We start from the raw sequence: 55756 nt of genomic DNA on the forward strand, positions 1-55756 counted from the left end.
CCAGACCCAGAATAGGGGATAAGATCAGGGACAGGATGATTTTACTCAGGCCTGTCCACTTGATGAGCGCAAAACCGTGCTGGGCAGCGGCAGCTCCTACCAGGCCGCCGATGAGGGCATGGGAAGAACTGCTGGGAATGCCATAGTACCAGGTAAACAGGTTCCAGAAAATAGCAGCTGAGAGGGCGCCGATTAAAACCGTCTGGGTTATGGCTGCTGGGTCCACAATTCCTTTTCCGATGGTAGCTGCCACAGCGGTATGGGTTACCGCTCCTAGAAAATCAAAAGCGGCAGCCAGGAGAATTGCCTGCCGGGGGCTGAGGGCCCGGGTGGCAATGGAAGTGGCAACAGCATTGGCGGTATCATGGAAGCCATTTAAGTAGTCAAACAACAAAGCAAGGATAACAACGATAATGACCAAAGCGGTGAGACTAAGCATATTTTAGCACTACTCCCTCTAATAAATCTGCCATATCATCACAGAAGTCCAGCATTTCTTCCATATATTCATACAGGTCTTTCCACTTGATGATTTCCAACGGACTGCAATCCAGGGCAAAAAGCTGGGCCAGGCCGGTGCGGTAGATATTATCTCCCTGGCTTTCCAGCTCATTGATAGTCTGACAGAGCTTCTGGATTGCTTCCGGCCGGGAAGTCAGTTCCGGCAAGAGCTTTATGGCTTTGGCTAGAGCCAGACTGGCTTCAAAGGCAACCCCGGCCAGCTCCTGACCGGTCCGGGTAGTCTGTTCCACTTTATAGAGTCCCAGTTTTACGCAGGTGCCATGCAGGTAATCGACCACGTGCTCTAACCCCTGGGTGAGCCGGAAAAGCTCATCCCGGTCGATGGGAGTAATAAAAGTACGATTGATTTCTTTCTTTAATTCTTTGGCAATCTGATCGCTTTTTTCTTCAACTTGATCCAGCTGCCGCATTAGCTGCTCAGAGTGTTGCTGTTCTTGCATGATGGCGCGAAAATGACGGGCAGCTTCTTCCAGGCACTGGGCCAGCTCACCTAACAAGCGGTAGAAAATATCATTTTTTGGTTTTATACTAAACATCTCGGGGCCTCCTTTAACTGTACTAATAAAGATTGTAACTGTCCCCATCTGCTGCGTCAACAAGACTCGACAAAATAACAGTTGCTTACCCGGGGGCAGTATGCTATACTAATTGGTAGCGAATGCAAGAGAAAGTAGGTGCAAAAACATGCGGGAGAAACTGGCCAGTCTTGGAGCAGTTATCACCGGCTTTCTGGCCTGTATCGCCTGACTGGGTCCGGCAGTTTTTGCCGCCCTCGGTCTGGGGGGATTGGGCTTTGCCGCTGTTGGTTCGGTATCGAAATATAGCAATATATTTTACGGTATTACCATAGTTCTGCTGGGCTTTGCCCACTGGATGGGAACCAAAAATCACAAAAAAAGCAATCAGGTTATACTCTGGACATCTACTGTTCTGGTGCTGGCGATGTTTATCTACACCAAACGGGGCTGGTTCCTGGGATGGTTTAACTAAAGGGGGAGAAGGAAGTGAAAAAATGGTTGTTAATCACTCTGCTGAGTGGTCTTCTGATCGTTACCGGCTGTGCTAAACAGGAAACTACCCAATCCGGGGGAGAAACAGCAACCCAGCAGCAGGCCCAGGCTACTTATCAGGACATCAGTGGTGAAGAATTGCAGGCCATGCTGGCTAAAGGCGAAAAGGTAACGGTTATCGATGTGCGGGAACCCTTTGAGTATGAAGCCGGGCATATTAAAGAGGCTCGCCTCATTCCCATGGGGGAAATCCCTGGTAAACTGGGGGAACTGGATAAAAACCAGACTATCGTAGTGATTTGCGCTTCTGGCAGCCGCAGTGCCCAGGTGGCCCAGTATCTAGTGGAACAGGGCTTCACCCGGGTCAAAAACCTGGCAGGAGGCATGATGGCCTGGCCGGGAGAAGTGGTGAAATAACAGGATTAGGTAATTTCTTAAAACCTCTGCTTGTGTTACAATGATACACAGGTGGAGGTTTTTGCATTTGGAGGTTTATTTATGTGGGAGGACTTGCTGGAACTCAATCAGGAGCTGCTCAGGCGTATGCAAAAGACACCTGACCGGGCCGCAGGCCGCCAGCTGCTGGCTGATAGCTTTGGTGAATTCAAACCCATTCCAGTTTTCCAGGACAAACCCTGGCAGGGCTGGCAGGTAGTAGGGATAGATGGCTCCCAGCAAACTATTGGGGCCAACTATCCTTACCAGCTGGCTTTATTACAGGCTCTGGCTCTGGCCAGCCAGGGCGGGGAACAACTGAAACAGCGGGTAATAACCCCCCTCCTGGCTGAGGGGGAAGAAGAAGTCAGGCAGCTGGTAAGGGAAAAAGGTTTGAGCCAGGAACTGGCATTTAGTCGCCTGCGGGACCGGCATCTGGCCCAACTGGAGCTGGAAACCTTGCTGGAACTCATCTTTCGACAAAAACCCCAAGCCATCATGCTGGATGGCGGTTTTTTACGGCTGGAGCAAGCCTGGGCAGAAGGCTGGCAGCAGCTCTATTCCTTTTGTCTGGAGGAGAATATTTTACTGATAGGTGTAATCGAGGAAGTAGGGACCAATGCCATTGCCCAGGAACTGGGGGAAAAGGCCCCCCCTCTCTGGCAAAGGGCTTATGACCGGGAGATTCTCTATGACTTGCTGCAGGAAGGAGAACTGCTGTTGCCCTATCGTCCCTTGGCTGTAAAAGACCGCTATTATACGGTTTTTTTGCGCCCGGGTACCTATCCGCAGGCCATTGCCCTGGATTTGCTGGCTGAACAGAAAAATAAGGCCCAGCTGGCAGCGGCTCTCGTAATTTCCCTTTGTCCTGCTGGTGGCCGGGGCATTCCCTGGTTGCTGGATCTAATCGATCAAAAGGTGAAATTAACCCGACAACAAACTGATGCTTTGCTGGACTATGTCCTGGATTTACAGGTTCGGGAAAAATTTTTGCGCTCCATGCGGGAGAGGAGGTAAAAGGGTGCAGGTAATCGGAACAACTACCCCTCAGGAGGTCTGGGTACTGGATCAGACCCGACCTTTTCGCACCAATGAGCTGTTGATTATTGAGGACCCACAGCTGGGTCTGTTAACCGGTGAGGTGGTGGAGTGCCAGTCCCACCATCCCCTCTTATCGGGAAGCAAAGGAGAAGGGGCGGTGCTGGATCGGCAGCTGTTGTCCAATCTATTGACCATTGGGCTGGACCCACGCCGGGAAGTAGTGCATCTGGCCCGGGTACGGCTGCTTACCGAGGCTCGCTGGCCGGTGGCTTTTGCTGCACCAGTACGCTTGCCCCGATTTGAGGAAGTTGCACCCCTGTTGTTAAAAACCGGCCCGGATACGGGGCTGACCCTGGGGGTAATCGCTGGAACGGAGGAACTGGGACAGGAGCTGCCAGCGGGTTTGCGAGAGATAGCGCCCCTGTGGAATGGCGAGGGTTTACAGGCTCAGGAAGGGGTGCCCTTTATTTTCAATTACCAGGCCATGAACCAGTATCCCCATTTAGGGATTTTCGGGGGCTCTGGTTCGGGTAAGTCCTTTGGTACCCGGGTGGTGCTGGAAGAGCTGATGCAGCAGGGGATTCCCACCATCGTGCTAGACCCGCACTGGGAAATGAGTTTTGAACAACAGGTAGCAGGCTGGCCACCAGGATTACAGCGGGAATGGACTCGTCGTGCTGTACTCTTTGCCATCGGCCAGGAAGTAGGGGTTAATTTCAGTGAATTGAATGGGGCTGAAGTAGCCAATCTGCTGGCAGCCGCCGGAGGCAGTTTAAGTGAGGCTATGGAAAATGCCGTCATCACTTTGCACCAGAGGCGGGATAGCCTTCAGACCTTTAAAACCCGCCTGGAAGAACTGCGCTGGGCCCTGGAGAATGAGAGCAAACTCAGGAAAAGCCCTGATCTCTTTACCCCGGAGAAAGTGCGCCAGGCTCAGGAGCTGCTGGAGGAATACAAGGACCGAATCAGCGGGCCGGGCACTCTGGCCGGTATTCAATGGCGGCTCAACCGTCTGGAACAGACCGGTATCTTTCACCGGGATATCCGTCCGGTAGAGGAGGAGCTTATCAAACGCAAACTGGTAATAATCCGCGGCACCGTTACTACCCTGAACATTTTTGCAGCTTATGTGCTGAAAAAATTCTATGATAAACGGCGGCAATACAGGGATTCCCTGCAACGGGGAGAGCGGTCGGGAGAGCCTTTCCCGCCTTTTGTTATCGTGGCTGATGAGGCTCATAATTTTGCCCCGGTTTCACCGGTGATTCCTGCCCCGGCTCGCTCCATTCTCAAGGAAATCGCCCAGGAGGGACGGAAATACGGAGTGTTTCTGATTCTGGCTACCCAGCGGCCGGCGTTGCTGGATGAAACCATTAATGCCCAGCTCAATACCAAATTCATATTCCGGACTACCCGCTCCCAGGATATTGACCTGATTCAGCGGGAATCAGACCTATCCCGGGAAGAAACCCGCCGGTTACCCTATTTACCGTCCGGGACCTGTTTTGTCTCATCGGCAATTTACGGGCGCTCCCTGCTGGTGCGCATTCGGGCAGCCAAAACTTGCAGTCCCCATAGCCATAACCCATTTACTGAGCTCAGCCGGGACTTTGCCAGTGAGGAAGATAAAATGAGTGAGATTTTACTGGGACTTTTACCACTAAATGAAGCCAGCCTGTTGTCCTATTTGCCGGAAATCGGGCAAAGGCTGGGCAGAGCAGTCACAATCGAGGAAGTGAAGGCGGCTCTGGCCGATCTGGCCTGTCAGGGACGTTGTCGGGAAATCTCAACACCTTTTGGCAAAAAATATGAGGTGATGCCATGAAACTGCTGTTTTTAACCGATACCCATATCCGGGGTACCAGTCCCGTTAACCGCCTGGATAATTTTCCTCAGACCCTTTTGGCCAAGTTAAAGGAAGTGGTGGAACTGGCCCATGACCTGGGAGTCAGTGCGGTCCTCCATGGTGGGGACCTCTTTGACCTGCCCAGTCCGGCCTTAGGGGTAGCCGGTGAATTCCTGGCGGTATTCCAGCAATTAAGGGTCCCGTTCTATGGCATTGCCGGCAATCACGATCTTTTCGGTCACAACCTGGCCACCCTGGATCGAACCATGCTGGGCCTGGCGGCCCGGCTGGGGCTGGTGCGACTGCTGGCCCCTGGTGAACGGGTCTATTTGCAGGATAAGGGGATCCGTTTACAGCTGACCGGTACCGGCTATCACGTGGACCTGGACCGGCGGGATCCCCGGCTGGACTATTGTGTCACTAAAGAAGAATGCGATGTGGCTGTGCACCTGGTCCATGGTATGTTGCTGGAGAAGCGCTGGATTGAAGGGATGGCCCATACCCTGGTGGACCAGATCACCAGCACAGAAGCGGATTTCACCCTCTGTGGCCATAATCATCTGGGAATAAAGGATATGCAAGCGGAGGGCAAATGGTTCCTCAATCCCGGCTCTCTGGTCCGTCTCAGCAATCACCCCCGGGAAATGGAGCGGCAGCCTCAGGTGCTTTTGCTGGATTTCAGTGGTGGTGCTCCCACTTACCGCAAAATTCCCCTGCAGACTGCCCGACCCGGTAGCGAGGTGCTGGACCGCAGCAAAGCAGAGGCCCAAGCGGTACGGGAAGCCAAACTGGCCGCTTTTGTCAGCGAAGTGCGGCAGGCAGGCCAGGTCAAGGCCTATGGCTTGCAGGAAATTGTTGAGGAAATCGCCCGCCGGGATGGCATACCGGAAAGAGTACGCCATTTGGCCCTGGCTAAACTGGCGGAGGCACAAGAGCGATTGGGGGCGGTGGAATGAGATATTTACGGGAAGTGATGATCGAAAATTTTCAGTCCCACCAGTATACCCGTCTGGAGCTCAGCCCGGAACTGAATGTTATCGTTGGGCCTTCTGACCAGGGAAAATCTGCTATTATGCGGGCTATCCGCTGGGTATTGTTTAATGAGCCCAGGGGCACTGATTTTATCCGGGTCGGGACCCAGGAGGCCAGAGTAACCTTAATCTGGTCAGATGGCAGCCGGGTCACCCGGGAACGTAGCCTGAGACGCAACCGCTATATTATCGAAAAAACAGGAGAAGAGCCGGTGATTCTGGAAGGCTTCGGGCAGGAGGTTCCGGTTGAAGTGCGGCAATTGTCCGGGGTTGAGCCCCTGCAAATAGATGAAAATACCTGCCTGTATTTGCATCTGGGCCAGCAATTGGAAGGCCCCTTCCTGCTGGAAGGCAGTGGCATAGGGCAGTTGCGGGCCAAAGCCATTGGCCGGCTCTCCGGAGTACATTTGCTGGATGCGGCTCAGCGCAGTCTGGTTTCAGATGTCAACCGCCTGCAGCAAACGGAACGGCGTCTGGGGGAGGAAAAAGAGCGGCTGGAAGAGCAATTACAGAGTTACTCCCATTTACCGGACCTGCTGGCCCGGTTGCAGGAGACTCAGACTCAGGCTTCCCGTTTGGATGAAATGGAAAAAGACAGAACCTATCTGGAACAATTAATAACAGAATGGCAGGATGTAGAACAGCGCCTGGCTACCGGGCGTACCTATATTGAGCAGATTAGCGCCGGGATAGATGCTAAGCCTCTGCTGGTAGAAGCAGAAAAGAAGGCGGAGGAATACCAGCGAGTAAGTCTCTTGCAACGGGAATGGGAAAGATTGCGGCAGGAACTGGCCGGACAGGAAAAGATCCTGCAGTCAACAGCTAAAACCGGTCAGCTCTTATCCCTCTGGGATCAGGGAATTAACTTGCAAAGTCAGTACCAGGAATTGCATCGGGTCTGGGAGGAATGGCAACGCCTGCAGGGAGCTCTGGGCCGCCTGGAAGGGGAATTGCGTCCCCTCAGCCAGGTAGAGGAGGCCCGGGCTCTATGGTCAGAGTTGCAACAAAAACAGGAGCGGGCCCGATTGCTGGAGGAATTACTCACCCACTGGCAGGAGCTGGTTCGACAGGAACAAACCCTGCTGACTGAGCTGAAACAGCAACAGGAAAAAATACAGAGTCTGGTGGGAGAATATGTTGCGAATCTAAAGAAACTGGGCAGCTGCCCCACCTGTTTACAGCCCTTGCCAGAGGCAGTTATGGAAAGCATTGCCGCTGAACTGAGTCGGGAGAAGGAGGTTATTTAAATGGAGGATTTAAAGAAACTAAAGGAAGCCATTGATAAATGTCAGAGTTTACGACAAATGGCTCTGGGGCGCAAAGCCGAGCTGGAAAAAAGACAGGAAGAGCTAAAAACCCGCTTTGCGGAACTGGGTTTAACTCCCGAAGCAGCTCCGGCACGCTTAGCGGAACTGCAGGAGGAAATTGCGGCTTTGACCCGGGAAATTGAAAGCAAAATCCCCTGGGAGCTGTTGAAAGGGCGGGGTTAAAATGTCCGACTGGCGGCAAGGATTAAAGGAGTGGGAGAGCTATTGCCAGAGCCGGCAGGCGGAATACAGGATGCTGGAGCGCCAGCTTCAGGAAGTTAAAGAAGAACTGGCTCAAACGGTGGTGGCTCTGGATGATGCCACGCAAGCCCGCCTTTTGCTGCAGGAGGTGGCGGAATTTGCCCGGGAACAGGCCCGCCAGCAGATTGAATCCCTGGTGACCAATGCCCTGCAATTTATTTTCGGGGGGGATACCCAGTTCCGGGTGGAGATCGAGGAAAAACACAAGCAGCCCAGCGCTGAATTTTACCTGACCTCTACCTATGAAGGGGGTTATCGGGTGGAAACCCGGCCCCAGGAGGCGCGGGGTGGAGGAGTGGTGGATGTAGTTTCTCTGGCCTTGCGCGTCGCTTTACTGGAAGCCTGTGGGCTGGAGGGTCCATTGCTTTTAGATGAACCGGGCAAACATGTTTCGGAAGAATATAGCCTGCAGGTAGCTACTTTTTTAAAACAATTGAGCCAGAGCTTTGGGCGTCAGGTAATCCTGGTCACCCATAATCAGCATCTGGCTCAAAGTGGAGACAAAGCTTTTCTGGTGGAACTGCAACAGGGGGTTTCCCGGGTAAGAGAATTATAGTCCGTTTCAGATTTCCGGACGATGGGCCTGGGCTTCAGCTTTTTCTATCCGCTGCTGTGCATTGCTGGCAGCGGTCTTTTCTTTAGCAGTTTTTTTCTTGTCCTTTTTCGCCATATTTTTCACCCTTTCCCGTTAGTTTGCTTTATCTTTCCCTGAATATGTCTTCTTATACAACAATTTGACGAAAGTTTTTGGTTGACTTGAGAACCTATGTTCTGCTATGCTGTTTTTGCGAACATATTTTCTGTTAGGGGGAAGGGCTATGGTGATGATGGAAGAGCTCAAAAAGGAAATGATGGTGTTGGGGGAAAAGCTGGTTGAAGTGGGAAAAAACCTGGAACAGCGTCTGGAACGGCTGGAATCCCGGTTCGACCTGGTGGAAGAGGGACTGGATGATGTTGAAGACTTTTTGCATTGTCTGGAAGAGCGCATAATGGAAATGGATGATCATACCATAGATTTACAGGAACAACTGGAACGCATTGAGAATAACTTCTGTAGCAAAATAGCTGAAATTCAGGACAGTATGGTGCAATTCGAGGAGAACTTTAGAGCGATGTTGTGTATTTGTGCTGATCAGGGACTAAAATTAGAAAAACTGGAGTACAAAGTCAAACTCAAGGATCTTACCCACCCAAAAAGCAGTTAACAGCTCTATTAGCTTAATGTTATAATATATGCAGGAGTGTGAGATAATTATGGAGGCGGCATTAAACCTTATTTTAGGTGAATTAAAACAGACTAATCTGTGGCTTGAAAAGATCCAGGAGCGCATGGATGTTATGGAAAAACGCATGGATAATCTGGAACAGCAAATTGAACAAAGACTGGACCGAATTGAACAAAGAGTGGATGCAATTGAGCAACGTCTGGACAAGCTGGAGACGAAAACTGATGCTATTATGATTCAGACTGCCGGTTTACTTGAGTTCAGAACTGAAACCGAACAGAAATGGAAGAAGCTAAGCCAGGCTTTAACATCCTGAATGACAAAAGGCGATGAAGTATGGTCTGCTTTCTATTTCATCGCCCTTTTTCTTATCCTTGTTTGTCTGGTTGGCAGCTATTAATAGCGGATCCCAGACTGGCCATTGTAAAGACTGTAATATACAGTTACACAGTCTCCGGCAGCATAAATAAAGGGTAGATTGGTGCGTTGCTGTTCATTGTGAGGATGGCTTGTTTTGGCCATAGATTAATGCCAGCAGTTTCTGCTATTTCGGAGTTGGGAGTAACACCGATAGCCAGTAAAACCAGATCAGCAGGTAAAGGGCCCTGGCGGTAATCACCGCGGTTACTCTCTCATTTCCTTCAAAACCAAGAACCTTTTGGCCAGTTCGGACCTCGACACCATGCTGGGTTAGTTCTTGTTCGATGATTTGTGCCAGCTCAGGATCCAGATTGGTGGTAATTTGTGGAGCCAGTTCGATGATAGTGGTTTTTAGTCCGAGCTGAATAAAGGCTTCTGCTACCTCTAAACCGACATAACCGATGCGGTGATCTTTAGCCGCTGCGCTCATGCCGGCGGCTACACCGCCTAAAATTACGCTACGTTTTTGCATTTTTACAGGTAAAGCTAATACAAACAGCTATCCTTTATCAGCAGGTAGCACGGGCCGCAGACATCACCGGGGTAGAAAAAGTTATTGACGCCTATTGTGGTGTGGGAACTATTTCTTTGCTAATGGTAAGACAGGCTGCTGAGGTGCGAGAAGTGGAAATGGTGGCGGAAGCCATTAATGCGGCCCGGGTTAATGCCAGAATCAATGGTTTACTAACACTAGGTTCAGGGCATGGCTAGCAGCGAAGGTTTTGCCTGAGTGGGAGAGGGAGGGGGCCAGGTGGATTTTTTGTTCCCTACCTTTACCTTACTATTTCTGGAAAACTAAGCGATAAACTCTGGGGGGTCTTTGTCACTTTCCGTAATTGCCTATGATAACGTTGGTTGTATATATAATTCTCTGGATCTCATAGGGATACTTGAAGCAAGCAGAATGGCTTAAATCCCTTCCACTATCTTAGCTATCTCTTCGAAAAACTTCCTAACCTGGATACAAAAGACGAGAACGTCTTGGATAAGCTGCTTCCTGGACCGATTCGATACATTTTGTCTGCCGAGTCACAAAATAAACATACCAGTCTTTCTTAATCTTCTTCCATTCCTGGGGAATTTACGTCGGAACGTTTCGCCGAAACCGAAGGCGTCGGAGCCCAATTCCTGTGCTTTGTTAATGGCAGCCATTACTTCATTACCGATAGCCGCGGCGTGCAAAGGTTCCAGTTCTTTAATTACTTCTGGTTTAGAGACATCAATGGGTCCTTTTACTTCAACAAGGTTACCTTCTTCCCGGATTTTTACCCAGACAAGCCTTGATGTAAAAAACAGGCGATGAAGTTATTGTTTACTTCATCGCCTCTCTCGCTTAATCAGCTTGATTAGCGGCGATTAAAAGGGGGTCCCAGACCGGGGCAAAAGGCGGGGCATAGGCTAAATCCAGCTGCCGGAATTCATCAACGGACATACCGGCACTGATAGCTGTAGCAATAACATCGATTCTTTTACCTGAGCCAGGGCCTCCGACAATTTGTCCCCCTATAAGACGCCTGTTTTCCTCTTGCCAGAGCAATTTAATGGTAATCGGGGTTGATTCCGGGTAGTAGGCAGCCCTTGTTCGCGATTTAATTACAGTTGTGTTAAAATTTAAGTTGAGCTGAGTAGCTTCGCGGGTGGAAAGACCGGTACGGGCTACTTCCAGGTTGAGGATTTTGGCAATGCCTGTCCCCAGTACACCGTCGAATTGCAGTTGTCCGCCAGCCGCGTTGGTGCCAGCTACCCGGCCCTGTTTATTAGCGGTAGTACCTAATGGTATGTAAGCTGGTCCTTGATAGAGGCGATGATAAACAGTGGCACAGTCTCCGGCCGCAAAAATATAAGGTAAATTAGTACGCTGCTGGTTATCAGTGAGGATAGCCTGCTTAGGGCCAAGCTTAATTCCGGCCGTTTCGGCAATTTCTGAGTTAGGGGTCACGCCAATGGCTAGGAGGACCAAATCAGCGGGTAGAGGGCCCTGGTCGGTAATTACTCTGGTTACTCTTTCCTCTCCTTCGAAAGCTAGAACCTTATGGCCGGTTTTGACTTCAACACCATGTTGTAAAAGCTCTTGTTCGATTAGTTGAGCCAGGTCGGCATCCAGATTGGGAGCAACTTGGGGAGCCAGTTCAATGATGGTGGTTTTCAACCCCAGCTGAATAAAGGCTTCTGCTACCTCTAACCCGATATAGCCTCCCCCGACGATCACTGCATTCCTGGGCTGAAAGCGCCGAATATAATCTTTGATGCGCAGAGCATCAGGGATAGTTTTCAATGTAAAAATATTGGCTGCTTTAATGCCAGGGAGCGGGGGGATAATAGGACGGGCACCGGTAGCGATGACGAGAGCATCGAAGGATACTTTTTTTTCCAGGTTAGATTCATGATCGAGAACCTGTAAGGTTAGTTCCTGTGAGTTTATCGCCAGGCCCTTATGGTTCAAAAAAACCTGGATATTTTGCTGGGCAAAGAAGGGCGGGGTACGGGCGATCAGTTTTTCGTAAGAAGGGATAACCCCTGAGAGAAAGTAAGGGAGTCCACAGGCACCGTATGAAATAAATTCTTCGCTGGTGTACACTTCAATAATAGCATCAGAATCGGTACGCCGTGCTTTTGCCGCTGCGCTCATACCAGCGGCTACACCACCTAAAATGACGATCCGTTTTTTCATCATATCCCCTCCTTGGGAGATTTTACTTTTATTATAACAATTTTTTTATAAAAGCAGGTGAAAAAATTGACTGTTCTCGGATTAATTCCAGCGCGAGGAGGCTCTAAACGTTTACCCGGGAAAAATATAAAAAAGTTTGGCGATAAACCATTGATAGCCCATACTATTTGTGCCGGCCTGGCTTGTAAGGAAATTAGCCGGTTAATTGTTTCTACCGAAGATGAAAAAATAGCTGCTGTTGCGAGGGCCTGGGGGGCAGAGGTGCCATTTATCAGGCCGCCTCAGCTGGCAACAGATGAAGCCAGTTCTTTGGAAGTAGTTAAACATGCGCTTGAGTTCGTTGAGCAGGAACGTTTTTTTCCCGAGTACATAGTTTTATTGCAGCCAACCTCCCCTTTAAGGGAATCAGAGGATATCAGCCTGGCATTACAGGAAATGCGAAAAGGACAATGGGACCTGGTAATAAGCCTCTGTGCCTCAAATATCCATCCCTACTGGTACAAAACCATTGCTGTTACCGGGGAAGTAAAGCCTTTTTTTGATTACCAGGGCTCATTGCGCAGTCAGGATTTAGCCCCGGCTTTTCGTCCCAATGGAGCAATCTATATTTATCGCAGTGAATTTATCCGTCGAGGAAAAAGTCCGGTTCGGATAGGGGCATACATAATGGAGGATTGGAAGTCTATCGACATTGATACAGCCCTGGACTTTTTCCTGGCAGAAAAAATTTGGGAGCATAGAGGTATTTTTAAAGGCATGTCTAAGTCAGGAGGATAAAATGAAACTGATTATTACTGATATTAACCATCAAGGCGAAGGAGTAGGACGCCTGGCAGGCAAGGTTTATTTTGTACCAGGAGCCCTGCCAGGAGAGGAAGTAGAAATTGAAGTAACAGAAGAAAAAAAGAGCTGGGCCCGGGCTCGCATAATAAATCTTCATGTACCATCGGCTGAACGCTGCCAGCCCCATTGCCCTTACTTTGAACAGTGCGGGGGTTGTCAGTTGCAGCAACTGGCTTATTCAGCTCAGCTGGCAGTAAAAAGAGAACTGGTACAGAATACCCTGAAACGGATTGGTAAATTAGATCTGGGAAAAGTTGAGGTCAGGTCAGTACTGGGCATGGTAGAGCCCTGGCAGTATCGCAATAAGGTTGTCTGGCATGTAACTAAAGTAAATCGCAGGTTAAGGCTGGGTTTTTTCCAGCGCGGGGGCCAGCAAATAATTCCCATTGATTACTGTCTGCTATTACCACTCCGACTAAATCAGCTTAAGAATAAAATAGAGCATCTCCTGAATGAGATTAATATCCTGCCTTATGATTGGCGTAACCATACCGGGCAGCTGAGACATATTATTTTACGGCAAACAGTTACAGGGCAGGTTATGGTGGGCCTGGTAACTGTTCCTGAGGTTAGCTTGAAGCGAAGATTAATGGAACTGGCCTCCAAATTACTAGGGGAGGAGGGTGTCACTACTGTTGTTTGGAACATTAATCAGCAAAAAACGCGCGAGATATTAGGCAGAGAAAACCAAACACTGGCAGGACCTGGCTTTATTGAGGAAGAGATACTGGGTTTAAAATTTCAGGTTTCCCTGGCAGCTTTCCTGCAGGTAAACCCACGGCAGACAGAGGTCCTTTATCAGCAGGCAGCCGGGGCAGCAGCTCTCAGCGGAGGAGAAAAAGTTATTGATGCTTATTGCGGTGTGGGATCTATTGCTCTGCTAATGGCCCGGCAGGCTGCCGAGGTTCGCGGAGTAGAGGTAGTGGCTGAAGCCATTGCTGCCGCCCGGGTGAATGCGACCATTAACAGGATAACCAATGCCAGTTTTAGAGTGGGATTGGCAGAGAAGATTTTACCGGAATGGGAGCGGGAAGGTTACCGGGCCCAGGTGATTGTGGTGGACCCCCCACGAGCCGGGGTGGAGCTTCCTGCTCTACAAGCCATGGCGGGTATGAAACCGGAAAGAATTGTTTATGTAGCCTGTGATGTAGCTACCCTGGCCCGGGATTTGGCCCGATTACAGGAACTGGGTTATGAACCGAAGTGGGTCCAACCAGTGGATATGTTTCCTCATACGCAGCACATCGAGTGCGTAGTATCGCTCAAAAGGAAACACAGCCCATAAAGCCTTGCACAGCAAGGCTTTATGGGCTTTTAGGAGGATTGAGTATGTTCCCGCGGACGATGGGAGAAAACACCAATTGAAAATCTTTTGCGATTTGGGCGGGCATTATCAAAATCCGCCTGAGAGATGGGGAGGCTGAAGAGTATGGAGCGGCCTATTTTTCAAAAGCAGCCAAAGAAGTGACCAGTGTTGAATTCGCTTTGGTGAAGTAAGTGATCCGTAAAACTTCGTTGATTTGCTCATCTGTCACACCCATTTGTCTCAATACATTGGCAATAGCCTTAACCCCGTCATTAGCTCCGACAGCGGCGTCGACGGCCAGGGAAATCATCATCTTGGTTTTTGCGTCCAGGCTGCTTTCCCCGTACACCAGTTCCTGCAGGTCCTTCATCAGTTTATAAAATTTTTCGTCTCTCGCCCTGATGGCTTCAATAAACGGCAGTGCACTCATAATCTCCCCCCTTTCTATAGGCTGCCGCGGTTGGCCTGGATAATATTGTGGGCCATCTGTTGCATCAGCCTTTTAATTAACACCTTTTCTTCCGGGGACATGCCCTCCAGGAGAATTTCCTGCACCTCTTTCACAATAGCCTCCAGCTCTGGTCTTACAGCTTTCCCCTTCTTCGTAAGAAAAATCCTGAATGAACGTTTGTCCTGCTCATCCGGCCTTCTTTCCACATAACCGGCAGCTTCCAGCTTTTTAATAGCCCGGACAGTTGCTGCCTTATCCACCAGCAACCGGTCGCTTAAAGCCTGCTGGGACTGGCCGTCCTTAAAGTATAAAGAAAAAAGGTAGGCATACTGGCCGGCGCCGATGTGCAGGGGCTCCATTTTCCTGGCCATAAAGGAAATCATGTTGCGCCAGGTAAATGATACATACTTGCCTACGTTATCATTCAAATCAATCATGTACTTCACCCCGGTCCACTTTTGCATTATAGTCTTTTAATGCATAGAGGGAAAAATACGCCAGGGGCACGAAAAGAATGAGTGCGCTAAAAAAATACATGGTTCCGATGGAAGTCCGGTTAGCCAGCCAACCCAAAAAGATGGAACCTAAGCCGATACCCAGGTCCAACGCCGAGAAATAAGTCGAATTAGCCACGCCCCGGCGCTGGGGTTTGACCATGTTGATAACCATAGTCTGAATGCTGGGCCAGACCATCCCGTTGCCTGCCCCTATAATTACAGCGGCTGCCAGAAAACCGGTTAATTCCCTACTTAAGGAAAGAAGGATAAACCCGGCAGCCGTGCATAAGAAGCCGACAGTTATTACAGGAGCTGGTCCCCGGCGGTCCAATAGCTTCCCGGATGTAGGCCGGACCAGACTTAAAGCGGCGGCGTAGGCGAGAAAGAAGGTACCGCCGTTTTTGATGCCGATTTCCTTGCTGAAAAGAGTGATAAAGGATACTATCCCGCCGTATACCAGGGCCGAAAAAAACATCACCGTCGAAACCGGCAAAACCTTCTTTTCTATAAAGGCATCCCAGGATATAGAGCGTCTTGTCAAAGGCAGTTGGGGATACCTGATAAAATTAGCTATAATAAAAGCCAAAACCACTAGGCCCATAGCTGTAAAAAACAGCCTGCCGTATTGGTTTGTTTCCCCCATCAACTGCAGCCCGATAACCGGGCCTAAGGACATGGCCAGGGTCATGGTCAGCCCGAAGTAGCCGATCCCTTCGCCCCTACGCTGCGGTGGCAGGATATCAGCCGCGATGGTGCTCCCGCCGACGGTAGTCACCCCCCAGCAAAAACCGTGCAGCAGGCGTAGCAGGAGGAGAAAAACCAGATTGGTGGCAAAATAATAGCTTCCCATAAAGAGGGCGAATAATGCCAATGCCCAAAGGAAGACCTTCCTCCGGCCCACGGAGTCCAGGGCATATCCACCAAAAGGCCTTATCGCCACAGCAGACAAAGTATATACTCCAATGACAAAACCCACCTGACTTTCATTGGCTCCCATAACTTTCATCGCATATACAGGCATGGTGGGAAGTAGAAAATAAAAACCCGCAGCCATCAGGAAGTTTGCTATCCATAGCAGCGTAAAATCCTTTGACCAGACATTTTCATGGTGTTCTGCCATGTTCTCAGTCCCCTTTTGATTTTGGTTGACTCATCAACTAATTATACAATTGTATAATAATACATTTCAGATTAAATATCAACTCAATTTTCGCAGCTTATTGTGCTGTTGCGCTTATAATGGCTCTCGATAGAGCAGTTAGGCATCAGAAAAGAGGGTCTGTGTATGACAACAGAGGGATTCTTGTGCTATAGAATTTTTATTTGTTAATTTCCTCTATTTTTCGAACAACTCTCATAGTAGCATTTCCAACATATTTGTAAACAGTGGCTGATGTTACAAATTCAGCAGAGCAGGATTTTGGCATGTCTTTTTGCGTTTTGAGGGCTTCAGGTATAAATATTCTAAGTCCCTTCAACGTTGCTGTTATATTTTACGAAGAATATTGCTATAATAATAACAGCAAAAGGGAAAGGAGATTTATTATGCCTAACATTAAGCCGATTTCCGATTTAAGGAATTACAATGAAGTGTTGTGCAGCATAGAGGAGGGTTCACCGGTCTTTTTAACAAAAAATGGCCGTGGCCGCTATGTGGTTATGGATATGCAGGAATATGAAAAAATGCAGGCAAAATTAAAATTGCTTACTGAACTTGCTAAAGGTGAAAAGGCAGGGCAGGAAAATGGATGGCTAACCATTGATGAACTAGAAGCATCCCTGGGGGTAACGAATGGTTAATCTTAAAATCTCGCCCAAAGCGCAAAAGGATATGCTGGAGATAAAAGAATATATCTCCGAGGAATTAGGTAATCCTACAGCAGCAACGAATGTGCTGGCCAAAATCACCAAACGATTCAGAGATCTTATGGAATTCCCGTTGATTGGAGCGCCCTTGTCCTCTGTTATTAATTGAAACAAGCTATCGTTACCTTGTGTGTGGGCTATACAGCTTTTTACCGTTATGAAAATGATACTGTATATGTGGACAGAGTGCTATATGGCAGACGAGATTTTATGCGAATCCTTTTTGGGGATGTTGAAGAGGAAGAAGACAACTGATTATCAAATATAAGATTTTGATTGGTAAGAGCATCGCTTAGACGGTGCTTTTTTTATGTCTTTTTTCAGGAGGAAGATCATCCGGGATGAGAAAACCAAGCAGCTGGTTTACAGGCATACAGAAGGTATGAAAACCACTGAGTACAAGCCTGAACAAATATTCCATATTCCGGGTTTAGGCTTTGACGGGGTGAAAGGTTTATCTCCAATTGCTATGGCGAGAGAAGCCATCGGGCTTGCGCTGGCGACTGAAGAATTCGGCGCGAGGTTTTTTGGCAACGGGGCGCCCGGGAGGAATCCTTGAGCATCCAGGGGTGGTAAAGGACCCGGAGAAGCTGAGAAAATCCTGGGAGGAGGTATATAAAGGGCTTCAGAACTCCCACAAGACTGGTGGAGGAGATACGGGTAAAGTAGCTGGTGGAGGTGGTTTTTGTTTTGAAGGCGGGGGTTGAGGTTAGGGAGATACTATAATAACTCAAATTGCATGAAAAATAAAAATATGGTATAATTTAGGTAGTGATACTAACCAATATTATACCGAAGTTATAGCTGAAGAATTGATAAAAAAAGGATTTTGTCAATAACTTGTGAAAATGTCACCCCCCTGCTAAGAACCTAACCGGGCTTTGGCAATTGTAGTTATTACGTTCGGTTAAGTCAAGGGTAAAGTGAACGGGCTTCGCCCGCCCTTGACTTAACCTCACTTCATAACTTTTGGCAAATCAAGCCCGGTTAAGGTCTCCTTAAAATTAGATCCAGGCAAAGCTAAGCATACTTTCGGAGAAATATCTCTTCAAGCATTTTTAAAATATCCCTGTCACTGTCTTCGTAGGTAAGTCTTTTAACCAGATTGTGTCCATACTTAAAGTAATGCGTATCTGGAGGCATATAGGGCTTTCTCTCAGTAGCTTCAGTTTTTGGTTTTTGAGTCTTTTGCGGCTTAACATAGGGGAGAATTTCAAATACAGTGTTTTTGTATTGCACTTTTACGCCAAAAACCGGACTTATTAATACATCTATCTTCGTGCGTGGCGGAATAGGATTGGTTTCTTATAGATAACCTTAAAATGCCTGTTATAGAAAGAAAATACGCCCCCATTATCGATGGTTCTTTTTTGTTTAACACATAGTATATGGCCAATATCAATGTTTTGGTCAAGCACTCTATAAGCAGTTTCGGGCTCTAAAGCTTTCACCGCAAACTGACTGGGAGTTAAAGGAGATATTGAAATTATTATCCAGGAGATAATATTGACTCCGGCGCTTTTTGGTATTATGCGGCCGAAAATTCTGCTTCCGCCTTCCATTTTAAAGAGCTGTACTTGAAAGCTTCAACTCGCCTGGACTTGCTTCAAGGTTTATCGGAATCGTCGATGATAAAAATAATACTGAGAGAAGAATAAGGATGATAAAAATGGCAGAGTTTTTCCAGGGCAAAAAAAGAATGTTCTTAGTGACCGGGGTCCTTTGTCTGGTTGTACTTTGTGGATTATTATTAACAAATCCTCTGACAAAACAAGTTTCTGTTGAGATAGGGGACTATACAATGCAAATTCCTTCTGAATGGAAAATAACAGTTGGTGAAGCTGAACTGATCTTTGAGAAAAACAACATTCCTATTGGCGGAGTACAAATTGTAGGTTATGAACCCGACCAACCGCTCTTTTTGCCCAATCACTCAGAAACAAAGTGGCAAGAGAAAATTGAAGGATTATTCACAAAAGCGGTTTTAGTAAATCTTGATTTAACGCAACCTGCGGCATCTGGAGATACCTCTGTTAAGAACGAGAACCATTTGTATTTATTATTTCCAAATATAAAAATTGCTTATGACATATATGCACACACCAGGTATGTGAACAAGTCCGAACTTGTCAAAATAGCCAAAAGCTTTAAAAAGAGAGAAGAAACCCGAAAGCCGAAATCAATCGATAAAGCTGTAAGCATTGCAATTAAAAATCGAGGGAAGAATGGTTATCTTGAGGGAGAAGTAGCGACAGAAGGACATTTAATTCTTGATACCGAGGAAAGAGATGGCAAAATAATAGTATACACGATTTCAAGTTTTGGATATTTTGGTTTTGAAAACGGAATTTTTACCAAGATTAGCGGTAGTGGCGCCATTCCTACGGTTATTTCTTTTTCAAAAAACGAAAAGGGTGAATATACTTTGCTTGAATACAAAGAACCTGTGGATGGAGCGGGTTATACAGATTCATTAAAAAAGATGTTTCCGTCAAAACTATGGGATAAGGTATTTTCGGCATGGAAATACTATCCTGAACTGGCAAGGCAACAGGAAACCCAGGCTGGAGAATATCTTAAAAGCATTGGCAGAAAGGCTAAGGTGACCGATTTCAACATTCCTGGTCTTCGGCGCTGATATTACCTACACCATCGGTAAAGACCCCGTCATTATGGATAGTAATTAACCCTTTGGCGTCCAGCTCGCTTAGGACTTCAAAAAGGTTGTCCCGTTTTTCAGCCGGGAGCTCGCGTATAAATGTGTTGATTTCGTGGGGCGAAACATTGGCGGTAAAATGAACACCGCCATGTCTGGCAAACAGGTCTCTGCGCATTGATTTCACCTCCGGTCAATTCAAAAATAGCATGGCCTGAAAGTAAGAAAGTTATACGTAACAATCTTTACCATTGCCCAGATGTTCAGGACCAGAATAGAGCGGGCTGATTACTCTCGGTTTTGCTGCCGGGAGTTTTTTATTGCCTGAAAAACGCTGACAATTGCCCCTGTGGGTGACCATCTTGTAGCCCACAGGGGCGACCAGCGGCTGTTTTGAATGAGAACAACTGGCAGGTTCTCTGCAAGCAGCCGCAAGGACTTTTAGAGCAGTTTTACGGCACCACGAGGACAGAATTTAACGCACTCACCGCAGCCAGCACAGAGGTGAGTGTTTACTTGAGGTACCTCGGCCTTAAAAAACCATTTTTTCTCCTGGGTAATAGCTCCAAAGGGACAGGCCTTGCGAGCTGGGCAAGAAGGGGAACGGTCACATTTGCTGGCATCAATAAAGGCTTTCCTTTTATTTTTTTTCATGTTGAAATAACCTTCTTTCACTATATTTAATTACTTTATTCTATTATCTTATTTCTATTTTAGCAATTGTCAATGAATTTTTCACTATCATTATTCATAAATTTTTCTATAGATAATTTATGCCAAAATAATCTAAGGCGAAAAAAAAATTAATTTTAATAGTAGACAGACGTGCAAATATGTGTTAAATTTTTATTGAGGATACTTGTTAGCATTTTCACTTTCCGGGGGAAATGCCTTGGGTAAAATTTGAAAGGGGGATGTAAAATGCCTGCAGTCAGCGAAAAAGTGGAGCGAGAACTGAAAAGAATTTTCGGGGAAAACGGCTATCGAGTTGACCGGATTGAACGAAAGCTGTATTCCTACGATGTTGGTGCAATTCCGAAGTTGATCAAGCCGTTTCTTCCTACCGGTATCGCTGGTGCTGTGGTGAGACCCAAAAGTGAAACAGAAGTTGTGGAACTGGTAAAACTGGCCCGGCAGGAACGCCTGCAACTAGTTCCAAGGGGAGCCGCCACATCCGGCTTTGGCGGAGTATTGCCAGGTGAAGGTGCGGTAGTGGTGGACCTGACTGCAATGAACCGGATTTTGGAGATAGACACCGGCAAAAAAGCAGTCCGCGTCCAGCCGGGGGTTATCTGGCAGACCCTGCAGAAGGAAATCAACAAACAGGGGCTTGATTTGCGAATTTACCCCACATCTCTACCGGCTTCTACGGTTGGGGGCTGGTTGGCCCAGGGTGGTTCAGGCTTTGGTTCCTATGAATACGGCCCGATCAGAGATAACATAACTTCGGCCCGGGTGGTGCTGCCCACCGGTGAAGTCCGCACCTTTACCGGTAGGGAACTGGGTGACTATATTGCCGATGCAGAGGGGATTACCGGGATTATAACCGAAGTTACTGTTCTGCTCCGGGATCTTGAGCCGGAGGTGCATAGGGCAATCGCTTTCCGGGATGCCCGTTCAGCGGGTCAATTCTTGCAGGCAGTTTCTGCCCGCAAGCTGCAGGTCTGGTCATTAACTTTGCTTAATCCTGAATCTATTCGTTTGAAGAAAAAGCTGCCTCACCGGCATGGCCATCCCTATGAGGAAGCCAATCCGCATATCGAGCCGGAGCTGCCGGAAGCCTATATTGCAATGGTTGCTTATCCAGAGTCCCGGCGTGGGATTATTGACCAGGAATTAACTCAAATCATCAAGGCCAACAAGGGTGAAGAGCTAAGTCGGGAAGCAACTGAACATGAGTGGGAACAGCGGTTTTCGCCGATGAAGCTGAAGAGGATCGGCCCGTCAATTATCCCCACTGAGGCTTTGGTTCCCTTTGCTAGCTTTGCGGATGTAATGGAGGAAATTGACCGGAAGATCAAACATCCCTTTATTCTGGAGGGCATGGCGACTGCTGGTGATAAGATTGTCCTTCTGGGCTTCATTCCCCACGATGAACGGAAATTCGCTTTTAACCTGGCTTTTGGTCTGGCGTTGTCGGTAATCGAAATCGCCAAAAAGCATGGCGGTTCGGTCTACGCTACCGGCTTGTTCTTCCGCCATGAAGCCCGGAATGTACTGGGGAGCGAACGTTACCAGACTCTGGTAAACTTCAAGAAAAAGATCGATCCGCAGGGGATTATGAATCCCAATAAAGTTATTGGTTCCGGGACAATTAATACTTTGATGAGTATTGCTTCTACATTTGAACCTCTGGTCAGGGTAGTAGCCAACGCTGCCAGAGTCAACTTCGGGGATGGGGCCGATCGGACCAAAGAGATCAACGGTATTCCTGGCAGTGTCGCCTTTTTTGCCACAGCCTGTGCCCGCTGCGGCTACTGTGTTCCTACTTGCGAGCAGTATCTGGGCCGGGGGTGGGAATCCCATTCGCCCCGCGGAAAATATGCCTTTATCCGGGAGGTACTGGCAGGACGGGAGAAATTTACCCAGGAGATGGTAGACAGGTTCCTGCTGTGTACCACCTGTGAACTTTGTAATATTCGTTGCCAGCTTAACCTGCCGGTAGAGCATAACTGGATGGAAATGCGAGGCAAGCTGGTTCACGAAGAAAAACGGATGACTTTCCCACCTTTCGAGATGATGGCTGCCTCCTTGCGGGGCGAGAAAAACATATGGGCCGGCAAAAGGGAACATCGTGCAGATTGGCTCCCGGATGATATCAAAGCTAAGATCAAAGATAAAGCCGAAATCATGTATTTTGCCGGATGTACGGCCTCTTATGTCAACACCGATGTGGCTGAAGCGACCGTTCGCCTGCTGGACAAAGCAGGGATTGAATTCACCTATATGGGGACAGACGAGGCCTGTTGCGGGATTCCCATGAAAGTCTCCGGTAAATGGGATGTTTTCGAAGAAATCTTCCGGCACAATGTCGCTGAAGCCAGGAAGCGCGGTGTCAAGACGGTAGTTACTTCCTGCCCGGCCTGTGCCCTGGTTTGGAAGGAGCTTTATCCCAATCTGGCTGCTGAACTGGGTGTTCCATATGAATTTGAAGTAAAGCATTATTCCGAGGTTGCTGCCGAGGCCCTGGCAGCCGGCAAACTTAAATTCGATCATGAAGTCAAGGCCCGGGTGGCATTTCACGATTCCTGCCATATGGGGCGCGCGCAGGGGGTTTATGAGCCTCCACGGCAATTAATCCAGGCCATACCCGGGGTCGAGCTGGTGGAAATGGAACATAACCGGGAAAACGGTTATTGCTGCGGTTCGGTGTTAACCCTGATCGGTGAAATGCCGGTAGCGCCAAAGCTGGGCGGGATGCGGATCCAGGAAGCCATTGACGTTAACGCAGAGGCTTTGCTAGCTCTGTGCCCATGCTGCCAGGTTCAATTGCGGAACTCGGCCAAACATAACGATATGGATATTGCTATAACCGACCTGGCTCGCTTTGTGGCCAAAGGATTGGGATACGAGATCGAGGACAAAACCGGAGCTTCGCTGGAAGCCTGGGGTATATTTGAGAAGTTCATCATCCTGATGTATCCGGAAAACATGGCCAAGCTTATGGCCTCTTTGTTCCCGCAGATGTTTGCCAATATGCCGCCCGGTATGGTTCCGATGATGAAGCTCATGAAATTGATTCCAGGCGGATTGTCCTTAATGGCCAGGATGATGCCGGTCATGATGCCATTGCTGGTGCCTGGCGTCATGCCCAAGGTCATGCCGGATATGATCAAGGAGGTAGCCCGGAGAGTAGGGCCTTTGCCAAAAGATATGGAAGAACTGATGCCGGATTTGCTGCCGAAGACCATGGAAGCACTGATGCCGAATATTCTGCCGCAAATCGTGCCCTATGTAACCCCCATGATGATCGAATACATCAAGACCGGACAAATTCCCGATACCAGGATGTGTCTCGAATTGAGCGGGTTGCTTAAAGATCCTAAGGGATGTATGGAAGCGGCAAAAAGTCATAAAGCTTAAGAATAACTAAACAACCCTGCGGTTTTACTTGACTGCAGGGTTGTTTTTTTATGCGTATAGACAGCATAGGGCCCTTTTGTTACTGGCTGCAGGGGATAAATATTGAAAAAGTACTGCCCTGGCCGGGGGCGCTTTTTACTTGAATTTTGCCTCCCCATAGTTCTACCAGCTGGTAAGTGAGCATTAAGCCAAGACCATGACCATCGGGTTTGGTTGTGAAAAATGGGGTTCCCAGCTGGGCCAGGGTTTCTTCTGTCATTCCAAAACCGGTATCGCTAACTTTAACTTCGATCAGGTTGGCGTCTGGTAGCCATTGACTGGATATTTTCAGTTCGCCTCCAGCGGGCATGCTTTCCAGGGCGTTCTGGATAAGATTGAGGAAAACCTGTTTAACTTGTTCCGGGACCAATTCCACCAGGGGCAAGTTGTCTGCCAGTTCCCGCTGCAGGATGACTTTTTGCTGAAAGGCTCTGGGTTCGCAGAACATGAGTAAATCTTGCAGCAAGCTATTTAAATTGACAGATTCCTTTTTAACAGATTTGCTGATGTAAAGGAATTCGTTGATGATCCGTTCAATCCGTTCCACCTCATTAATTATCAGATGCAAATATTTGGGATTGATTTGATTGGTACTAGCATTTTGCTGGCTAAAAATTTGTAAAAAGCCTTTGATTGTAGTCAGGGGATTGCGGATTTCATGGGCCATACCGGCAGCCAGCTGACCAGCTGTTTTAAACTTTTCTGAGCGGATCAATTCTTTTTCCCGTTCTTCCAGTTGCCATACCATCTGATTAAAGGCCCGATTCAGCTTTCCGATTTCATCATCGGATTCCACTGGAAGAGGTTCAGGTTTTTTCCCTTCCCCATAAGAGGCAATGGCCGTCAACAGTTTAGTTAAAGGCTGGCCGAGAGAATGGGCTAGATATAAAGAAAAAAACAGAGAGACACAAAGAACAACGGCAAATAAGCTAACCAGGTCGCGAGTCAATTTATCCAGGGGGGCATAGAGAACCTGTTCTGGAATGGTAACCCCTACGACCCAGGCCCGGGTATTTGAGGAAAAAGGTTTGACCAGAGCGAAGGCTGCAACAGCCCTGTCCCGGGGCAGATTGATCAGCTTTTTTTCCCTGGCTGCTGTTAAAATCGTGTTTAACTGTAACTGGTGCTCAGTGAGAAAATTATCCTTGAGAATTTTTTGTCGGTCAGGATGGGCAATGAATTCACCTTTTTGGTTAATAATAAAGGCATAACCAGCCTGGCCAAAAGTCTGCTGGCGGCTGCTAAAAGCATCGACCATTTGCCATAAATTAGCAAGGTGAACTGAGGGGGAAACAACACCGACGATCTGGTTCTGGCTCTTTACAGGGGCGGCTAAAACAAGCAATGGACGTTGGACAATGGGAGAATAATAGATATCAGAAAAATAGTACTGACCCTGTAAAGCAGGCTTAAACCAGGGTCTGCTGCTGACATCTTTACCTTCAGCAGAGATATTGGAGTCAGCCAGGACTTGACCTGCAGGATTTACATAAATGGCACCGTCGTACTGGGGATAACTTTCATTAAAGTCTTGCAAGTACTTACGCAGGATGTACGGGCTGGAGGTCCAGGGGACGGACAGAGTCATGAATTTCAAGTCAGTCAAGCGCTCATTTACAAATTGATAAGTGCTTTCTGCCAGGTTGTTAGCCATAATCACCAGATGGTATTCCAGTTGTTGTTTTAAGGCTTCCCGCTCGGCTCGCCAGGAAAAATAAAAGAAAAAGGCAAAAGGAACAATGGTAATAATCAAAAACAATAATAGAATCCGCAGACGAAAATTTAGACGCATTTACTGGCTCCTCTCTGTTGATATTGAAGAGTGGCGAAGAAATTCCTGGTATTCTAAACCCCATTCATACATCTTGTTCAGCACCTCGAGAAACCGCTGACCCATATCTGTTAAAGAATATTCAACCCTGGGCGGCACAACCGGATAGACATGGCGATGTACGAGCTGATCCCGCTCTAACTCCCGCAGCTGCTGGGTGAGGTAGCCCTGACGGATACTGGGTAAAGCCCGCAATAACTCATTAAAGCGTTTGGGCCCATCCTTTAACATCCAGATAATCACCAGCTTCCATTTGCCGGCAACAATATTCTGGGCAATGGCAACCGGGCATTTAAGTTCCAGGAGTTCCTGGCGTATATCCATTTTACTTCCTCCTATTTACAGTACGTTTTTTTGTACTATGTACAAAAAATTATCGTACTTGTTAATTTCTCACCGTTTGATATTATTATAATGCAGCTGAAACAGTTCAGCAATAAATTAGCGGTCATTTCCGATTTTTCTGGAAATCCGCCGCGGCGGATCAAATTTTAGATTTTTCCCCCAAACCACTAACCAATCCTGTTTGCTTTCGTCTTAATTAATGAAAAAGCAAACAGGAGGCGATGGAGATGTCCAAAACTTTTACTCTGGAAGAACTAAAAAAATACAATGGCTTAAAAGGCCAGCCTGCCTATGTGGCTTATAAAGGGCGCGTTTATGATGTGAGCCAGGTGTTTCAAAACGGCGAACATGCTGGCGTGAAGGCAGGAACTGATCTAACAGAGCTTTTGGCTAAAAGTCCCCATGATGAATCAATTTTTAGCAAAGTTCCGCAAGTGGGGACATTGCAGGTTAAGAGCAGCTGTTGCCAGAAATTGCTGGCAGTTAGTGAGCAAAGGGCTGATTTGTTGTTACGCATAGGTTTGGGGACAGTCTTTTTTGCCCACGGGGCCCAGAAACTGCTGGGCTGGTTTGGCGGCTTTGGCTGGTCTGGCACGATGGGCTTTTTAACCCAGGCGCTGGGTATCCCGGCCTTTTTTGCCGGGCTGGCGATTCTGACGGAGTTTTTTGGCGGACTGGCCATTTTGCTGGGGCTGTTTACCCGCCTGGCTGGCCTGGGATTGGCCATTACGATGCTGGTGGCAATGTTTAAGGTTCACTGGGCCAATGGTTTCTTCCTGGACCTGAAAGGGCCAGCTGATGGGATTGAATACGTATTCGTGCTATTCTGGCTGGCAGCTTATTTTGCGGTAAAAGGAGCAGGCAGGATTTCCCTGGATCACCTGCTTGCCCGGAGATCTAAATAAGAAGCCCCTCAGCGGGCTTTTTTCTACTGGTAGGAGGTGAAGGAGATGTCGGTACTTCAGCCCCATGTCCGGGAAAATGATTTGTCCTTTGAAGAAGTTATTGCTGCCAATGAAAAAAAGATTTTGAACCTGCTCTATGGGATGACCGGGGACTATCATCTGGCCCAGGATCTGGCCCAGGAGACTTTTTTACGGGCCTTTAAAGCCTTTCACACCTTTGCCGGTAAAGCAGCAGTATCCACCTGGCTTTATCGCATTGCCGTGAACGTAGCTTTAGACTACCAGCGCAAAGGATTTGTTCGCAGTGAACAGCCGGTGGAGCAAATTGCTGAAGTTAGAGGGGAAGATACCTGTGCTCAGGATCCCGATAAATCATGTCAAAAAAGGGCAATCAGGGACATTCTCTTTGCCTCCATTGCCAGGCTGCCGGAACAGCAACGGGAAGTTTATATTTTGAGAGAAATTAATGGTTGTTCCACCAAAGAAGTGGCTGAAATTCTGGGGTGCTCATCAGCTATGGTGAAATGGCGACTTTACAAGGCCCGCCTGGCTTTAAAGAAAATTTTACAGCAGGAACATAGCTATAAAAAAGCCGGGGTATTTCGGCTGAGCAGTCATGGTATAGAATAAAACCTGAATCCGCTTTCGCAAGAGAGCGGATTTTTTCTTGACAAAAAGTCAAAAAAGGGATATATTTAAACAGTCTAAACATTAGATTGTCTAAACAAGTGAGGGATGCCGATGAATGAACGGGAATTTGAGGATTATTTAGAGCGCTGGCAGGCGGCATTTGGCCGGATCATGCGGAATTTTGGCAATCGGCTGGCCGCCGAGGAGCCTGATTTGACCGGGCCCCGGTTTTTTCTCCTGAACCTCCTGGACCAGCAGGGACAAGCCACTGTCAGCCAGCTGGCAGAGGCTTTGCATGTCAAGCCCAGTTCAGTTACAGTCATGCTGGATCGTCTGGAAAATAACGGCCTGATTGTCCGTTCCCGTGAAACCCGGGATCGCCGGGTAGTCTTGATAAGTTTGTCGGAGGCGGGAAAGGATAAACTGGCTGAGGCCAGACGAAAACGGCGGCTGGTTCTGAAGGGCTATTTGGAAAAACTGGATCAGGAGGAAAGGGAAGTTTTGCTTACCATTCTGGAAAAGATGGCCAAAATTGAGGAGTGATTTTAGTGCAAACACAGGAATGGGCTACCACTATTACGGCTGAAGAGGGCATGGAAAAACGGGGTCTATTGATTTTTGGGTTACTGGTAGCGATGTTGTTTTCCGCTCTTGATAATACCATCGTGGGGACAGCCATGCCGCGAATAGTGGGGGAACTGGGCGGTCTGGGCATGATGACCTGGTTGACTACTGCCTATATGCTCAGTTCCACTGCGGTTGTGCCTATCGCCGGTAAACTGGCGGATTTGCTGGGACGCAAGTCGGTATATGTTGCCGGGTTGTTGCTGTTTATGTTGGGCTCTGCTCTCTGTGGGCTGGCCCAGAGTATGGAACAACTCATTATCTTTCGGGCTCTGCAGGGCATCGGCGGAGGAGTAATGATGCCGATGGCTATGGTAGTAATCGGGGATATTTTTACTGGGGCAGAACGGGCCAGGTGGCAGGGAGTTTTTGGGGCTGTTTTTGCCCTGTCTTCCATCATCGGGCCCCAGGTGGGGGGCTGGATTGTAGATGCCTGGAACTGGCGCTGGGTGTTTTACATTAATTTACCTACCGGGCTACTGGCTACTTTTTTAATCGCCACTGCTCTCAAAAACAAGCGTCTGGAACGACGGGTCCAAATTGATTACCGGGGGATGTTTACCCTGATCGCTGGAGTAGTGAGTCTATTGCTGGCTTTGAGCCTGGGTGGCAAGGAGTATCCCTGGCAGTCCTGGCAAATTCTTTCCCTGTTCGGTTTGGCGGCTTTGCTGCTCAGTGCTTTTATACTGGTAGAGACCCGTGTCAGTGAACCGGTCTTCCCCCTGCACCTTTTCCAGAACCGGGTCTTCATCCTGTTAAGTGGCATTGGTTTTTTAATGTCAATCGGTATGTTTGGAGCCATTATGTTTGTGCCCTTGTTCATGCAAGGGATAATCGGCATCAGCCCGTCTGAATCGGGAACGGTAATGATGCCCATGATGCTGGCCATGATGGCGGCTAGTATTATTGGTGGCCGGCTGGTTCAATTTTTGGGGCTAAGAAAACAGATGCTGCTGGGTATGTTAACCATGGTGGGAGGGTTCTGGCTGTTATCTACCATGGATATGAGTACCAGCAAGCAGCTGGCCATGGTGTATATGGGTGTTCTGGGGGTAGGAATAGGTCTGGTGATGCCATTGACGACTCTGGCCTTACAGGAATCCTTTAGCAAGCAGGAACTGGGAATCGTTACTTCCTCCAGCCAGTTTTTCCGGCAAATTGGCGGTACTTTTGGTATGACCATTCTGGGTGCGGTGATGAATTACCGTTCCAGCCATTTGCTGACTGAGAAAATGAAACCTTTTCTAATTCAGCTGCCGGCGCAGGCTCAATCCTGGGCCAGACAGTTGCAGGAACAGATCAGTCATAATGCCCAGGCCCTCTATTCTACCTTGCTAAACCCAGCTGCACTGCAAAAAATGCCTCTGGCCTTGCAACGGGTACTGGTACCCATTTTGAAAACTTCTCTTGTTGATACCTTGCAGCATGTTTTTCGCTATGGTATGGTGTTTGTCATCCTGGGAGCAGTGTTAACCCTGTTTTTGGGGGAAATTCAATTGACACAGGGACGCAAGTCGCAGGTTTAACCTGTGGCTTTTCTTTTTGTTTGACATTTTTTTGCTAAATGCATATAATCATAACAGAATATATGAATAAGTGTTCAAACAATCAAATAAAAACAGGGGGTGAGAGGATGGAGCGCTGTGATTGTACCATTATCCATGAGGAGGTCGTAAAACAGGTAAAGGAAAAAATGCCGGCGGAAGAGCAGTTATATGACCTGGCGGAGCTGTTCAAGGTGTTTGGTGATACTACCAGAATCAAAATTCTGTATGCCCTGTTTGCGGCAGAAATGTGTGTCTGTGATATTGCAGCCTTGCTTAATATGTCTCAATCGGCCATTTCCCACCAGCTCCGGGTATTGAAACAGGCACGGCTGGTCAAAAACCGTAAGGAAGGAAAGATAGTTTATTATTCCTTGGATGATGAACATATTAAACAGATTTTTGATCAGGGTTTCCTGCATATTACTGAAAAATAATGGCAAGAAGGGATAAAGATGAACAAAGGATTGCTAGCGAAACAGCATGCCAAAAAGGTCCTGCTGTTACAGGGCCTGTCCTGTGCCAATTGTGCTGCTAAAATCGAGGAAAAGGTGCGTAACCTGGATGGGGTGAGGGCAGCCACTCTGGATTTTGTTGCCCGGAGATTAACGATCGAGGTGGAGAACCAGGAGGAAACAGACCGGATTGTGACTGAAGCTTCGCGGATTGCACAGCAGATAGAGGCGGGACTGGAAGTCAGGGAAGAAGAGAAAGGATTACCAGAGGAGCAACTCCTGACAGCAGTAAAAAAAGGGGAATTGTTGCGTTTAGGAATAGGAGCGCTGGTTTACCTGCTGGCCCTGGTTTTGAAAATGCCGACAGGGCTGGAATTGCTGCTGTTCTTGCTGGCCTATGGCCTGGTGGGTGGGGAAATAGTGCTTAAGGCCATGAAAAATATCGGCAGGGGGCAGGTGTTTGATGAAAATTTCCTCATGACCATTGCAACTCTGGGCGCTTTTGCCCTGCGGGAATATCCGGAAGCGGTAGCGGTGATGCTTTTTTACCAGGTGGGTGAGCTTTTGCAGGATATGGCTGTACAGCGTTCCCGCCGTTCCATTCAGGCGGTGCTGGCTATCCGTCCTGACTCGGCCAATTTGTTGCTGGGGCAGGAAGTAAAAAGGGTGAAGCCGGAGGAGGTGCCGGTGGGTGCTTTCATTCTGGTAAAAGCAGGGGAAAAAATACCCTTGGACGGGAGAATAGTGCTAGGCTCCTCAACGGTGGATACTTCGGCTTTAACCGGGGAAGCTTTGCCACGTACGGTACGGGAAGGAGATGAAGTGCTGGCGGGATTTATTAATCAGAATGGGCTGTTGACCATTGAAGTAACCAGGGCCTATGAGGAATCCGCTGTAGCCCGTATCCTGGAGCTGGTGCAATCTGCTGCTGCCCAGAAAGCGCCGACGGAAAACTTTATTACCACTTTTGCCCGCTATTATACCCCGGCGGTGGTGCTGGCGGCTGCAGCAATAGCCTTGATTCCACCTTTGACCTTTTCGACAGCGGGTTTTTCCCTCTGGCTTTACCGGGCCCTGGTCTTTCTGGTTGTCTCCTGCCCCTGTGCCCTGGTGGTTTCCATTCCTCTCGGTTTCTTTGGAGGTCTGGGAGCGGCAGCCCGCCGGGGGATCCTGGTCAAGGGGGGCAATTATCTGGAAGCCCTGAGTAAACTGGAAGCAGTAGTATTTGACAAAACCGGGACCCTGACTCAGGGGGTTTTTCAGGTGGTAGAGGTAGTACCGGCGGGAAAGTGGTCCAGAGAAGAGATACTGGCCTATGCGGCACTGGCGGAGAGTTTTTCTAATCATCCCCTGGCCCGTTCAGTGCTGGCAGCCTGGGGACAGCCGGTAGAGCAGGTTCTGGTCAGCGAGTATGAAGAAATCAGCGGCCAGGGTGTGAAGGCTGTGGTCCAGGGTACCAGGGTTATTGCTGGTAAACGGCAACTGCTGGAGACAGAAGGTATTGCCGTACCGGTAACAGAGGTGGAAGGCACGGTAATCTGGCTGGCCCTTGCCGGGGAATATGCCGGCTATATCCGGCTGGCAGACCAGCTGAAACCTGATGCAAAGCAAGCTATTAACAGTCTACGGCAGCTGGGTATCCGGCGGCTGGTGATGCTGACCGGGGATAGCCAGGCAGCGGCCCGGCAGGTAGCGGAACAGCTGGGTATTACTGAGGTTAAGGCGGAATTGTTGCCCCAGGACAAAGTAGTCTGGCTGGAAAAAATCGAACAGGAAAAAACTGCTCAAGGGAAAGTAGCTTTTGTGGGTGATGGCATCAATGATGCTCCTGTCTTGGCCCGGGCCGATATCGGAATCGCCATGGGGGGGCTGGGGGCAGATGCTGCCATTGAAGCTGCAGATGTGGTGCTGATGCGGGATGAACCGGTACAGCTGGTAGAAGCCGTGCAGATAGCCCGCCGCACCAAACAAATTGTCTGGCAGAATATTGCCCTGGCTTTTGGGGTAAAAGGGATGGTACTTCTGTTAGGAGCCGGAGGACTGGCCACCATGTGGGAAGCGGTTTTCGCTGATGTAGGAGTGGCTCTGCTGGCTGTTTTAAATGCTCTGCGGATCTTGCAGAGCCAGAGACTACCGGATAGAGACCCTTGCTGACAATCTGCCTCCCTTTGTGTTATTATTATTGTGAAAGGGGAGTGGGTTGGATGGTTCAGGTAGCACGGCGTATCGAACTGCTGACTACCGGGATTTTTTCCGTAATGGAGGCCAAAAAGCGGGAAGTGGAGGCCCGGGGCTTGCCAGTGATCAATCTGGGGATTGGCAGCCCGGACCGCCCTCCTGCTCCGCATATAAAAGCTGCCTTGCGTGCCGGGATTGAAAAGGATGTTAATTATCGTTATCCGGTGTTTGAGGGCTGTTTGGAGTTACGGCAAGCTATTGCCCGCTGGTATCAGCGCCGTTTTGATGTGGAACTGGATCCGGAGCGGGAAGTGCTGGTGTTGATGGGATCCCAGGACGGGCTGGCCCATCTGGCCTGGGCCTATATTGAGGCAGGAGACCTGGCTCTGGTACCTGATCCGGGCTATCCCATTTATAGTGCCAGTATCTTGCTGGCCGGAGGGGAATTATATCCTTTGCCGCTGAAGGAAGAAAACGGTTTTCTGCCCCGGCTGGAGGATATTCCGGCAGAGGTGGCCCGGCGGGCGAAACTGCTGACCCTCAATTACCCCAGCAATCCGGTGGCTGCGGTGGCGGACCGAGCCTTTTTCCGGCAGGCAGTGGAATTCGCCCGGCAGTATGATTTACTGGTTTGTCATGATGCGGCCTATTCCGAACTGGCTTTTGATGGTTTTAAGCCTATGAGTTTTCTGGAGGTACCCGGGGCGAGGGAGGTAGGGGTGGAGTTTCACTCCTGTTCCAAGTCCTTTAATATGGCAGGTTGCCGTATAGGCTTTGTAGTAGGCAATCAGGAGGTTATCGCCAACCTGAATAAAATCAAATCCAATATCGATTATGGAGTTTTTAGCGCGGTTCAGGAGGCAGCAATTGCGGCCTTAGAAGGTCCCCAGGATTTTGTTCGGGAAAATGCAGCTACTTATCAGAAACGGCGGGATGTGCTGGTAGAAGGACTGGCTGAAGCGGGCTGGCAGATTCCCAAACCGAAAGGCTCCATGTTTTTATGGGCCCGGATTCCGGCCGGTTTTTCCACTTCCATGGAGTTTGCCCTCACATTACTGGAAAAAGCCGGAGTGCTGATGATTCCCGGTCATGCCTTTGGGGCGCAGGGGGAAGGATATGTACGCATCGCCCTGACCCAGGAAGTGCCGCTCTTACAGGAAGCAGTGGCCCGAATTAAAGCTAATTTTCATTTCTGAACAACTTACCTCCGCTGCCAGCGGGGGTTTTCTCACTTGTTGAAAAGAAAAGGCTGGTGACCAGATTGATTATCGGCTGTGGACGGATTACCCTTTACCTGGCAGATGGGCATTCCCTGAAGGATAAAAGACGGGTTTTACAGAGTATAATTAGCAGAATGCGCAGCAAATTCAATGTGGCGGTGGCAGAGATAGCCGATCAGGATTTGTGGCAGAAAATCACCCTGGGCATTGCTGTCATTGGCGGCAATTCAGCTCATGCGGGCAGCCAGCTCCAGGCTATTATCGACTGGCTGGAAGCGGAACCGCGCCTGCGGGTGGGTGAGGTGGAAACAGAAATACTGTAAATTGGAGGATGGAGAGTGAACTGGCAGGAGACATTATACAGAGGCTGGAAAAAGGGGATAAATACCACCTGGGTGCTGGCCAAAACCATGCTACCTATCTACATAGCAGTGAACTTACTTAAACTGACGCCCCTGTTTACCTGGTTGGCGGATATTTGTCGGCCCTTGATGGCCCTGTTCGGTTTACCGGGGGAAGCGGCTACCGCCCTGGTGATCGGCAATTTGCTCAATCTCTATGCTGCCATTGGGGCCATGGCGGCTATCACCTTAACGGGGAAACAGATTACCATTATCTCTTTAATGCTGTTGCTTTCCCATAATTTACTGGTAGAAACCGCTGTTTCCCGTCAGACTGGAATCGCTGGCTGGCCGCTGGTAGCAGTGCGATTGGGTTTTTCCTTTTTGGCGGGGATCATTTTGAATTTATTCTGGTAGGTGAGCAGGGGTGGAAACAATACTGTCCATCGGCATGGGGAGCCTGCGGCTGATCTGGGATGTGGCCGTTATCGTCATACCTATTATGCTGGTACTGGAGATTCTGAAAGATCTAAAATGGCTGGATATAGCGGCCGGCTGGCTGGCCCCGGCTCTGGGCAAAATCCATCTGTCCCGGGCAGCGGCTTTGCCCTTGCTGGTAGGTTTGGTTTTCGGTATTGCCTATGGGGCCGGGGTGATAATAGCGGCGGCCCGGGAGGGGGAACTGTCCCGCAAGGATTTGCATTTGCTCAGTATCTTTCTGGTACTCAATCATGCTATCATCGAAGATACCCTTTTGTTTGCCAGGATTGGTGCCAGTGGCTGGCTGTTGTTGACAGCCAGGACGGTGATGGCTATTATTGTTACCTGGATGGTGGGAAAATGGTTATTGAAGGAGGAGCAGTCATGGGAAAATTCATCGATGTAATGCAGGTGGAAGAACTGGAGGAAATTTTGCGTCAAGGCGGGAAAAAGCTGTTTTTTAAACACAGCGCTACCTGTCCTATCAGTGCCCGGGCTCACCAGGAAGTGGAACAATGGCTGGCTGAACAGGGGCCGGAGCAGGTAGTCTATCGCATTGTAGTGCAGGCAGCCCGGCCGGTGAGTAACCGCCTGGCCGAAGTGAGTGGGGTAGCCCATGCCAGTCCCCAGGTTCTCTGGCTGGATGGGACCAGTCCCCTCTGGCATACCAGCCATGGCCAGATAACCAGGGCCAACCTGCAGGCTCATATTAACTAATCCAGGGACAGGAGCTGAATAACCGTGCGTTTAGCTTTGCCGAAAAAATATATTCGCCCTCTCTGGCGGGCCATTATCGAATTTGATTTGCTCAGTCCGGGGGACCGGGTGCTGGTAGGCTTTTCTGGCGGGAAGGACAGTTCTTTTTTGCTCTATGCCCTTTCGGTATTACGCCAGCATGCGCCTTTCCCTTTTGAAGTAGGGGCCCTGACCATTGACCTGGGCTTTGAAACGGGTTTTCCCCGGCAGGAATTGGAGGCCTTTTGTCAGCGAGTAGATGTGCCTTTTTATACTGTTCATACTAAAATTAGCGAGCTGGCCCTGGGGGGGGATCGGCAAAGTGCCTGTGCCCGCTGTTCTTTTTTTCGGCGCGGAACCTTCAATGCCTTTGCCAGAGCCCATGGTTTCAACAAGGTGGCTTATGCCCATCACTATGATGATGCCGTAGAAACCTTTTTGATGAGCATCCTTTACAGTGGCCAAATCCAGACTTTCCAGCCCAAAACCTGGCTGGATGAAAGCCAGCTCTGGGTAATCCGGCCGCTGGTCTATTTCCGGGAGAAGGAAATCCGGCGAGCTGGGAAGGAGCTGGGGATTCAACCCATCCCCAGCCCCTGTCCTTTAGATGGCTATACCAAAAGGGCAGAAGTGAAGGAGCTGTTACGCCAGCTTGGCCGGCAAAACCGCCAGGTCTTTGCCAATGTAGCCGCTGCCATGCGGGAAGGCACCCCGGTGGAGCGCTGGCCCCGGGAATTGAGCAAGAAAGAGATCTGGCAAAAGAGCCTGGACTTCTGGCGGAACAAGAGTTAAAGGGCAGGAAGCTGGTCCAGCCAGTCCAGGAGCTCGGCCAGGGTTCCTCGCCAGTGAGCGGGATAAGTGGGTTCACCCCGGTCGATGAGGCAATCAGTGACCAGACCGGTGGTGATACCCAGAGTGGTAGCCACCAGGTCCTCCTGCGCATCATTGCCGAACATGAAACAGGCTTCCGGGGGGCGGTTAATATTTTCACATACTTCAAGGAAATAACGGACTGCTGGTTTGGAACTGCGGTAGCTGTCATAATAGGTGACATGGAGCCAGGGCAGGTCGGCGATACCAGCCCAGTGCATGCGTTCCCGGGTAGCTTCCACAGGGAAGAGGGGATTGGTGGCCAGCACTACCTGGTAGCCTTTGGCCAGGGCTTTTTCTACCACCTGCCGGGCCAGGGGCGTAGGCTGACAGCACTTTTTCAGCTGCGGAAAAACTTCAAGATAGTATTTTTCAAAATGGGGCAGGAGTTCTTCCTGTCCCTTTTCTGTCAGACGGGTAAAGGTATGCCAGAAAGCTTCGGCATTGGTAAGGCGGCCATCATTGGCGATCATGGCCTCAGTAGCCTGCCAGAAGTGGCGTAAAAAGGTTTTGCGGTCTGCCAGCCAGTGGAAATGCTCAGCTACCGCCTGCAAATATTCCTGCATGAATAATTCCTGATCAATAGGCAGTAATGTACCGTCCAGGTCAAATAAAATCGTGTCCCGTTTCATATACCTTTACCTCCTCATGGTGTTATAGTGGTTGACGGCAACAGCAATTTATCATAAAATATACAATACAAGGGTATAGTATAAATCAAGACAGAAGTGATACTTTCATGGGTCCGGTAGAATGGCTGGCGCGTAAACTATACTATCACACAGGGCAAGAAATTTCCAGCTGTCAATCCGCCTGTAAGGTGGATGGGGAAGAATATGGGAGGAAGAAGGAGGAAGAGCGGGATGCCTATCTACATCGACAAAAAGCTATGTGACCAGAACAAGGACTGTCCGGCAGCGACCTATTGTGTACCCCTGGCCCTGCGCTATGACAAAGAACGGGGTGAAATCGTCTATGATCGGGAGAAATGCATGAGCTGTGGCACCTGTGTGGTCCATTGCGGACCGGGGGCCATCTACTTCGCTCAGGATGACGAGGAACTGGCTCTGCTGGTAGAGGAGCTGAAACGGTTAGAAGAGGAAAACGGCTAAAGGCCGCTTTCCTCTTTTTCTATTTGTGGTAAAATGGAGAGGAAATGGAGGGTTAATGGATGCAACACGAATTTTACTGGAATCCCCCTGCTCCTACCGATTTACCGGGAATGCTGAAACGAATGCGTTCTGCCGGTCAGGATGTACTCTACCGGCTGGGGGAGAATGGTTTACAAAAGGCCCTGAGCTGGGATGGTCGACCTGTTTTATTGACAGTACAGGAAGAAGGCACAGTAACCAAACCCTGCTGGCATATTGAGGTGGCTGGCCCCGAGCTACCGCCTGACTGGCAGGAACGGGCTATTGCCTATTTAAGCCATGTCTTTTGCCTGAATTTTGATTTGCCTGCTTTTTATCAGTTTTGCCGCCAGCATCTTCCCCTGGCTGCTCTGGTGGAGCGTTTCTATGGTCAGCGCATGATCCTGGAGCCGACTCTTTATGAAGCGGCCATTAGCTCTATAATTGCCCAGCAGCTCAATCTCAGTTTTTGCGCCCAGCTGAAACGGAATTTGCTGGTCCGTTGTAATTGCCAGTGGCACTGGGAAGGGGTGGACTGGCTGTTGTTTCCTGAGCCACAACAACTGGTCAGGTTGACCGCGGAAGATTTACGTTTACTCAAGTTCAGCCGCAGTAAGGCAGAATATGTACTGGGAGTGGCCCAGGCTACAGCAACAGGTCAGCTGAACTGGAGCAAGGTTGAAACCATGCCGGAACAGGAGGCGATGAGCTATTTAATTTCCTGGCGGGGCATTGGGCGCTGGACAGCAGAGTGTATCCTGCTGTTTGGCCAGGGGCGGTCGGACTTGTTGCCGGCAGCGGATATCGGTTTACGTAATGCGGTTGGGCAGCTGTGGGGGCTGGGACGCCAGGCAACTGAAGCTGAAGTACGGGAAATCGGGGAAGGCTGGCGGCCCTACCGGAGCTGGGTAACCCATTATCTCTGGTTGAGTTTAACAGAAAATTCAGGCAAAGACTTGTAAAAATGACCATAATATGCTATGATAATTACTGTTAAAAAAGAATAACAGAGGCGCCTGGCCCTGAGGGGTCGGCTTAAACGGTATCCGGTGCGAATCCGAGCATTTACTGTGTTGGTGAGCGGGCTCATTGTGAGGGGCCAGCGATGAACCTCAGCCAGTAACCGGCCTGCTGAAACACACCTTTATGCAAATGGGAGGTGGTTTGCTTCAGGCTGTCCGTTAAGCTGAGCGCCTTGCCTTCCCTGGTCATAAGGCTGGGGATTTTTTATTTTACAATGCTGGGAGGGGAAGAGTAGATGAAAAAGTACAAGTCATTAGTTCTGATTGGTTTGGGTTTATTATGGTTTACTTTAAATGCCCCTGTTAATGCTTATGCCATGCACATAGCTGAAGGCTTCCTGCCGCCGGTTTGGGCGGGATTATGGTATTTGCTGTTCCTGCCCTTTTTGGCCTGGGGTTTGTACCGGATAAACCGGATAGTAAAAGCCAACCCCGGAGTAAAGATGCTCCTGGGTTTGGTGGGAGCTTTTGCCTTTGTACTATCCGCATTAAAAATACCTTCTGTAACCGGTAGCTGTTCCCACCCAACGGGAGTGGGGCTGGGAGCTATCCTGTTTGGTCCAGCTGCCATGATGGTGCTGGGCACGATTGTTCTCATTTTTCAGGCTTTACTGCTGGCCCATGGCGGGGTAACTACTTTAGGAGCCAATGCCTTTTCTATGGCTATTACTGGCCCCCTGGTTTCCTATGGACTTTACAAGCTTTTGCAAAAAACCGGGGTGAACCGCAGTTTCAGCATTTTTCTGGCCGCTACCCTGGGGGACCTGGCTACCTATCTGGTGACATCGGTTCAGCTGGCCCTGGCATTTCCCACCGGTGGGCTCATTGCTGCCTTTCTCAAATTTGCCGGGATTTTTGCCCTTACCCAGATTCCGCTGGCCATCAGCGAAGGCTTGCTGACTGTAGTGGTCTTTAATACCATCAGCAATTATAACCGCCAGGAGTTAGTGGAACTGGCAGTTCTGACGGAGGAGGGATAAGATGAAAAAGCAAAATCTTATTTTATTGCTAATGGCCGTGGTTTTATCTTTAGGACCTCTTGTCCTGTTGCCCAATGCCCCTTTCGCTGGAGCTGATGGGCAGGCGGAAGAAGTGATCAGCCAGTTGCGTCCTGACTACAAGCCCTGGTTCCAGAATTTCTGGCAACCGCCCAGCGGGGAAGTGGAAAGCTTGCTCTTTGCCCTGCAAGCAGCCCTGGGCAGTGGTTTTATTGGCTATTATTTAGGCTATCTCCGCGGCAAAAAACAGGCAGAGGAGAAAAAAGGGCATGTTTAATATCGATCAATTTGCTTATAATAACCGGCTGCGTCATGTTCATCCTCTGGAAAAATTGCTATTGACCGGATTAACTATGGGGGCGGTCTTGAGCCGTCCCCAACCGGTGGTAACGGGCCTGGTGCTGCTAATAATGAATGGAATTTTATGGGGGCGGGCTGGTATACCCTTGCGCTATCTGGTGCGGCTGCTGCTTTTGCCTTTTTCCTTTTTGCTGCTCAGTGCCTGGACGATTTTGTTAAGCCTCAGTACCGAGCCGGTTAGTGGGATTATAACCTGGAAAATCGGGCCGCTGTTTGCAGGGATTGACTGGCGGCAGCTGGGGCTGGCCCTGCGGGTTATACTACAGGCTCTGGCTGCTGTCAGCTGCCTTTACTTTCTCATCCTGACTACACCGATGGTTGAGATCCTGGGAATTCTGCGCCGTTTGCAGATTCCGCCCCTGCTACTGGAACTGATGGGATTGGTTTATCGCTTTATCTTTGTGCTGGCGGAAACAGCAGTACAGATCCAGATTTCCCAGGCTTCCCGCTGGGGCTATGCCAGTCTGGGCAATTCCTACCGCTCCCTGGGCCAGTTGATAACCGCTCTGTTGTTCAAATCCCAGCAGCGTTCCCGCCAGCTTTATCAAGCTCTGGAGGCCAGGGGTTATCAGGGGGAGTTAAGGGTATTGGAACCGGAATATCACTGGTCCGGTGCCAATCTGGCCTTGATTGCTCTGGTACAAATGGTACTCTGGTTTATGGCATTAAACGGGGGAGGAGAAAAAATTGTCATCTTTCATTCTTGAGGCCTGTGCCGTGGAATTTGCCTATCCGGATGGGACGGTAGCATTGCAGGGTGTGAATATGGCGATTGAACGGGGAAAGAAAATTGCCGTGCTGGGGTCCAATGGGGCGGGCAAATCCACCCTGTTTTTGCACTTTAACGGAATTTTACGGCCCCGGCGGGGGGAAATCCGTTTTGCCGGGCATAAAGTCAGCTATAAACATAAAGATTTACTGGAGCTGCGCAAACGGGTGGGGATTGTTTTTCAGGACCCGGATAGCCAGCTATTTTCCGCCAGTGTCTATCAGGAGATTTCCTTTGGCCCTCTCAATCTAGGCTTGGCGGAAGCGGAGGTGCGGCGGAGGGTGGAACAGGCTCTGGCAGCCACGGAGATCAGCCATTTACGGGATAAACCGACCCATGCCTTGAGTTACGGGCAGAAAAAACGGGTTTCCCTGGCGGCCATTCTGGCCATGGAGCCGGAAGTGCTGATTTGTGATGAGCCTACAGCATGGCTGGATCCGCGCCATTCCAGACAAGTAATGGGATTGCTGGATAATATTAGCGACAAGGGGACAACGGTCATCCTTTCCACCCATGATGTGGAACTGGCCTATGACTGGGCAGATTATGTCTATGTCATGCAACAGGGACGGGTAATCGGGCAGGGAACACCGGCGGAAATTTTCCTGGATGAAAAGCTTCTGCAACAGGCAGATCTGACTCAGCCCTGGCTGGTTGAGGTATATCAGGCCTTGAGGCAACGGGGGCTAACTAACCGGCCGCTGCCGCGCAATCGACAGGAGTTGCTGGCCCTGGTGCTGGCTCAATAAAAAAGCTGTCCGCAAGGACAGCTTTTATGCTTCACAGAAAACAAAACCTACCAGACCAGGGCCGGTATGGATGCCAAGAGCCGGGGAAATCTGTTCCAGAAAGCTTTCTACCACAGTGGGGAGCTCTTTCAGTTTTTTGTAAAGCTCCCGTGCCTCTGCCTCGGCGGCGCCATGCAGAACAGCCAGCCGGCAAGGGGTTTCTTTAGCCAGCTGTTCGCCTATTTTCAGCAATTCTTTTAACCCCAGTTTTTTTCCCCTTACTTTTGTGAAGGAAAAATACTTGCCTTCTTTATCAACAGAAATAATGGGTTTTAGATTGAGCATTTGCCCAAGAAAGGCGGAAACAGCACCAATACGACCGCCCCGGTGGAGATATTCCAGCGTATCGAGGATAAAAAAGACACGGCTAGTATCCCGCAGATGTACTAAGCGCTGCCAGATAGTATCCAGATCGGTTTGGCCGCTGCGCAGCATTCGGGCGGCTTCCAGAAGCAAAAAACCCTGACCGAAGGAAAGGGAACGGCTGTCAAATACCCGGATGTCCAGGCCTTCATACTGGCTGGCTATGGTCTGTACCATTTGCCAGGTACCAGAAAGACTGCTGGAGATATGGATAGCCAGTACCTGTTTGTAGCCTTCAGCCTTCAGTTGGTCCAGCAAAGCCAGAACTGCGCCGGGAGTAGGCATGGAAGTGGTGGGGATTTCAACCGGCAAGCGAGCATAGATATCCTCGGGCTGGATATCTACCCGGTCCAGGAACTGACCATCCTGATAATTGATGCCAAAGGGCAGGACGTGAATTTGCAGCGCTTCTAACAAGGTCGGGGGTAGATCGCAGGCGCTGTCTGTGATTAGTGCAATGGAAAACTGGGGCATTCTTTCTCCTCCAAATATTTAGATTTCTTTTATTTTAACATATTAACAACCATACTAAAAGCTATTTTAAAAAATTCCGAAAATCGGCAGGTAACGGAGCGCTAATTCCCTGTCCTGGCCAAACCAGGCGCTGGCAGTGGAGCAGAGGACGAGGGGCCAGGGGAGCGGCCGGACCGCCATAATATTTGTCCCCCAGGATAGGACAGCCCAGGTGGCTTAAATGTACTCGAATTTGATGGGTACGACCGGTAACCAGCTCCAGTTCCAGCAGGGACCATTCCTTCCCGGTTTGTAGAAGGCGGTAGCGGGTAAGGGCAGGCTGCCCCGCAGGAATGATGGCGCGTAACTGTGGATGATGGGGATGAGGGCCGATGGGAGCTGAAATTTCTCCCGTTTCAGCCGGAGGCTGGCCCAAAACGATGGCCTGGTAATAGCGGCTGATTTTGCCGCTGCGCAGTAGCTGGTCCAGTACATGATGGGCATGGCTGTGTTTGGCAAAGAGAACAACGCCACTGGTGTCCCGGTCCAGTCTGTGGACAGGATGGGCCACCGGGGCCAGACCTTTTTGCTGCAGGTAATAGGCTACACCATGGGCCAGAGTCGGTTTTTGCCCCTGGTGCGGTCCACCGGGATGAACAGCTATACCTGCCGGTTTGTTAAGAGCCAGGCACTGTTCATCTTCAAAAAGAATATCTAAAGCCATATGGATCGGGGTTAGACCGGGGGCCGGAGCAGCGGTTTCCAGCAGGACTTTCAGCTCATCTCCTGCTTTTACGGTATGGCCCAAAAAAGGGGCACGACCATTGAGCAAAATTCCCCGGCGGCGGGTCAGGCGCTGAATCGCCCGCCCTGATACCTGTAACTGCTGGCGCAGAATAGTTTCCACCGTCAAACCGGCTTGTTCGGGGGGAACAGAATAGGTCAGCCATTTGCGCAAGGAATTTGCTCCTTTCTGTGATATAATGGATAATAAAATTATATCCCGAATTGGGAGGAAGGGAAATGCTTGATTTGCGCCGCACCCTGGCTCTCCTGTTGCCGTTGTCTCTGATGGCAATTGGGGTAATGCTGGTGGACAGAGCCACAGCCGTGCGTTCCTGGCAGGATTATGGCAATTACCATGCCTATGGCTTACGGCAGGCCCAGTTCGCTCTCCTGGCCCTGCTGGCCTTCTTTCTGGCCTGGCGAACTACTGTGCCTTTCTGGCAAAACTGGGCCTGGAGTATGTGGGCAATTGCAGTAGTGCTAAACGGTTTTTTGCTGGTGCCTGGCTGGAGTATAGCGGCCGGCGGGGCAGCTCGCTGGCTCAAGCTGGGTGATCTGGTAATTGCCCCTGCTGGTTTGATGCTGCTTACTACCTGTTTGGTCTTACCCCTCTTACCCCGGCGGCGCTGGATGCTGGCCCTTTTAATGGGCGAGAGTTTGCTGCTGGCAGCTCAGCCCGATTTCAGCCAGATTCCTGTCCTCTGGGCAGCAGGCCTGACGGTGCTGGTCCTGAAGGGCAATTTCGGTCTGAGAGAAGGGTTGGCCGGGGCCCTGGGACTGTTGCTGTTTAGTGGTCTGGCCTGGTTACATCCCTATGTGCAGGGGCGTATTTACAATGTCCTCTGGCCCATACCAGGGCAGGGGGGTGAGGATTATCTGGGGCTGCGCCGCATGTGGGCAGAAGCAGGCTGGTGGGGCCAGGGTTTTACCTGGCGGCAGGAGAGTTATTATATCTCATCACCGGAAGATGATTATCTCTTTGCTTTCCTGGCCCACAAACTGGGTTGGGTAGCAGCTGTACTGCTGGTTATTGCCTATCTGGCCTGGGTTTGGGCGGTCTGGCCGCGGCGCTGGGAAAAGTACTGGCAGGGGGATTACCCCCTGATGGTGCGAGGGGCTTTGCTGGCCTGGCTGGGAAGTGCAGCGGCCTTGCATTTTCTGACCAATAGCGGCTGGTTTCCTATAACTACCATTAACTTGCCCTGGATGAGCTGGGGAGGAACTGGTTTGATTACGACCGCCTGGGCGGCAGGTTTGGCGGCCGGGATGGTAGGAAAGGAAGAAGGAGAGTATGCAGGAGCGGGTTAGACCGCTCTTTTTTTCTTGGTCAGTGGCGACACCGGCAAACGGTGCATACAATTCAATGAGGTGATGCTAGATGGATGAGGTCAAGCTGGTGTATAAGGGCAAGGCCCTGCCCTTTTTTGGACGGCTGCAGGAAAACCAGACCTGGGTGCCTATCCGGCCTTTGCTGGAAAGCCTGGGTCATCGTCTGGTCTGGGATGGCAGTAATCGGATCGTTTATATTGATTCCCAGCCAGTGGTAGCAGTCAAACCCCTGGCCAACCGGATTATCTGTCTGGACGCCGGGCATGGCGGGCCTGACCCGGGAGCGGTAGGGCCCAGTGGCTTGAAGGAAAAGGATGTCACTCTGGATGTGGTTCTGAAGCTGAAACAGCTCTTACAAAATGACGGGGCCCAGGTGATTTTAACCCGGGATAGTGACCGGGTAGGGGAACCGGATAGCCGGGTAGCGGAATTATCCCGGCGGGTAAAGCTGGCCAATAGTCAGGGGGCCCATATCTTTGTTTCTGTTCATTGTAATTCTGCAACCAATAGGGAAGCCAGGGGCACTGAGATCTATTTCCATCATGCTACTGCCCGGTCGCTGGCACAGGCCTTAGAACCACCCCTGCAAAAACCCGGGTTACCCTGGCGGGGGATTAAACAGGGCAATTTTCTGGTCATTCGCAAAGCCCAGATGCCGGCAGTACTGGTGGAACTGGCCTTTATCAGTAACCCCATTGAAGAAAGACTGCTGGCCGATAACGCCTGGCGGCAACGCTGGGCTCAGGCCTTGCGTGATGGGATTATAAATTATTTTCAAAGCTAAACAATATACTTGTAAAGGTTCTGGTGCTGTGCTATATTAGACAGGGCAAATTTTAAATACTGACATACTAAGGAGGAGCAGCATTGGAACAACAGTTGCGCAAGGAATTGGGCTTATTCACAACAATGATGCTAGTAGTGGGTATGGTTATTGGAGCAGGGGTCTTTTTTAAACCGGCTGTGATCCTGAAAGCCACCGGTTCACCGACCTGGTCGTTGGGAGCCTGGATTCTAGGTGGAATCATCACTCTGGCGGCGGGTTTGACTATGGCGGAACTGGCGGTAGCAATTCCCCGTACAGGGGGTCTATATGCCTACCTGGAAGAACTGTATGGGCCAGTTGTTGGTTTTCTCTTTGGCTGGGTCCAAACGGTAATCTACGGACCGGCTATAGTAGCAGCTCTGGCTATTATCTTTTCTGCCCAGCTCGGGCAGCTGTTGCATTATTCTGGCTGGGTAGAAACTCTGGTTGCTATCGGCCTGGTATTGCTGGTAGCGTTGATTAACACAACTGGCACCAAACAGGGCGGTAGAGTGCAAACCATTTTTACCATTGGCAAACTCATACCCATCCTGACAATTATCGGTTTTGGTTTATGGCAGGGCCAGGAGCAACTGGGCTTGTTTACCGGTACAGCAACACGCATTACCATTAGCGGTCTGGGTGCGGCGATCCTGGCTACTCTCTGGGCCTATGACGGCTGGCTCAATGTCAGTTATGTAGCTGGAGAGATGAAAAATCCCAAACGGGACTTACCAATTGCTATTTCTTCCGGCCTGTTGCTGGTTATGGCTGTTTACCTGACAATCAATTATGCAATTTTCAAGGTAGTGCCTCTGACCCAGCTGGAACAGTCGGCTACACCAGCCACTGATGCGGCTCAGATGCTCTTTGGTACATTTGGAGCCAGTATTGTCGGTATCGGCATTCTGGTCTCTATCTTCGGAGCATTGAATGGTTATTTGTTGACTTCTGCCCGGGTGCCTTTTGCCATGGGACAAAAAGGTCAATTACCAGGCAGTGACTGGATCGGCAAAGTTCACCTGACCTTTGGCACCCCAGTAAACGCTATATTCTTGCAGGTGATAATTGCATGTTTCTTCATTCTCACCGGGAGCTTTGATCGCCTTACTGATCTGGCCATGTTTTCCGTCTGGATTTTCTTTGTTTTAGGCCTGGCCGGAATTTTTCTTTTGCGGCGAAGGGAGATAGGCCAGGATCAGTACCGGGTACCCCTTTATCCTTTTGTGCCGCTGGTAGCAATGATAGGGGGAACTTATATTTTACTCAATAATTTGGTTACTAATCCTCTGGATTCCTTGTTTAGCCTGGGCATTACCGCCCTGGGCTTACCGGTTTACTGGTGGACAGGTAAAAAAGAAGGGGCTATTTAGCCCCTTCTTTTTATAATTTTTCACTTACCACCTTGGCCTGGGTGAAGAGCAGGAGATAGTCGCGGCCACCGGCCTTGGAGTCGGTGCCGGACATGTTAAAACCACCAAAGGGATGGACGCCTACCAGGGCCCCGGTGCATTTACGGTTGAAGTAGAGGTTGCCGACATGGAAGTGGCGACGGGCTTTTTCCAGATGTTCGCGGTTGGTGGAATAGACGGCACCGGTCAGACCATAGATGGTATTGTTGGCAATTTCTAAGGCATGGTCGAAATCCCGGGCTTTGATAAAGGCTACTACAGGACCGAAGATTTCTTCCTGGGCAATGCGAGCCAGGGGGTCGACATCAGCGAAGACAGTGGGCTGGAGATAAAAGCCATTGCCTTCAGCTTTGCCGCCACCACACATCAAACGGCCTTCTTGTTTGCCGATTTCCATATACTCCAGGATTTTTTCATAGGCTTTCTGATCAACCACCGGACCCATGAAGTTGCCGGGATCTTGCGGAGGGCCGACCTTGATTTGTTTGGCCTTTTCCACTACTTTTTCCAGGACATAGTCATAGACATCTTGATGGATAATGGCACGGGAACAGGCGGAACACTTCTGGCCCTGGAAGCCAAAAGCTGAAGCAACTATCCCTTCAACAGCGGCTTCTAGATCAGCTTCCTTGTCGACGATGATAGCATCCTTACCGCCCATCTCCGCTACTACTCGTTTCAGCCAGATCTGGCCAGGGGCCAGTTTGGCTGCCCGCTCATAGATGCGCAGTCCCACTTCCATGGAACCGGTAAAGGAGATGAAACGGGTACGGGGATGATCCACCAGGAAGTCGCCAATGGCACCACCGCTGCCCGGCAGGAAATTGATTACCCCGGGAGGCAGGCCGACGCTTTCCATCAGCTCCACGAATTTGGCGGCGATTACCGGGGAAGCGGAAGCGGGCTTTAGCACCACAGTATTGCCGGATACGATGGCAGCAGTGGTCATCCCCACCAGGATAGCCAGAGGGAAGTTCCAGGGCGGGATGATTACCCCTACGCCCAGGGGAATATAGTACAGTTCATTGTCTTCACCGGGAATGCGGGTCAGGGGCTGGGGTTCGGCCAGACGCAGCATTTCCCGGCCGTAAAATTCCATGAAATCAATGGCTTCAGCGGTATCAGCATCGGCTTCAGCCCAGTTTTTACCGACTTCATAAACCAGCCAGGCGGAGAATTCATGTTTGCGGCGCCGCATTTCGGCTGCTGCTTTGAACAGATAACGGGCCCGTACGGCAGGACCTACCTGGGACCAGGTGCTAAAGGTTTCTTCTGCAGTTTTGATGGCTTTTTCAGCCAGTTCCAGGTTGGCTTTGGCTACATAGCCCACCACCTGGTCCTTGTTGCCCGGGTTAATGGAAACCAGTTTTTCCTCGGTCATGATTTTCTCTTTGCCGATCACCAGAGGATAGCTCTGGCCCAGCTGGCTTTCTACCAGGGCCAGGGCCCGGGTCATGGCTTCCCGGTTAGCCGGCTGGCTAAAATCTGTAAAAGGTTCGTTACGGTACTCTTGCAGCATGGAAATTTTACCTCCCTTGAATTTTTTATGGTTTAAGCATATTTTTCAGGATAAAGAAGAGGTTAGCGGGCCTTTCGGCCAGACGGCGGGAGAAGTAGGGATACCAGTCTTTACCGTAAGGTACATAGACCCGCATCCGCCAGCCTTTTTTGACCAGCTCTTCTTGCAAATCCCGGCGAATACCATAGAGCATCTGGAATTCAAACTGGTCTTTACGCAGGCCTTCCTTTTCTACGAATTCCATGAGCTCCCGAATGATTTTTTCGTCGTGGGTGGCGGCCCCAAAATAGACGCCGGAACGGAGATAAGTTTTGGCCAGTTTCAGATAGTTAGCATCAACATCCTTTTTGCTGGGATATGCCACCTCCGCAGGTTCCTTATAGGCTCCTTTGCAGAGGCGAATGGTGGATTTCCGCTTGATCAATTCCTCCACATCCCCGGCGGTACGGTAGAGATAGGCCTGTACTACTATGCCTACCCGTTCCGGACCATATTCATTCAACAAGGTATAAAACAAATCAAAAGTGATCTGACAGTGGTCGGAATCTTCCATATCGATGCGGACAAAATTATTGTACTTTTGCGCCCGCTCCAGAATTTCCCGCATGTTGTTGAGACAGAAATCATAATCAATGTCCAGGCCGATCTGGGTCAGTTTCAGGGAGAGATTAGCCCGCAGCTTTTCCTGATGGATGGCATCAAGGATAGCCAGACAGGCTTCCACCGCTTCCCTGGCCTGTTCCTTACTGGTGATGCTTTCCCCCAGGTGGTCCAGGGTGACATCAATGCCTCTGCTGTTCAGTTCTTTAACTCTCTGAACAGCTTCGGCCAGAGTGCTACCAGCCACGAAGCGGGCGGCACCCCATTTCATCCCATGTTTACTGACCAGGTTGACTACTGTTTTGTTGGCGGCAATGGTAAGAATTATTTTGCGCGCCAGCAGGTTCATATCCATTATGCCTTCCCCCTATTTTTTATTGCCGCAATTTTACGCCAATTTAATTTAGCAATTTTCGTGCCACTTATTGGCCGGGAGCAAACTGGCGTCCAATACAGGGAAAAAGCACTTCCTCGCCCAATTTGTGTCAAAAAACTGACGCCAGTGTCAGTTATCTGGCGTCAGACCCAGGACCTTCATTTTATAGTAGAGGCTGCTGCGGGGGATGCCCAGCAAACGGGCGGCTTCGGCCTTGTTGTAGTTGGCTTTTTTCAGGGCCTCGGCAATCAGCCTTTTTTCTGTAGCTATGGTTACTTCCGGCAGTGGGCCGCTGGTATCATTGTCAGGCAAACGCAATTCTTTCAGTTTCTCCAGGCGAAGATGGGCAGGCAGGGTATCCTGACGCAAAATGCCATCATCGGAGAGAATAACCATCCGCTCCAGGGTGTTGCGCAGTTCCCGTACATTGCCGGGCCAGTGGTAATTCATAAAAGCCACCATTACTTCTGGCTCAATTTCCTGAATGCGCTTTTGATGGATGCTGGCCAGCTCCTGGACCAGCAGGTAGGCCAGTTCGGGCAAATCTTCCTTGTGCTCCCTGAGCGGAGGCAGGGTTAGGGTAAGGACATTCAGGCGATAATAGAGGTCCTCCCGGAAAGTACCTTCCCGGATCATTTTTTCCAGATCCCGGTTAGTTGCAGCGATGATGCGGACATTCACCTTGATGGGTTTAGTACCACCTACCCGGTAAAAGACCTTTTCCTGCAAGGCCCGCAGCAGTTTGGCCTGCAGGCTCAATTCCAGCTCACCGATTTCATCCAGAAAGAGGGTACCTCCTTCGGCCAGCTCGAATTTACCGGGTTTGCCGCCACGCTCAGCCCCTGTAAAGGCACCGCTTTCATAGCCAAACAGTTCACTTTCAAAAAGCAGCGAGGGCAGGGCGCCGCAATTAACGGCAATAAAGGGCTGATTGTAGCGTTTGCTTTCTTCATGGATGGCGCGGGCAAACAGTTCTTTACCGGTGCCGCTTTCCCCCCGGATAAGCAGGGAAGCATCGGTAGCAGCAAATTTTTTGGCTAAATTAATGGTTTCCTTTATAATGGTACTGTGGCCATAAATAGTGGCAAAGGCGTTCTTCTGACTGAGACGGTTGATTTCCTTGCGCAGTTTTTTAACGGTAGTGCTGGTGCGGGTCAGCTCCTGATTCAAGTAAACGATATCTCCGATATCCCGTTCCAGGGAGAGGCTCCCTATCACCCGGTTTTCGCACTGAATGGGAGCGGCGGTAATCAGTACATGGGCGTCTTCCCGGGGCTGGTGGTAGCTTTCCCGAATCACTTTGTTTTCCTTCAGGGAGTGGGAAACCAGAACATTGGGGAAAAACTTGCTGACCGGCTGGCCGAGGATTTCCCTTGCCTTAATGCCATAGAGGATTTCGGCCCGGGGATTCCAGTATTCCACTTCTTCCCGTTCGTTGATGATACAAATAGCCTCACTGGCATGGTTAAGGAGTGTGTCCAGGATAGCCTGACTTTTGAGCCAGCCCCGGATAATGCCAGTGGTGAGGATTTCCCAGGTGATTACCCCCAGGGGATTCTGGTTTTCATCCATTACTACCAGTCCGGGATGCTGCTGGTTGAAAAAAGCCAGAATTTTGGCCAGGGAGAATTCCGGGCCAATGGTTACAGGCCTGGACAGGGAAAAGACTTTGCTGATAGGCAGAGGTTGTTCTGAACGGGCGGCCAGGATGCGTTCCCGGCTGAGTAAGCCCCGAATCTGGCCTTTTTTGCCCAGGATCAGCACTGCTTCCGCTCTGGTAGAGGTCAGCTGGGCCTGTAAATGGGATAAAGGGATGTGGGCTTCCCGGCGCAGAAAAGCTGTGGACATTACTGCTGCAGCTGTAAGAGATGACATACCGATACCTCCTGGGTGTCAAAAAATTGACGCTTTTATATAACAGTATTCGCCTGTTCAGGCAAAATTCCTGCTGGGAGGGAGAGAAAATGGCCCATCCATTCAGTGGAGTGGATTGGGGTCTGGAGGAGAAGAAAATTACCAAACCGGACCCCCGTTTGTTAACGCGAATAGCAGGGTATCTGCGGCCTTACTGGCGGCAATGGTTGCTGGTGCTGCTCTGTATTCTAGGGGGAGCGGTTATGGGGGCATTACAGCCCTATCTGATTAAACTGATTCTGGACCAGGCAATCCCCCAGGGGAAACTGGGGTTATTAAACCTGCTGGTGGCTGGGATAATTGCAACAGCTTTGCTGGGGGGATTGCTGGGGGTGGCTCAGTTTTATCTGGCTACTCTGATTGGACAGAAGCTGATGTATACTTTGCGCCAGCAAATGTATGAACATTTGCAGCAACTCAGTCTCAGTTTTTTTGTCCGCCACAAGACAGGGGAGATCATTTCCCGGTTAACCAATGATGTGGGGGGCTTACAGAATGTGGTGGGGGATACCATTACCGGGCTTTTCAATAATGGCCTGGTTTTTCTGGTTACTCTGGGCTCCATGTTCTGGCTGGACTGGCGTTTGACCCTGGTGGCCCTGGTGGTTTTGCCGGCTCTGGTTTTACCCACCCGCCAGGTAGGCCGCATGAATTACCGGGCCCGTAAAATGGCCCAGCAGAAACTGGCGGACTTGTCCAGTCTGATGCAGGAAACCCTCAACATTTCCGGGGCCATGCTGATCCGGGCCTTTGGCCGCCAGTGGGAAGAAAACAGCAGGTTTGCCCGGGAGAACCGGGAGCTGCTGGAGTTAGAGCTAAAACAGAAAATGATCGGCCGCTGGTTTTTTATGTTGCTGGGGGTAATCACCGCCGCCGGCCCTGCTTTTATCTACTGGTTTGGGGGCTGGCAGGCTATCAAAGGGGAGCTCAGCATAGGGACAGTAGTTGCATTTACTGCCTATCTCAGCCGGCTCTATATGCCGGTTTCAGCCCTGGCCAACCTGGTGGTGAACATCCAGGGTTCCCTGGCCCTGTTTGAGCGTTTGTTTGCCTTTCTGGATGAAGTGCCTGAGGTGCAGGAAAAAGGGGAATCGGTTACTCTGACGGAAATTAAAGGGAGGCTGGAATTCCGGGATGTCTGGTTTGGCTATGAAAAAGACCGGCCTATCCTGCAAGGAGTGAGTTTTGCCATTGAACCCGGACAGACAGTGGCGATTGTGGGGCCCAGTGGGGCAGGGAAGAGCACTATCAGCTACCTGGTACCACGATTTTTTGACCCCTGGCAGGGGGAAGTGCGATTAGATGGAATTGACATCAGGGATTTAAGCCTGGCTACCCTGAGCCGGCATATCGGGCTGGTGACCCAGGAGACCATTCTCTTTCATGCTACTGTGCGGGAAAACCTCCTCTACGGCAAGCCTGATGCGACAGAAGCGGAAATGGTGGCAGCGGCCAGGGCAGCTCATATCCATGACCTGATTATGTCTTTGCCGGAAGGGTATGATACGGTAGTAGGGGAGCGGGGCTATCGGCTTTCCGGTGGGGAGAAACAGCGGCTGGCCCTGGCCCGGGTGATTTTAAAAAACCCCCGCATCTTTATTCTCGATGAGGCTACTTCCAGCCTGGATTCCCATTCGGAGCAGCTGATTCAGCAGGCTTTAGAACCTTTACTAAAAACTCGGACATCCCTGGTGATTGCCCATCGGCTTTCCACTATTCTCTCGGCAGACCGCATCCTGGTGCTGGCCGGGGGGAAAATTGTGGAGGAAGGAACCCATCAGGAGCTGCTGGCACTAAATGGCCGCTACGCCCGGTTATACCGGGAGCAATTTGGACAAACAGCAGAGCCGGCCGGATAAACCGGTCGGCTCTGTAAATACTTAATGCTGGGCGACATCATCCCGGTTAACCATTTTAATGATCAAATGGGCCAGAACCTTGCGCTCTTCTTCATCACCAGCATCCCATAGTTCTTTGAGCAGGCGCTGTTCGCGGTTTTTGGGGTCCACTTTATCAGCCAGGAAGTTACCCAGTTTATAGGCGGCCTTGCTGATAGTTTCCTCCTCCAGGCCTACCCGTTCACCTAGATCTACCAAAGAATGCAGGGTTTGTTTCCATTGTTCCCAGTCACTGGTCATCTGCGGGGTCATAAATATCACCTCCGCTTGTTAGTATGTGTGAACAGAGGGTGTTAATATACATTACCAGTGCTGTTGTAACCAGGTCAGGGTTTCGGTGAGATTCACCAGTTCTGCCCAGCGGCGGAGCCGGGGGATTTCCTGCCAGGCATCAAGAATAACCGGGCGAGGCAGGAGCGGATTTAAGCGAAAATAGCGATGACCGAGCAGGCTGGAGGCGATACGGGCATCAGCCTCCACATCTCCTTCCGTCAGGACAGTAAGCAGGGGAAATTCAACCTGACAGCCGGAGGTAAGGATAAATGTCCATTGTAAAATCCCCCAGTGTTCGGTGTGTTCTGGCAGCCGATGAGGTCCTAAGCCTGTACCGATAGACAGTAAAACTATTTCTTTTAGTTCCCGACTGGCTCCGGCGGGATCGACTGCCAGGCCCAGAGCGACCAGACTGGGGTTGTTGGCAATTACCCCGCCGTCAATGTGGCCACGATGAGCGGGGAAAAAAGTAGGGGCGGCGCTGGAGGCCAGCGCCACATCAAGAACCCGTAAATTCAGATAAGGTGAATCGGGAAAATTGTGATAAAAGATGGGTTGCCAGCAGGGGGCTCGCATCTGAGCTACCTGAAAGGTGGGGATCACCACTTTTTTCCTTAAATCTTTGAGGCACAAATCAGGAGGAAAAATCTGCTCCAGGACTTTTTTCAGCTGACGCTGCTGATAACGTGGCCGCCAGAGATTAAAATAACGGGGACGGAAAATTTGTTTTGCCGTATCGACTGAGAAAAATTCCAGTAAGCGTTCCGGGGTAAGGCCGGCTGCCAGGGCCAGGGCAATAAAAGAACCACTGGAGGTACCGGCCAGCAGATCTGCTTGGGCGAGAAGGGCGGGATGGTGGGTACTCAGGCGCTGCAAGAGGAGCGAAGCATAAATCCCCCGCACACCGCCACCGTCAAAACAGAGAATGCAGTAACTCATGGTTTGCCTCCAAACCCGAGGATTTACCACATATATATGCCTGTTCCCGGGTAAAGAATAACCCCTCTGTATTAGACAGAGGGGCTGGTAGAAGCTTTATTTTACCTGAAAATATTTGCTGCCAGGGACGCCACAGATGGGGCATTTGTCAGGTGCATTCCCTTCGGCAATATGACCACAGACTTCACACACAAAATATTCGGCATCGAACTTGCTTTCCAGATTGGCCAGAGCTTTGGAAAACAGTTGTTCATGGACTTTTTCCGCTTCATTGGCCATGTGGAAGGACCTTTCAGCCTGCTTATTGCCTTCCTGCTGGGCTGTGGCAATGAACCCGGGATACATTTTTTCAAACTCGTAGGTTTCACCCTGGATGGCAGCCTGCAGGTTTTCAGCTGTGCTCTTGATTTCTCCCAAAACCCGCAGATGGGCATGAGCGTGAATAGTTTCCGCTTCGGCAGCAGCGCGGAACAGTTTGGCTACACCGGGATAACCTTCTTTTTCAGCCTGCTTGGCAAAGGCCAGATATTTGCGGTTGGCCTGGGATTCGCCGGCAAAAGCGGCTTTCAGATTGTCAGTAGTACTCATCATTATCTTCCCCCTTATTAGTAATCATTATTGTTACGATTATATTATGGCAAAAAGTTTTCTGTCTGTCAAGGATTTTCTGGAAAAAAATTTAGTGATGGTGATGGTGTTTTCCCTGACAACCACAGGAACAGGAGAATTCCATTTCTGGCAGTTCCTCAACAAATTCGATGCTTTCCAGAGTTTGTTTAACCTGGGCTTTGATATTCTCAATGTACTGTCGGCGCAGGATGGCCTGTTCTTCCTTTTCCGCCGGGGTCAGGCCAGCCTGTCTTTGTTTGCGGGCCAGTTCATTAATGCGGTCAATCAGTTCTCTGGTAATCATAAGACACCTCTTCCCTTAGTTTGTTTTTTTTCACTAAAACAATACTATCATATAATTCCATTCTGGCAAAATATTTGTTATGATAAAGGGTAAGGTGTTAAGGGAAAGGATGGGCGGCGGAGGATGGTGGAAAAAAGGCCCCTGCGGATTTCAATAATGAAACATTTTGCCCTGGCCTTTCTGGCGTTTTGTATTATTCAGATTCTCACTTTTCAATATCTGGCTATCACCAAATATGAAGAAGCACTCCAGAACAATGTCCAGGAAGTGGATGAACGGCTGAAGGCAGCGGTGGAAAAATGGCAGGCGGAAAAAATAGCTAAACTGCAGCAGTTAGCCGAAGAGGCTAACAGATTGCTGAATGATCGAGAAAAATTACAGGCCTGGCTTGTTCATGAAACCAGGGAGTTTTCTGAACTGGATGCCATTGGTGTAGCTGATCCAGCCGGTTGGGTTTGGGCCAACAGTACTGGGGATAATAGCCTGAATGTTGCCGATCGGGCCTATTTCAAGGCAGCACTGGCAGGAAAGACAGTGATGTCCGAGCCAGTAGTTAGTCGGGTTACCGGCAGCCCGGTGCTGGTACAGGCCAGACCTCTGTACCTGGGAGGAAAAATTCAGGGGATTTTAATCGTTACTCTGAACCTGGAACACTTGCGGGAAATCCTTGAGATGGTCAATCTGGACGGGGATTTTCAGATTTACCTGACCACTGCCACCGGGACAACTATTGTTGCTTCGGCAGAGCGTAAACTTCTGGATAAGGAGCAAAGCGGACAGCGGCTTTATCCGGATTGGAAAGCGATAATGGAGGATCGCCTTTACCGGCAAGTGCACAAATATCAAAATCATGCCGGGGAACCGGTGGTGGGCCACTGGAGCTATTTACGCAAGGCGGACTGGGTACTGATTGTGGAAAGCAATATCAATAAAATGGCAGACCAGCTAAGACTGCTGGCTTTTGAAGTGGCGGGTATCAGTTTGCTTTTGCTTATTGCCGGAATTATGCCCCTGTTCAACTATCTGAGCAAACGACTGACCCAGCCCCTGGAGGAACTGGTGGAAGCCACTCAGCGTATCGCTGCCGGAGATTATTCCAGCCCGGTCAGGGTGTATTCTTACCGGGAGATTGAAAAACTGGCCCTGGCTATCAATGAAATGATGGCCCAGCTCCAGCAAGTACGGGCCGAAGCGGAAGCAACCCTGGATGAATTACAGGAACAGCGGGGAGAGCTGGAACGCCGCAATCGTTTACTGGAAGAGATGGCTATTACCGATCCCCTCACCCAGTGTTACAACCGGCGCTATGTCATGAATCGACTGCCCTCAGAGGTGGCCCATGCTCTGCGTTATGGAGAGCCGCTTTCGGTGATTATGGTGGATGTAGATTACTTCAAAAATATCAATGATACGTATGGTCATTTGGTTGGTGATGAGGTT

62 protein-coding genes and 2 pseudogenes (2 of these 64 running past the window's edge) are annotated in these 55756 nt (G+C 49.9%); 42 read left to right on the forward strand and 22 right to left on the reverse strand.

The window, feature by feature from the left end:
- On the reverse strand, window positions 1–439 hold the 5' end (the start) of the coding sequence (locus JDF658_RS08510) for an inorganic phosphate transporter (protein WP_078665851.1). It extends 554 nt beyond the left edge of the window; the window shows 439 of its 993 coding nt (coding positions 1–439); its start codon is at window positions 437–439; its stop codon lies off the left edge, out of view.
- Window positions 432–1058 carry a DUF47 domain-containing protein gene (locus JDF658_RS08515; RefSeq protein ID WP_159071972.1) on the reverse strand — a complete coding sequence of 209 codons (627 nt, stop codon included), beginning with the start codon at window positions 1056–1058 and terminating at the stop codon, window positions 432–434. The genes JDF658_RS08510 and JDF658_RS08515 overlap by 8 nt, the downstream gene beginning before the upstream one ends.
- A 250-nt stretch (window positions 1059–1308) precedes the next feature.
- On the opposite strand from JDF658_RS08515, the gene JDF658_RS08520 reads away from it, so the two are divergent.
- The 10 genes from JDF658_RS08520 to JDF658_RS08565 all read left to right on the forward strand — a co-directional run bounded on the left by JDF658_RS08520 (window position 1309) and on the right by JDF658_RS08565 (window position 8995).
- Window positions 1309–1512, forward strand: coding sequence for a hypothetical protein (locus JDF658_RS08520; RefSeq protein WP_079907208.1), 204 nt, complete (start codon window positions 1309–1311; stop codon window positions 1510–1512).
- Window positions 1513–1526: 14 nt separating this feature from the next.
- Window positions 1527–1949, forward strand: a complete 423-nt coding sequence (locus tag JDF658_RS14810) for a rhodanese-like domain-containing protein (RefSeq protein ID WP_242946636.1) — start codon at window positions 1527–1529, stop codon at window positions 1947–1949.
- Window positions 1950–2030: 81 nt separating this feature from the next.
- The gene (locus JDF658_RS08530; protein ID WP_079907209.1) at window positions 2031–2984 is read left to right on the forward strand and encodes a DNA double-strand break repair nuclease NurA; all 954 of its coding nucleotides are present in this window, start codon (window positions 2031–2033) and stop codon (window positions 2982–2984) included.
- Between the two features lie 4 nt (window positions 2985–2988).
- Window positions 2989–4833: an ATP-binding protein gene (locus JDF658_RS08535; protein WP_159071971.1), complete on the forward strand. Its 1845-nt coding sequence runs from the start codon at window positions 2989–2991 to the stop codon at window positions 4831–4833.
- A complete protein-coding gene (locus tag JDF658_RS08540) occupies window positions 4830–5810 on the forward strand; it encodes a metallophosphoesterase family protein (protein WP_078665845.1) in 981 nt (326 codons plus the stop codon). Before JDF658_RS08535 ends, JDF658_RS08540 begins: the two co-directional genes overlap by 4 nt.
- Complete coding sequence (locus tag JDF658_RS08545; RefSeq protein WP_079907211.1) at window positions 5807–7132, forward strand: AAA family ATPase; 1326 nt, start codon at window positions 5807–5809, stop codon at window positions 7130–7132. The genes JDF658_RS08540 and JDF658_RS08545 overlap by 4 nt, the downstream gene beginning before the upstream one ends.
- Window positions 7133–7375, forward strand: coding sequence for a hypothetical protein (locus tag JDF658_RS08550; RefSeq protein ID WP_078665843.1), 243 nt, complete (start codon window positions 7133–7135; stop codon window positions 7373–7375). It abuts the gene before it with no gap.
- Between the two features lies 1 nt (window position 7376).
- Window positions 7377–8009, forward strand: a complete 633-nt coding sequence (locus JDF658_RS08555; RefSeq protein ID WP_079907212.1) for an ATPase — start codon at window positions 7377–7379, stop codon at window positions 8007–8009.
- Between the two features lie 262 nt (window positions 8010–8271).
- Window positions 8272–8658, forward strand: coding sequence for a hypothetical protein (locus JDF658_RS08560; RefSeq protein ID WP_079907214.1), 387 nt, complete (start codon window positions 8272–8274; stop codon window positions 8656–8658).
- A gap of 49 nt (window positions 8659–8707) precedes the next feature.
- The gene (locus JDF658_RS08565) at window positions 8708–8995 is read left to right on the forward strand and encodes a hypothetical protein (protein WP_079907216.1); all 288 of its coding nucleotides are present in this window, start codon (window positions 8708–8710) and stop codon (window positions 8993–8995) included.
- A gap of 228 nt (window positions 8996–9223) precedes the next feature.
- Here JDF658_RS08565 and JDF658_RS08570 read toward each other — a convergent pair whose 3' ends face one another.
- Window positions 9224–9529, reverse strand: coding sequence for an FAD/NAD(P)-binding oxidoreductase (locus JDF658_RS08570; protein WP_159446596.1), 306 nt, complete (start codon window positions 9527–9529; stop codon window positions 9224–9226).
- A 158-nt stretch (window positions 9530–9687) separates the two neighbouring features.
- On the opposite strand from JDF658_RS08570, the gene JDF658_RS14955 reads away from it, so the two are divergent.
- Both JDF658_RS14955 and JDF658_RS14815 read left to right on the forward strand, forming a co-directional pair.
- Window positions 9688–9810 (forward strand): hypothetical protein, encoded by a 123-nt coding sequence (locus JDF658_RS14955; protein ID WP_278308108.1) that lies wholly within the window; start codon window positions 9688–9690, stop codon window positions 9808–9810.
- Between the two features lie 231 nt (window positions 9811–10041).
- Window positions 10042–10158 (forward strand): annotated as a pseudogene (locus JDF658_RS14815) (hypothetical protein); the annotation flags it as partial.
- Here the strand turns inward: JDF658_RS14815 and JDF658_RS14820 are convergent.
- Complete coding sequence (locus JDF658_RS14820; protein WP_079907220.1) at window positions 10129–10395, reverse strand: Ger(x)C family spore germination C-terminal domain-containing protein; 267 nt, start codon at window positions 10393–10395, stop codon at window positions 10129–10131. The pseudogene JDF658_RS14815 and the gene JDF658_RS14820 sit on opposite strands and share 30 nt — an antisense overlap.
- A 37-nt stretch (window positions 10396–10432) precedes the next feature.
- The gene (locus JDF658_RS08585; protein ID WP_079907221.1) at window positions 10433–11770 is read right to left on the reverse strand and encodes a CoA-disulfide reductase; all 1338 of its coding nucleotides are present in this window, start codon (window positions 11768–11770) and stop codon (window positions 10433–10435) included.
- Between the two features lie 66 nt (window positions 11771–11836).
- Between JDF658_RS08585 and JDF658_RS08590 the strand changes: the two genes are divergently transcribed.
- The gene (locus tag JDF658_RS08590; RefSeq protein ID WP_159446597.1) at window positions 11837–12547 is read left to right on the forward strand and encodes a cytidylyltransferase domain-containing protein; all 711 of its coding nucleotides are present in this window, start codon (window positions 11837–11839) and stop codon (window positions 12545–12547) included.
- Between the two features lies 1 nt (window position 12548).
- Window positions 12549–13898 carry a 23S rRNA (uracil(1939)-C(5))-methyltransferase RlmD gene (gene rlmD / locus JDF658_RS08595; protein ID WP_079907225.1) on the forward strand — a complete coding sequence of 450 codons (1350 nt, stop codon included), beginning with the start codon at window positions 12549–12551 and terminating at the stop codon, window positions 13896–13898.
- A 154-nt stretch (window positions 13899–14052) separates the two neighbouring features.
- Here rlmD and JDF658_RS08600 read toward each other — a convergent pair whose 3' ends face one another.
- Genes JDF658_RS08600 through JDF658_RS08610 form a run of 3 tightly spaced genes read right to left on the reverse strand, consistent with a single transcriptional unit; the run spans window position 14053 to window position 15987 of the window.
- Complete coding sequence (locus tag JDF658_RS08600; RefSeq protein ID WP_079907227.1) at window positions 14053–14349, reverse strand: carboxymuconolactone decarboxylase family protein; 297 nt, start codon at window positions 14347–14349, stop codon at window positions 14053–14055.
- A gap of 14 nt (window positions 14350–14363) precedes the next feature.
- A complete protein-coding gene (locus JDF658_RS08605) occupies window positions 14364–14807 on the reverse strand; it encodes a MarR family winged helix-turn-helix transcriptional regulator (RefSeq protein WP_159071962.1) in 444 nt (147 codons plus the stop codon).
- Window positions 14800–15987 carry an MFS transporter gene (locus JDF658_RS08610; protein ID WP_079907229.1) on the reverse strand — a complete coding sequence of 396 codons (1188 nt, stop codon included), beginning with the start codon at window positions 15985–15987 and terminating at the stop codon, window positions 14800–14802. The genes JDF658_RS08605 and JDF658_RS08610 overlap by 8 nt, the downstream gene beginning before the upstream one ends.
- A 425-nt stretch (window positions 15988–16412) precedes the next feature.
- Between JDF658_RS08610 and JDF658_RS08615 the strand changes: the two genes are divergently transcribed.
- The 4 genes and pseudogenes from JDF658_RS08615 to JDF658_RS08630 all read left to right on the forward strand — a co-directional run bounded on the left by JDF658_RS08615 (window position 16413) and on the right by JDF658_RS08630 (window position 19371).
- The gene (locus JDF658_RS08615) at window positions 16413–16667 is read left to right on the forward strand and encodes a type II toxin-antitoxin system prevent-host-death family antitoxin (protein ID WP_078666673.1); all 255 of its coding nucleotides are present in this window, start codon (window positions 16413–16415) and stop codon (window positions 16665–16667) included.
- A complete protein-coding gene (locus JDF658_RS15025) occupies window positions 16660–16842 on the forward strand; it encodes a type II toxin-antitoxin system RelE/ParE family toxin (RefSeq protein WP_375804198.1) in 183 nt (60 codons plus the stop codon). The genes JDF658_RS08615 and JDF658_RS15025 overlap by 8 nt, the downstream gene beginning before the upstream one ends.
- A gap of 300 nt (window positions 16843–17142) precedes the next feature.
- Window positions 17143–17374 (forward strand): annotated as a pseudogene (locus JDF658_RS14825) (phage portal protein); the annotation flags it as partial.
- A gap of 1028 nt (window positions 17375–18402) precedes the next feature.
- Window positions 18403–19371 (forward strand): hypothetical protein, encoded by a 969-nt coding sequence (locus tag JDF658_RS08630; RefSeq protein WP_079907230.1) that lies wholly within the window; start codon window positions 18403–18405, stop codon window positions 19369–19371.
- Here the strand turns inward: JDF658_RS08630 and JDF658_RS08635 are convergent.
- Window positions 19346–19567 carry a hypothetical protein gene (locus tag JDF658_RS08635; protein ID WP_078665766.1) on the reverse strand — a complete coding sequence of 74 codons (222 nt, stop codon included), beginning with the start codon at window positions 19565–19567 and terminating at the stop codon, window positions 19346–19348. The genes JDF658_RS08630 and JDF658_RS08635 overlap by 26 nt on opposite strands.
- A gap of 263 nt (window positions 19568–19830) precedes the next feature.
- The gene (locus JDF658_RS08640; protein ID WP_079907232.1) at window positions 19831–20043 is read right to left on the reverse strand and encodes a 4Fe-4S binding protein; all 213 of its coding nucleotides are present in this window, start codon (window positions 20041–20043) and stop codon (window positions 19831–19833) included.
- Window positions 20044–20310: 267 nt separating this feature from the next.
- Here JDF658_RS08640 and JDF658_RS08645 point away from each other — a divergent pair, with 267 nt between their 5' ends.
- Window positions 20311–23472 carry an FAD-binding and (Fe-S)-binding domain-containing protein gene (locus tag JDF658_RS08645; protein WP_079907234.1) on the forward strand — a complete coding sequence of 1054 codons (3162 nt, stop codon included), beginning with the start codon at window positions 20311–20313 and terminating at the stop codon, window positions 23470–23472.
- Between the two features lie 79 nt (window positions 23473–23551).
- Here JDF658_RS08645 and JDF658_RS08650 read toward each other — a convergent pair whose 3' ends face one another.
- Together JDF658_RS08650 and JDF658_RS08655 are read right to left on the reverse strand one after the other, a co-directional pair.
- Window positions 23552–25303, reverse strand: a complete 1752-nt coding sequence (locus JDF658_RS08650; RefSeq protein ID WP_079907235.1) for an ATP-binding protein — start codon at window positions 25301–25303, stop codon at window positions 23552–23554.
- Window positions 25304–25666, reverse strand: a complete 363-nt coding sequence (locus tag JDF658_RS08655; protein ID WP_078665770.1) for a helix-turn-helix domain-containing protein — start codon at window positions 25664–25666, stop codon at window positions 25304–25306.
- 248 nt (window positions 25667–25914) lie between these two features.
- On the opposite strand from JDF658_RS08655, the gene JDF658_RS14830 reads away from it, so the two are divergent.
- The 12 genes from JDF658_RS14830 (at window position 25915) to JDF658_RS08715 (ending at window position 35591) form a co-directional block, all read left to right on the forward strand.
- Window positions 25915–26592, forward strand: a complete 678-nt coding sequence (locus JDF658_RS14830; protein ID WP_159071961.1) for a DoxX family membrane protein — start codon at window positions 25915–25917, stop codon at window positions 26590–26592.
- Window positions 26593–26637: 45 nt separating this feature from the next.
- Complete coding sequence (locus JDF658_RS08665) at window positions 26638–27222, forward strand: RNA polymerase sigma factor (RefSeq protein WP_078665772.1); 585 nt, start codon at window positions 26638–26640, stop codon at window positions 27220–27222.
- A 111-nt stretch (window positions 27223–27333) separates the two neighbouring features.
- The gene (locus JDF658_RS08670) at window positions 27334–27765 is read left to right on the forward strand and encodes a MarR family winged helix-turn-helix transcriptional regulator (RefSeq protein ID WP_159446598.1); all 432 of its coding nucleotides are present in this window, start codon (window positions 27334–27336) and stop codon (window positions 27763–27765) included.
- A 5-nt stretch (window positions 27766–27770) separates the two neighbouring features.
- Window positions 27771–29372 (forward strand): MDR family MFS transporter, encoded by a 1602-nt coding sequence (locus JDF658_RS08675; RefSeq protein WP_278308109.1) that lies wholly within the window; start codon window positions 27771–27773, stop codon window positions 29370–29372.
- Window positions 29373–29479: 107 nt separating this feature from the next.
- The gene (locus JDF658_RS08680; protein WP_143311978.1) at window positions 29480–29827 is read left to right on the forward strand and encodes a metalloregulator ArsR/SmtB family transcription factor; all 348 of its coding nucleotides are present in this window, start codon (window positions 29480–29482) and stop codon (window positions 29825–29827) included.
- 18 nt (window positions 29828–29845) lie between these two features.
- Window positions 29846–31999, forward strand: a complete 2154-nt coding sequence (locus JDF658_RS08685; protein ID WP_079907238.1) for a heavy metal translocating P-type ATPase — start codon at window positions 29846–29848, stop codon at window positions 31997–31999.
- Window positions 32000–32049: 50 nt separating this feature from the next.
- The gene (locus JDF658_RS08690; RefSeq protein WP_079907240.1) at window positions 32050–33219 is read left to right on the forward strand and encodes an LL-diaminopimelate aminotransferase; all 1170 of its coding nucleotides are present in this window, start codon (window positions 32050–32052) and stop codon (window positions 33217–33219) included.
- Between the two features lie 56 nt (window positions 33220–33275).
- On the forward strand, window positions 33276–33566 hold the full coding sequence (locus JDF658_RS08695; RefSeq protein ID WP_107754109.1) for a DUF503 domain-containing protein: 291 nt from the start codon (window positions 33276–33278) through the stop codon (window positions 33564–33566).
- Between the two features lie 15 nt (window positions 33567–33581).
- On the forward strand, window positions 33582–34001 hold the full coding sequence (locus JDF658_RS08700; RefSeq protein WP_078665778.1) for a nucleoside recognition domain-containing protein: 420 nt from the start codon (window positions 33582–33584) through the stop codon (window positions 33999–34001).
- A 10-nt stretch (window positions 34002–34011) separates the two neighbouring features.
- Complete coding sequence (locus tag JDF658_RS08705) at window positions 34012–34470, forward strand: nucleoside recognition domain-containing protein (protein ID WP_078665779.1); 459 nt, start codon at window positions 34012–34014, stop codon at window positions 34468–34470.
- Complete coding sequence (ytxJ, locus tag JDF658_RS08710; RefSeq protein WP_159446599.1) at window positions 34449–34781, forward strand: bacillithiol system redox-active protein YtxJ; 333 nt, start codon at window positions 34449–34451, stop codon at window positions 34779–34781. Before JDF658_RS08705 ends, ytxJ begins: the two co-directional genes overlap by 22 nt.
- A 24-nt stretch (window positions 34782–34805) precedes the next feature.
- The gene (locus JDF658_RS08715; RefSeq protein ID WP_079907245.1) at window positions 34806–35591 is read left to right on the forward strand and encodes a tRNA 2-thiocytidine biosynthesis TtcA family protein; all 786 of its coding nucleotides are present in this window, start codon (window positions 34806–34808) and stop codon (window positions 35589–35591) included.
- Here the strand turns inward: JDF658_RS08715 and JDF658_RS08720 are convergent.
- A complete protein-coding gene (locus JDF658_RS08720) occupies window positions 35588–36301 on the reverse strand; it encodes an HAD family hydrolase (protein ID WP_078665782.1) in 714 nt (237 codons plus the stop codon). The two genes, JDF658_RS08715 and JDF658_RS08720, sit on opposite strands and share 4 nt — an antisense overlap.
- 231 nt (window positions 36302–36532) lie before the next feature.
- Between JDF658_RS08720 and JDF658_RS08725 the strand changes: the two genes are divergently transcribed.
- The 6 genes from JDF658_RS08725 to JDF658_RS08750 all read left to right on the forward strand — a co-directional run bounded on the left by JDF658_RS08725 (window position 36533) and on the right by JDF658_RS08750 (window position 40697).
- On the forward strand, window positions 36533–36781 hold the full coding sequence (locus JDF658_RS08725) for a 4Fe-4S binding protein (RefSeq protein ID WP_159071958.1): 249 nt from the start codon (window positions 36533–36535) through the stop codon (window positions 36779–36781).
- 59 nt (window positions 36782–36840) lie between these two features.
- Window positions 36841–37761, forward strand: coding sequence for a DNA-3-methyladenine glycosylase (locus JDF658_RS08730; protein ID WP_078665784.1), 921 nt, complete (start codon window positions 36841–36843; stop codon window positions 37759–37761).
- A 296-nt stretch (window positions 37762–38057) separates the two neighbouring features.
- Window positions 38058–38801 (forward strand): energy-coupling factor ABC transporter permease, encoded by a 744-nt coding sequence (locus JDF658_RS08735; protein WP_079907247.1) that lies wholly within the window; start codon window positions 38058–38060, stop codon window positions 38799–38801.
- A gap of 1 nt (window position 38802) precedes the next feature.
- Entirely contained in the window at window positions 38803–39096 is a 294-nt protein-coding gene (locus tag JDF658_RS08740) for an energy-coupling factor ABC transporter substrate-binding protein (protein WP_078665786.1), read from the forward strand.
- Entirely contained in the window at window positions 39089–39886 is a 798-nt protein-coding gene (cbiQ, locus tag JDF658_RS08745; protein ID WP_079907249.1) for a cobalt ECF transporter T component CbiQ, read from the forward strand. Before JDF658_RS08740 ends, cbiQ begins: the two co-directional genes overlap by 8 nt.
- On the forward strand, window positions 39867–40697 hold the full coding sequence (locus JDF658_RS08750; protein WP_079907250.1) for an energy-coupling factor ABC transporter ATP-binding protein: 831 nt from the start codon (window positions 39867–39869) through the stop codon (window positions 40695–40697). Before cbiQ ends, JDF658_RS08750 begins: the two co-directional genes overlap by 20 nt.
- A 24-nt stretch (window positions 40698–40721) precedes the next feature.
- On the opposite strand, the gene JDF658_RS08755 is transcribed toward JDF658_RS08750, so the two are convergent.
- The gene (locus JDF658_RS08755; protein ID WP_078665789.1) at window positions 40722–41573 is read right to left on the reverse strand and encodes a DegV family protein; all 852 of its coding nucleotides are present in this window, start codon (window positions 41571–41573) and stop codon (window positions 40722–40724) included.
- A gap of 61 nt (window positions 41574–41634) precedes the next feature.
- Window positions 41635–42510 (reverse strand): RluA family pseudouridine synthase, encoded by an 876-nt coding sequence (locus JDF658_RS08760; protein ID WP_159071957.1) that lies wholly within the window; start codon window positions 42508–42510, stop codon window positions 41635–41637.
- Window positions 42511–42575: 65 nt separating this feature from the next.
- On the opposite strand from JDF658_RS08760, the gene JDF658_RS08765 reads away from it, so the two are divergent.
- From JDF658_RS08765 to JDF658_RS08775, 3 genes are all read left to right on the forward strand, one after another.
- Complete coding sequence (locus JDF658_RS08765; protein WP_079907252.1) at window positions 42576–43646, forward strand: FtsW/RodA/SpoVE family cell cycle protein; 1071 nt, start codon at window positions 42576–42578, stop codon at window positions 43644–43646.
- Between the two features lie 70 nt (window positions 43647–43716).
- Complete coding sequence (locus JDF658_RS08770; protein ID WP_078665791.1) at window positions 43717–44451, forward strand: N-acetylmuramoyl-L-alanine amidase; 735 nt, start codon at window positions 43717–43719, stop codon at window positions 44449–44451.
- Between the two features lie 83 nt (window positions 44452–44534).
- On the forward strand, window positions 44535–45845 hold the full coding sequence (locus JDF658_RS08775) for an APC family permease (protein ID WP_078665792.1): 1311 nt from the start codon (window positions 44535–44537) through the stop codon (window positions 45843–45845).
- 10 nt (window positions 45846–45855) lie between these two features.
- Here JDF658_RS08775 and pruA read toward each other — a convergent pair whose 3' ends face one another.
- The 3 genes from pruA to JDF658_RS08790 form a co-directional block, all read right to left on the reverse strand.
- Window positions 45856–47403, reverse strand: coding sequence for an L-glutamate gamma-semialdehyde dehydrogenase (pruA, locus tag JDF658_RS08780; protein WP_079907253.1), 1548 nt, complete (start codon window positions 47401–47403; stop codon window positions 45856–45858).
- Between the two features lie 25 nt (window positions 47404–47428).
- Window positions 47429–48358 (reverse strand): proline dehydrogenase family protein, encoded by a 930-nt coding sequence (locus JDF658_RS08785; RefSeq protein WP_242946637.1) that lies wholly within the window; start codon window positions 48356–48358, stop codon window positions 47429–47431.
- 150 nt (window positions 48359–48508) lie between these two features.
- Window positions 48509–50254: a sigma 54-interacting transcriptional regulator gene (locus JDF658_RS08790; RefSeq protein ID WP_079907254.1), complete on the reverse strand. Its 1746-nt coding sequence runs from the start codon at window positions 50252–50254 to the stop codon at window positions 48509–48511.
- An 89-nt stretch (window positions 50255–50343) separates the two neighbouring features.
- Here JDF658_RS08790 and JDF658_RS08795 point away from each other — a divergent pair, with 89 nt between their 5' ends.
- Window positions 50344–52152, forward strand: a complete 1809-nt coding sequence (locus tag JDF658_RS08795) for an ABC transporter ATP-binding protein (protein ID WP_079907256.1) — start codon at window positions 50344–50346, stop codon at window positions 52150–52152.
- Window positions 52153–52173: 21 nt separating this feature from the next.
- Here the strand turns inward: JDF658_RS08795 and JDF658_RS08800 are convergent, their stop codons facing one another.
- The 4 genes from JDF658_RS08800 to JDF658_RS08815 all read right to left on the reverse strand — a co-directional run bounded on the left by JDF658_RS08800 (window position 52174) and on the right by JDF658_RS08815 (window position 54316).
- On the reverse strand, window positions 52174–52443 hold the full coding sequence (locus tag JDF658_RS08800; protein ID WP_079907258.1) for a DUF3243 domain-containing protein: 270 nt from the start codon (window positions 52441–52443) through the stop codon (window positions 52174–52176).
- Window positions 52444–52494: 51 nt separating this feature from the next.
- Window positions 52495–53403 carry a patatin-like phospholipase family protein gene (locus JDF658_RS08805; RefSeq protein ID WP_079907260.1) on the reverse strand — a complete coding sequence of 303 codons (909 nt, stop codon included), beginning with the start codon at window positions 53401–53403 and terminating at the stop codon, window positions 52495–52497.
- Window positions 53404–53499: 96 nt separating this feature from the next.
- On the reverse strand, window positions 53500–53991 hold the full coding sequence (locus JDF658_RS08810) for a rubrerythrin family protein (RefSeq protein ID WP_079907261.1): 492 nt from the start codon (window positions 53989–53991) through the stop codon (window positions 53500–53502).
- A 91-nt stretch (window positions 53992–54082) separates the two neighbouring features.
- A complete protein-coding gene (locus JDF658_RS08815; protein ID WP_078665799.1) occupies window positions 54083–54316 on the reverse strand; it encodes a DUF896 domain-containing protein in 234 nt (77 codons plus the stop codon).
- A 123-nt stretch (window positions 54317–54439) separates the two neighbouring features.
- On the opposite strand from JDF658_RS08815, the gene JDF658_RS08820 reads away from it, so the two are divergent.
- A protein-coding gene (locus JDF658_RS08820; protein WP_079907262.1) for a diguanylate cyclase crosses the window boundary here: on the forward strand, window positions 54440–55756 show its 5' portion. It continues 333 nt past the right edge of the window; the window shows 1317 of its 1650 coding nt (coding positions 1–1317); its start codon is at window positions 54440–54442; its stop codon lies off the right edge, out of view.

The organism is Carboxydocella sp. JDF658 (genome assembly GCF_002049395.1).
GTDB lineage: Bacteria > Bacillota.

Excerpts from the sequence above, each read along its gene's own strand:
- cbiQ (WP_079907249.1), top strand. The coding sequence starts at position 39,089 with ATGTTTAATATCGATCAATTTGCTTATAATAACCGGCTGCGTCATGTT.
- JDF658_RS08735 (WP_079907247.1), top strand. The coding sequence starts at position 38,058 with ATGAAAAAGTACAAGTCATTAGTTCTGATTGGTTTGGGTTTATTATGG.
- JDF658_RS08795 (WP_079907256.1), top strand. The coding sequence starts at position 50,344 with ATGGCCCATCCATTCAGTGGAGTGGATTGGGGTCTGGAGGAGAAGAAA.
- JDF658_RS08655 (WP_078665770.1), bottom strand. The coding sequence starts at position 25,666 with ATGGATATACGCCAGGAACTCCTGGAACTTAAATGCCCGGTTGCCATT.
- JDF658_RS08680 (WP_143311978.1), top strand. The coding sequence starts at position 29,480 with ATGGAGCGCTGTGATTGTACCATTATCCATGAGGAGGTCGTAAAACAG.
- JDF658_RS08635 (WP_078665766.1), bottom strand. The coding sequence starts at position 19,567 with ATGCGCAGAGACCTGTTTGCCAGACATGGCGGTGTTCATTTTACCGCC.
- JDF658_RS08610 (WP_079907229.1), bottom strand. The coding sequence starts at position 15,987 with ATGGCAGAACACCATGAAAATGTCTGGTCAAAGGATTTTACGCTGCTA.
- JDF658_RS08545 (WP_079907211.1), top strand. The coding sequence starts at position 5,807 with ATGAGATATTTACGGGAAGTGATGATCGAAAATTTTCAGTCCCACCAG.
- pruA (WP_079907253.1), bottom strand. The coding sequence starts at position 47,403 with ATGCTGCAAGAGTACCGTAACGAACCTTTTACAGATTTTAGCCAGCCG.
- rlmD (WP_079907225.1), top strand. The coding sequence starts at position 12,549 with ATGAAACTGATTATTACTGATATTAACCATCAAGGCGAAGGAGTAGGA.
- JDF658_RS08555 (WP_079907212.1), top strand. The coding sequence starts at position 7,377 with ATGTCCGACTGGCGGCAAGGATTAAAGGAGTGGGAGAGCTATTGCCAG.
- JDF658_RS08560 (WP_079907214.1), top strand. The coding sequence starts at position 8,272 with ATGGTGATGATGGAAGAGCTCAAAAAGGAAATGATGGTGTTGGGGGAA.
- JDF658_RS08630 (WP_079907230.1), top strand. The coding sequence starts at position 18,403 with ATGGCAGAGTTTTTCCAGGGCAAAAAAAGAATGTTCTTAGTGACCGGG.
- JDF658_RS08650 (WP_079907235.1), bottom strand. The coding sequence starts at position 25,303 with ATGCGTCTAAATTTTCGTCTGCGGATTCTATTATTGTTTTTGATTATT.
- ytxJ (WP_159446599.1), top strand. The coding sequence starts at position 34,449 with ATGGGAAAATTCATCGATGTAATGCAGGTGGAAGAACTGGAGGAAATT.
- JDF658_RS08515 (WP_159071972.1), bottom strand. The coding sequence starts at position 1,058 with ATGTTTAGTATAAAACCAAAAAATGATATTTTCTACCGCTTGTTAGGT.
- JDF658_RS08725 (WP_159071958.1), top strand. The coding sequence starts at position 36,533 with ATGCCTATCTACATCGACAAAAAGCTATGTGACCAGAACAAGGACTGT.
- JDF658_RS08585 (WP_079907221.1), bottom strand. The coding sequence starts at position 11,770 with ATGAAAAAACGGATCGTCATTTTAGGTGGTGTAGCCGCTGGTATGAGC.
- JDF658_RS08765 (WP_079907252.1), top strand. The coding sequence starts at position 42,576 with ATGCTTGATTTGCGCCGCACCCTGGCTCTCCTGTTGCCGTTGTCTCTG.
- JDF658_RS15025 (WP_375804198.1), top strand. The coding sequence starts at position 16,660 with ATGGTTAATCTTAAAATCTCGCCCAAAGCGCAAAAGGATATGCTGGAG.
- JDF658_RS08640 (WP_079907232.1), bottom strand. The coding sequence starts at position 20,043 with ATGAAAAAAAATAAAAGGAAAGCCTTTATTGATGCCAGCAAATGTGAC.
- JDF658_RS08540 (WP_078665845.1), top strand. The coding sequence starts at position 4,830 with ATGAAACTGCTGTTTTTAACCGATACCCATATCCGGGGTACCAGTCCC.
- JDF658_RS14830 (WP_159071961.1), top strand. The coding sequence starts at position 25,915 with ATGTCCAAAACTTTTACTCTGGAAGAACTAAAAAAATACAATGGCTTA.
- JDF658_RS08670 (WP_159446598.1), top strand. The coding sequence starts at position 27,334 with ATGAATGAACGGGAATTTGAGGATTATTTAGAGCGCTGGCAGGCGGCA.
- JDF658_RS08800 (WP_079907258.1), bottom strand. The coding sequence starts at position 52,443 with ATGACCCCGCAGATGACCAGTGACTGGGAACAATGGAAACAAACCCTG.
- JDF658_RS08685 (WP_079907238.1), top strand. The coding sequence starts at position 29,846 with ATGAACAAAGGATTGCTAGCGAAACAGCATGCCAAAAAGGTCCTGCTG.
- JDF658_RS08565 (WP_079907216.1), top strand. The coding sequence starts at position 8,708 with ATGGAGGCGGCATTAAACCTTATTTTAGGTGAATTAAAACAGACTAAT.
- JDF658_RS08815 (WP_078665799.1), bottom strand. The coding sequence starts at position 54,316 with ATGATTACCAGAGAACTGATTGACCGCATTAATGAACTGGCCCGCAAA.
- JDF658_RS08600 (WP_079907227.1), bottom strand. The coding sequence starts at position 14,349 with ATGAGTGCACTGCCGTTTATTGAAGCCATCAGGGCGAGAGACGAAAAA.
- JDF658_RS08690 (WP_079907240.1), top strand. The coding sequence starts at position 32,050 with ATGGTTCAGGTAGCACGGCGTATCGAACTGCTGACTACCGGGATTTTT.
- JDF658_RS08645 (WP_079907234.1), top strand. The coding sequence starts at position 20,311 with ATGCCTGCAGTCAGCGAAAAAGTGGAGCGAGAACTGAAAAGAATTTTC.
- JDF658_RS08785 (WP_242946637.1), bottom strand. The coding sequence starts at position 48,358 with ATGGATATGAACCTGCTGGCGCGCAAAATAATTCTTACCATTGCCGCC.
- JDF658_RS08790 (WP_079907254.1), bottom strand. The coding sequence starts at position 50,254 with ATGTCATCTCTTACAGCTGCAGCAGTAATGTCCACAGCTTTTCTGCGC.
- JDF658_RS08665 (WP_078665772.1), top strand. The coding sequence starts at position 26,638 with ATGTCGGTACTTCAGCCCCATGTCCGGGAAAATGATTTGTCCTTTGAA.
- JDF658_RS08770 (WP_078665791.1), top strand. The coding sequence starts at position 43,717 with ATGGATGAGGTCAAGCTGGTGTATAAGGGCAAGGCCCTGCCCTTTTTT.
- JDF658_RS08605 (WP_159071962.1), bottom strand. The coding sequence starts at position 14,807 with ATGATTGATTTGAATGATAACGTAGGCAAGTATGTATCATTTACCTGG.
- JDF658_RS08615 (WP_078666673.1), top strand. The coding sequence starts at position 16,413 with ATGCCTAACATTAAGCCGATTTCCGATTTAAGGAATTACAATGAAGTG.
- JDF658_RS08570 (WP_159446596.1), bottom strand. The coding sequence starts at position 9,529 with ATGAGCGCAGCGGCTAAAGATCACCGCATCGGTTATGTCGGTTTAGAG.
- JDF658_RS08720 (WP_078665782.1), bottom strand. The coding sequence starts at position 36,301 with ATGAAACGGGACACGATTTTATTTGACCTGGACGGTACATTACTGCCT.
- JDF658_RS08730 (WP_078665784.1), top strand. The coding sequence starts at position 36,841 with ATGCAACACGAATTTTACTGGAATCCCCCTGCTCCTACCGATTTACCG.
- JDF658_RS08550 (WP_078665843.1), top strand. The coding sequence starts at position 7,133 with ATGGAGGATTTAAAGAAACTAAAGGAAGCCATTGATAAATGTCAGAGT.
- JDF658_RS08755 (WP_078665789.1), bottom strand. The coding sequence starts at position 41,573 with ATGCCCCAGTTTTCCATTGCACTAATCACAGACAGCGCCTGCGATCTA.
- JDF658_RS08740 (WP_078665786.1), top strand. The coding sequence starts at position 38,803 with ATGAAAAAGCAAAATCTTATTTTATTGCTAATGGCCGTGGTTTTATCT.
- JDF658_RS08810 (WP_079907261.1), bottom strand. The coding sequence starts at position 53,991 with ATGAGTACTACTGACAATCTGAAAGCCGCTTTTGCCGGCGAATCCCAG.
- JDF658_RS08805 (WP_079907260.1), bottom strand. The coding sequence starts at position 53,403 with ATGAGTTACTGCATTCTCTGTTTTGACGGTGGCGGTGTGCGGGGGATT.
- JDF658_RS08530 (WP_079907209.1), top strand. The coding sequence starts at position 2,031 with ATGTGGGAGGACTTGCTGGAACTCAATCAGGAGCTGCTCAGGCGTATG.